Source organism: Fulvimonas soli (assembly GCF_003148905.1).
In the GTDB taxonomy this organism is placed as follows: domain Bacteria; phylum Pseudomonadota; class Gammaproteobacteria; order Xanthomonadales; family Rhodanobacteraceae; genus Fulvimonas; species Fulvimonas soli.
Window position 1 is genome coordinate 337483 of record NZ_QGHC01000002.1, and the last position, 54169, is coordinate 391651.

Annotated in this window: 55 protein-coding genes (1 of these 55 cut by a window edge); 32 read left to right on the top strand and 23 right to left on the bottom strand. The window is 73.3% G+C overall.

The window, feature by feature from the left end:
* Both C7456_RS03585 and C7456_RS03590 read right to left on the bottom strand, forming a co-directional pair.
* On the bottom strand, positions 1–234 hold the 5' end (the start) of the coding sequence (locus C7456_RS03585) for a patatin-like phospholipase family protein (protein ID WP_109722383.1). It extends 699 nt beyond the left edge of the window; 234 of the gene's 933 nt are visible here — the first part of the coding sequence; it begins with the start codon at positions 232–234; its stop codon lies off the left edge, out of view.
* 457 nt (positions 235–691) lie between these two features.
* Positions 692–1711, bottom strand: a complete 1020-nt coding sequence (locus tag C7456_RS03590) for a class 1 fructose-bisphosphatase (protein ID WP_109722384.1) — start codon at positions 1709–1711, stop codon at positions 692–694.
* A 135-nt stretch (positions 1712–1846) separates the two neighbouring features.
* Here C7456_RS03590 and C7456_RS03595 point away from each other — a divergent pair, with 135 nt between their 5' ends.
* The 9 genes from C7456_RS03595 to C7456_RS03630 all read left to right on the top strand — a co-directional run bounded on the left by C7456_RS03595 (position 1847) and on the right by C7456_RS03630 (position 8529).
* Entirely contained in the window at positions 1847–2458 is a 612-nt protein-coding gene (locus C7456_RS03595) for a DJ-1/PfpI family protein (protein WP_109722470.1), read from the top strand.
* Between the two features lie 10 nt (positions 2459–2468).
* Positions 2469–2642: a hypothetical protein gene (locus tag C7456_RS17145; protein WP_170120162.1), complete on the top strand. Its 174-nt coding sequence runs from the start codon at positions 2469–2471 to the stop codon at positions 2640–2642.
* On the top strand, positions 2639–3403 hold the full coding sequence (locus C7456_RS03600; protein ID WP_211306223.1) for an NIPSNAP family protein: 765 nt from the start codon (positions 2639–2641) through the stop codon (positions 3401–3403). The genes C7456_RS17145 and C7456_RS03600 overlap by 4 nt, the downstream gene beginning before the upstream one ends.
* Entirely contained in the window at positions 3400–3804 is a 405-nt protein-coding gene (locus C7456_RS03605; RefSeq protein ID WP_109722385.1) for a GFA family protein, read from the top strand. Before C7456_RS03600 ends, C7456_RS03605 begins: the two co-directional genes overlap by 4 nt.
* A gap of 109 nt (positions 3805–3913) precedes the next feature.
* Complete coding sequence (locus C7456_RS03610) at positions 3914–4540, top strand: glutathione S-transferase family protein (RefSeq protein WP_109722386.1); 627 nt, start codon at positions 3914–3916, stop codon at positions 4538–4540.
* A gap of 73 nt (positions 4541–4613) precedes the next feature.
* Positions 4614–5318 (top strand): helix-turn-helix transcriptional regulator, encoded by a 705-nt coding sequence (locus tag C7456_RS03615; RefSeq protein WP_109722387.1) that lies wholly within the window; start codon positions 4614–4616, stop codon positions 5316–5318.
* 47 nt (positions 5319–5365) lie between these two features.
* Positions 5366–7147 carry a DUF885 domain-containing protein gene (locus C7456_RS03620; RefSeq protein WP_109722388.1) on the top strand — a complete coding sequence of 594 codons (1782 nt, stop codon included), beginning with the start codon at positions 5366–5368 and terminating at the stop codon, positions 7145–7147.
* Between the two features lie 180 nt (positions 7148–7327).
* Positions 7328–7726 (top strand): MbcA/ParS/Xre antitoxin family protein, encoded by a 399-nt coding sequence (locus C7456_RS03625; protein WP_109722389.1) that lies wholly within the window; start codon positions 7328–7330, stop codon positions 7724–7726.
* 119 nt (positions 7727–7845) lie between these two features.
* Complete coding sequence (locus C7456_RS03630) at positions 7846–8529, top strand: RES family NAD+ phosphorylase (RefSeq protein WP_109722390.1); 684 nt, start codon at positions 7846–7848, stop codon at positions 8527–8529.
* 202 nt (positions 8530–8731) lie between these two features.
* On the opposite strand, the gene C7456_RS03635 is transcribed toward C7456_RS03630, so the two are convergent.
* Together C7456_RS03635 and C7456_RS03640 are read right to left on the bottom strand one after the other, a co-directional pair.
* Complete coding sequence (locus tag C7456_RS03635; protein ID WP_109722391.1) at positions 8732–9343, bottom strand: OmpW/AlkL family protein; 612 nt, start codon at positions 9341–9343, stop codon at positions 8732–8734.
* A gap of 314 nt (positions 9344–9657) precedes the next feature.
* Positions 9658–10182, bottom strand: coding sequence for an SRPBCC family protein (locus C7456_RS03640; RefSeq protein ID WP_109722392.1), 525 nt, complete (start codon positions 10180–10182; stop codon positions 9658–9660).
* Between the two features lie 97 nt (positions 10183–10279).
* Between C7456_RS03640 and C7456_RS03645 the strand changes: the two genes are divergently transcribed.
* Complete coding sequence (locus C7456_RS03645) at positions 10280–10540, top strand: hypothetical protein (protein ID WP_109722393.1); 261 nt, start codon at positions 10280–10282, stop codon at positions 10538–10540.
* 25 nt (positions 10541–10565) lie between these two features.
* Here the strand turns inward: C7456_RS03645 and phhA are convergent, their stop codons facing one another.
* Positions 10566–11459, bottom strand: a complete 894-nt coding sequence (gene phhA / locus C7456_RS03650; protein ID WP_109722394.1) for a phenylalanine 4-monooxygenase — start codon at positions 11457–11459, stop codon at positions 10566–10568.
* Between the two features lie 149 nt (positions 11460–11608).
* Between phhA and C7456_RS03655 the strand changes: the two genes are divergently transcribed.
* The 4 genes from C7456_RS03655 (at position 11609) to C7456_RS03670 (ending at position 15819) form a co-directional block, all read left to right on the top strand.
* Positions 11609–12085 (top strand): Lrp/AsnC family transcriptional regulator, encoded by a 477-nt coding sequence (locus C7456_RS03655; RefSeq protein ID WP_109722395.1) that lies wholly within the window; start codon positions 11609–11611, stop codon positions 12083–12085.
* Positions 12086–12585: 500 nt separating this feature from the next.
* Positions 12586–13401, top strand: a complete 816-nt coding sequence (locus tag C7456_RS03660) for a lysophospholipid acyltransferase family protein (protein ID WP_109722396.1) — start codon at positions 12586–12588, stop codon at positions 13399–13401.
* The gene (locus tag C7456_RS03665) at positions 13398–14420 is read left to right on the top strand and encodes a YheT family hydrolase (protein WP_109722397.1); all 1023 of its coding nucleotides are present in this window, start codon (positions 13398–13400) and stop codon (positions 14418–14420) included. The genes C7456_RS03660 and C7456_RS03665 overlap by 4 nt, the downstream gene beginning before the upstream one ends.
* Before the next feature lie 169 nt (positions 14421–14589).
* Positions 14590–15819, top strand: coding sequence for a hypothetical protein (locus C7456_RS03670; protein ID WP_109722398.1), 1230 nt, complete (start codon positions 14590–14592; stop codon positions 15817–15819).
* A gap of 7 nt (positions 15820–15826) precedes the next feature.
* On the opposite strand, the gene C7456_RS03675 is transcribed toward C7456_RS03670, so the two are convergent.
* Positions 15827–17299 (bottom strand): AAA family ATPase, encoded by a 1473-nt coding sequence (locus C7456_RS03675; protein WP_109722399.1) that lies wholly within the window; start codon positions 17297–17299, stop codon positions 15827–15829.
* A 101-nt stretch (positions 17300–17400) separates the two neighbouring features.
* On the opposite strand from C7456_RS03675, the gene C7456_RS03680 reads away from it, so the two are divergent.
* The 7 genes from C7456_RS03680 to C7456_RS03710 all read left to right on the top strand — a co-directional run bounded on the left by C7456_RS03680 (position 17401) and on the right by C7456_RS03710 (position 21797).
* The gene (locus tag C7456_RS03680; RefSeq protein ID WP_109722400.1) at positions 17401–18489 is read left to right on the top strand and encodes a PQQ-dependent sugar dehydrogenase; all 1089 of its coding nucleotides are present in this window, start codon (positions 17401–17403) and stop codon (positions 18487–18489) included.
* Positions 18490–18538: 49 nt separating this feature from the next.
* Entirely contained in the window at positions 18539–19162 is a 624-nt protein-coding gene (locus C7456_RS03685; protein WP_109722401.1) for a YbhB/YbcL family Raf kinase inhibitor-like protein, read from the top strand.
* A gap of 127 nt (positions 19163–19289) precedes the next feature.
* Complete coding sequence (locus C7456_RS03690) at positions 19290–19445, top strand: DUF1328 family protein (protein ID WP_109722402.1); 156 nt, start codon at positions 19290–19292, stop codon at positions 19443–19445.
* A 66-nt stretch (positions 19446–19511) separates the two neighbouring features.
* Positions 19512–19886: an ElaB/YgaM/YqjD family protein gene (locus C7456_RS03695; protein ID WP_109722403.1), complete on the top strand. Its 375-nt coding sequence runs from the start codon at positions 19512–19514 to the stop codon at positions 19884–19886.
* A gap of 17 nt (positions 19887–19903) precedes the next feature.
* Positions 19904–20365 carry an ABC transporter ATP-binding protein gene (locus C7456_RS03700; RefSeq protein WP_170120163.1) on the top strand — a complete coding sequence of 154 codons (462 nt, stop codon included), beginning with the start codon at positions 19904–19906 and terminating at the stop codon, positions 20363–20365.
* Positions 20362–20652, top strand: a complete 291-nt coding sequence (locus tag C7456_RS03705) for a hypothetical protein (RefSeq protein ID WP_109722404.1) — start codon at positions 20362–20364, stop codon at positions 20650–20652. The genes C7456_RS03700 and C7456_RS03705 overlap by 4 nt, the downstream gene beginning before the upstream one ends.
* A complete protein-coding gene (locus C7456_RS03710) occupies positions 20649–21797 on the top strand; it encodes an AI-2E family transporter (protein WP_109722405.1) in 1149 nt (382 codons plus the stop codon). The genes C7456_RS03705 and C7456_RS03710 overlap by 4 nt, the downstream gene beginning before the upstream one ends.
* A gap of 39 nt (positions 21798–21836) precedes the next feature.
* Here the strand turns inward: C7456_RS03710 and C7456_RS03715 are convergent, their stop codons facing one another.
* The 5 genes from C7456_RS03715 to C7456_RS03735 all read right to left on the bottom strand — a co-directional run bounded on the left by C7456_RS03715 (position 21837) and on the right by C7456_RS03735 (position 29238).
* Positions 21837–22487 carry an MDR/zinc-dependent alcohol dehydrogenase-like family protein gene (locus C7456_RS03715; protein ID WP_109722406.1) on the bottom strand — a complete coding sequence of 217 codons (651 nt, stop codon included), beginning with the start codon at positions 22485–22487 and terminating at the stop codon, positions 21837–21839.
* Positions 22488–22509: 22 nt separating this feature from the next.
* Positions 22510–23253, bottom strand: coding sequence for an SDR family NAD(P)-dependent oxidoreductase (locus C7456_RS03720; RefSeq protein WP_109722407.1), 744 nt, complete (start codon positions 23251–23253; stop codon positions 22510–22512).
* Positions 23250–24731, bottom strand: coding sequence for an efflux transporter outer membrane subunit (locus C7456_RS03725; RefSeq protein ID WP_109722408.1), 1482 nt, complete (start codon positions 24729–24731; stop codon positions 23250–23252). The genes C7456_RS03720 and C7456_RS03725 overlap by 4 nt, the downstream gene beginning before the upstream one ends.
* Positions 24732–24840: 109 nt before the next feature.
* Complete coding sequence (locus C7456_RS03730; protein WP_109722409.1) at positions 24841–28032, bottom strand: efflux RND transporter permease subunit; 3192 nt, start codon at positions 28030–28032, stop codon at positions 24841–24843.
* Positions 28033–28041: 9 nt separating this feature from the next.
* Complete coding sequence (locus tag C7456_RS03735; protein ID WP_109722410.1) at positions 28042–29238, bottom strand: efflux RND transporter periplasmic adaptor subunit; 1197 nt, start codon at positions 29236–29238, stop codon at positions 28042–28044.
* Between the two features lie 146 nt (positions 29239–29384).
* On the opposite strand from C7456_RS03735, the gene C7456_RS03740 reads away from it, so the two are divergent.
* Positions 29385–30341, top strand: a complete 957-nt coding sequence (locus C7456_RS03740; protein WP_109722411.1) for a LysR family transcriptional regulator — start codon at positions 29385–29387, stop codon at positions 30339–30341.
* 110 nt (positions 30342–30451) lie between these two features.
* Positions 30452–31579 carry a serine hydrolase domain-containing protein gene (locus C7456_RS03745; protein WP_109722412.1) on the top strand — a complete coding sequence of 376 codons (1128 nt, stop codon included), beginning with the start codon at positions 30452–30454 and terminating at the stop codon, positions 31577–31579.
* 3 nt (positions 31580–31582) lie between these two features.
* On the opposite strand, the gene C7456_RS03750 is transcribed toward C7456_RS03745, so the two are convergent.
* From C7456_RS03750 to C7456_RS03760, 3 genes are all read right to left on the bottom strand, one after another.
* Complete coding sequence (locus C7456_RS03750; protein WP_109722413.1) at positions 31583–33169, bottom strand: winged helix-turn-helix domain-containing protein; 1587 nt, start codon at positions 33167–33169, stop codon at positions 31583–31585.
* A 67-nt stretch (positions 33170–33236) separates the two neighbouring features.
* The gene (locus C7456_RS03755) at positions 33237–34088 is read right to left on the bottom strand and encodes a class I SAM-dependent RNA methyltransferase (protein WP_109722414.1); all 852 of its coding nucleotides are present in this window, start codon (positions 34086–34088) and stop codon (positions 33237–33239) included.
* A 25-nt stretch (positions 34089–34113) separates the two neighbouring features.
* Positions 34114–34908, bottom strand: a complete 795-nt coding sequence (locus C7456_RS03760) for an undecaprenyl-diphosphate phosphatase (RefSeq protein WP_109722415.1) — start codon at positions 34906–34908, stop codon at positions 34114–34116.
* A gap of 270 nt (positions 34909–35178) precedes the next feature.
* Here C7456_RS03760 and glnA point away from each other — a divergent pair, with 270 nt between their 5' ends.
* On the top strand, positions 35179–36588 hold the full coding sequence (glnA, locus tag C7456_RS03765) for a type I glutamate--ammonia ligase (protein ID WP_109722416.1): 1410 nt from the start codon (positions 35179–35181) through the stop codon (positions 36586–36588).
* 144 nt (positions 36589–36732) lie between these two features.
* Positions 36733–37143 (top strand): hypothetical protein, encoded by a 411-nt coding sequence (locus C7456_RS03770; RefSeq protein ID WP_109722417.1) that lies wholly within the window; start codon positions 36733–36735, stop codon positions 37141–37143.
* A 374-nt stretch (positions 37144–37517) separates the two neighbouring features.
* Here the strand turns inward: C7456_RS03770 and C7456_RS03775 are convergent, their stop codons facing one another.
* Positions 37518–37730 carry a hypervirulence associated TUDOR domain-containing protein gene (locus tag C7456_RS03775; RefSeq protein WP_109722418.1) on the bottom strand — a complete coding sequence of 71 codons (213 nt, stop codon included), beginning with the start codon at positions 37728–37730 and terminating at the stop codon, positions 37518–37520.
* Positions 37727–38269 carry a DUF488 domain-containing protein gene (locus C7456_RS03780; protein ID WP_109722419.1) on the bottom strand — a complete coding sequence of 181 codons (543 nt, stop codon included), beginning with the start codon at positions 38267–38269 and terminating at the stop codon, positions 37727–37729. The genes C7456_RS03775 and C7456_RS03780 overlap by 4 nt, the downstream gene beginning before the upstream one ends.
* Before the next feature lie 149 nt (positions 38270–38418).
* Between C7456_RS03780 and C7456_RS03785 the strand changes: the two genes are divergently transcribed.
* The 3 genes from C7456_RS03785 (at position 38419) to C7456_RS03795 (ending at position 41731) form a co-directional block, all read left to right on the top strand.
* The gene (locus tag C7456_RS03785) at positions 38419–39426 is read left to right on the top strand and encodes a two-component system sensor histidine kinase NtrB (protein WP_109722420.1); all 1008 of its coding nucleotides are present in this window, start codon (positions 38419–38421) and stop codon (positions 39424–39426) included.
* The gene (gene ntrC / locus C7456_RS03790) at positions 39423–40790 is read left to right on the top strand and encodes a nitrogen regulation protein NR(I) (protein ID WP_109722421.1); all 1368 of its coding nucleotides are present in this window, start codon (positions 39423–39425) and stop codon (positions 40788–40790) included. The genes C7456_RS03785 and ntrC overlap by 4 nt, the downstream gene beginning before the upstream one ends.
* A 482-nt stretch (positions 40791–41272) precedes the next feature.
* Positions 41273–41731: a GNAT family N-acetyltransferase gene (locus C7456_RS03795; RefSeq protein ID WP_109722422.1), complete on the top strand. Its 459-nt coding sequence runs from the start codon at positions 41273–41275 to the stop codon at positions 41729–41731.
* Positions 41732–41993: 262 nt separating this feature from the next.
* On the opposite strand, the gene C7456_RS03800 is transcribed toward C7456_RS03795, so the two are convergent.
* Positions 41994–43121, bottom strand: a complete 1128-nt coding sequence (locus C7456_RS03800) for a hypothetical protein (RefSeq protein WP_109722423.1) — start codon at positions 43119–43121, stop codon at positions 41994–41996.
* Positions 43122–43241: 120 nt separating this feature from the next.
* On the opposite strand from C7456_RS03800, the gene C7456_RS03805 reads away from it, so the two are divergent.
* Complete coding sequence (locus C7456_RS03805; RefSeq protein ID WP_109722424.1) at positions 43242–44525, top strand: acetyl-CoA C-acetyltransferase; 1284 nt, start codon at positions 43242–43244, stop codon at positions 44523–44525.
* 35 nt (positions 44526–44560) lie between these two features.
* Entirely contained in the window at positions 44561–45139 is a 579-nt protein-coding gene (locus C7456_RS03810) for an energy transducer TonB (protein WP_109722425.1), read from the top strand.
* A 226-nt stretch (positions 45140–45365) separates the two neighbouring features.
* On the opposite strand, the gene C7456_RS03815 is transcribed toward C7456_RS03810, so the two are convergent.
* The 5 genes from C7456_RS03815 to C7456_RS03835 all read right to left on the bottom strand — a co-directional run bounded on the left by C7456_RS03815 (position 45366) and on the right by C7456_RS03835 (position 50063).
* A complete protein-coding gene (locus C7456_RS03815) occupies positions 45366–47246 on the bottom strand; it encodes a phospholipase D-like domain-containing protein (RefSeq protein WP_109722473.1) in 1881 nt (626 codons plus the stop codon).
* Between the two features lie 35 nt (positions 47247–47281).
* Positions 47282–47842 (bottom strand): YceI family protein, encoded by a 561-nt coding sequence (locus C7456_RS03820; protein ID WP_245889756.1) that lies wholly within the window; start codon positions 47840–47842, stop codon positions 47282–47284.
* A complete protein-coding gene (locus tag C7456_RS03825) occupies positions 47839–48312 on the bottom strand; it encodes a SixA phosphatase family protein (RefSeq protein ID WP_109722426.1) in 474 nt (157 codons plus the stop codon). The genes C7456_RS03820 and C7456_RS03825 overlap by 4 nt, the downstream gene beginning before the upstream one ends.
* Positions 48313–48340: 28 nt before the next feature.
* On the bottom strand, positions 48341–48973 hold the full coding sequence (locus tag C7456_RS03830) for a ParA family protein (RefSeq protein ID WP_109722427.1): 633 nt from the start codon (positions 48971–48973) through the stop codon (positions 48341–48343).
* A gap of 73 nt (positions 48974–49046) precedes the next feature.
* Positions 49047–50063, bottom strand: a complete 1017-nt coding sequence (locus tag C7456_RS03835) for a hypothetical protein (RefSeq protein WP_109722428.1) — start codon at positions 50061–50063, stop codon at positions 49047–49049.
* Positions 50064–50255: 192 nt separating this feature from the next.
* Between C7456_RS03835 and C7456_RS03840 the strand changes: the two genes are divergently transcribed.
* Positions 50256–50438: an antitermination protein NusB gene (locus C7456_RS03840; RefSeq protein ID WP_109722429.1), complete on the top strand. Its 183-nt coding sequence runs from the start codon at positions 50256–50258 to the stop codon at positions 50436–50438.
* Positions 50439–50497: 59 nt separating this feature from the next.
* On the opposite strand, the gene speE is transcribed toward C7456_RS03840, so the two are convergent.
* Positions 50498–51352, bottom strand: coding sequence for a polyamine aminopropyltransferase (gene speE, locus C7456_RS03845; RefSeq protein ID WP_109722430.1), 855 nt, complete (start codon positions 51350–51352; stop codon positions 50498–50500).
* 257 nt (positions 51353–51609) lie between these two features.
* On the opposite strand from speE, the gene speA reads away from it, so the two are divergent.
* On the top strand, positions 51610–53499 hold the full coding sequence (speA, locus tag C7456_RS03850; protein WP_109722431.1) for a biosynthetic arginine decarboxylase: 1890 nt from the start codon (positions 51610–51612) through the stop codon (positions 53497–53499).
* The last annotated feature ends 670 nt before the right edge of the window (positions 53500–54169 follow it).

Below are 54169 nucleotides of genomic sequence, written 5' to 3' on the forward strand. Positions count from 1 at the left end.
GCTGGTGCCGGCGACCACGTCGACGTGGATGCCGCTGGCCTCCAGCATCTTGATCACGCCGATGTGGGCGAAGCCCTTGGCCGCGCCGCCGCCCAGCGCCAGGCCGACCTTCGGCGGCGGCACCACGACGGCGGGCGCCGGCGGCGGCGCGGGCTTGCCATGGCCGAGGCAGGCGCACAGCAGCAGGCTGGCGAGCAGGGGCAGGAGCGGCTGGAGGCGGCGCGGGAGCGTCATCGGTCGACGGTCAGGAGGAAAAAAGACCGCCGGCCTGGCAGGCCGGCGGCTGGCGGGCGAGTGTACGGCCGCCGGCGGGCGACGCGATGGCGGAACGGGGCGCGCCATTGGGCGTTCGCTCAGCCGGGTACCGGCGCTCGGGTGCGGCAGGCCGTGGGCGGGAGACGGGAGCCGGCCGGCATCCCGTGTGCGTGCCGCGGCGATGCGAAGTTCGGGGGACGGCCAGGGGCCTGCATCGTCGTCCTGCGGCGCAGGCCGGGCGGCGCGCGGGCGGTTGCATGGCGGGCCGATCGGGCGGTGCGAAACGGGTCGACTGGCGGCGGTCGCCCGGCCGGGCCGTGTCGCCGCTGGATTCCGGCCGGCGCCGGAATGACGAGCAAGAGCCCCGCGCGGCGGCGGGTGGCGCGCCGCGGGCGTGGGTGGCGCGACCCAGATGGCGGGCGCCGCGCCTTCCGCCTCAGACCGCCGCGTCCGCCTCGACGTGGTAGTGCGTGGCCAGCTCGATCTCCTTCTTCGAGCCGAGGAACACCGGCACGCGCTGGTGCAGGGCGGTGGGCTGCAGGTCGAGGATGCGCTCGCGCCCGGTGCTGGCCGCGCCGCCGGCCTGCTCGACGATGAAGGCCATCGGGTTGGCCTCGTACATCAGGCGCAGCTTGCCGCTCTGGCCCTTGGCCCTGAGCTTGGCGTCCAGCGGGTAGAAGAACACGCCGCCGCGGGTGAGGATGCGGTGCACGTCGGCCACCATCGAGGCCACCCAGCGCATGTTGAAGTCCTTGCCGCGCGGGCCGTCCCTGCCGGCCAGCAGCTCGCCGACGTAGCGCTGCATCGGCGCCTCCCAGTGGCGCTGGTTGGACATGTTGATGGCGAACTCGGCGGTCTCCTCCGGGATGCGGATGTCGCGCCGGGTCAGCACGAAGCTGCCCACCTCGCGGTCGAGGGTGAACTCGTGGCTGCCGTGGCCGAAGGTCAGCACCAGCAGGGTGGACGGCCCGTACACCACGTAGCCGGCGGCGAGCTGGGCGGTGCCCGGCTGCAGGAAGTGCTCGGCCTTCGGCTCGGTGACGCCGTCGGGGCAGCGCAGGATCGAGAAGATCGTGCCCACCGAGATGTTCACGTCGATGTTGGAGCTGCCGTCCAGCGGGTCGAACAGCAGCAGGTGGTTGCCCTTCGGGTACATGTCCGGGATCGGCTGCGGGTCCTCCATCTCCTCCGAGGCGCAGGCGGCGAGCTGGCCGCCCCAGGCGTTGGCCTCCAGCAGGATCTCGTTGGAGATCACGTCCAGCTTCTTCTGCGCCTCGCCCTGCACGTTGTCGGTGCCGGCGTTGCCCAGCACGCCGCCCAGCGCGCCCTTGCCGGTGGCCACGCCGATGCGCTTGCAGGCGCGCGCCACCACCTCGATCAGCAGCGACAGCTCGGCGTTGATGTGGCCGGCGCGGCGTTCCTCGATCAGGAACTGGATCAGCGAAATCGGCTTCATGTCGGGTCCATGGCGTCGAAGAAGGAACGCGCATTGTCCGGGCTGCGGCTGAACCGCGCCAGCGCGCCCCCCTGCTGACAACACGCTGGCAGCAGGGGGCGCGCATCCTGCCGTTCCACGATGGAGGGCAAGGGCATGCGCGACACGGTCTATTTCCTGGTCTTCGAAGGCTACGCCGACTGGCAGGCGGCGCTGGCGCTGTGCGAGATCCGCCGCCCGGGCGACTGGCGGCTGCGCACGGCGGGCTTCGACCGCGCGCCGGTGCGCTCGATGGGCGGGCTGGCGACGCTGCCCGACCTGGCGCTGGCCGGGCTGGATCCGGCCGACGCCGCGCTGGTGATCGTCCCCGGCGGCCACCTGTGGCAGCGCGGCGAGGGCGAACCGGCGGTGGCCGCGCTGCGCCGCGCGCACGCGGCCGGCGCGGTGGTGGCCGGCATCGACAGCGGCGTGCTGGCGCTGGCCCGCGCCGGCCTGCTCGACCATTGCCGCCACACCGGCAACTGGCCCGGCCACATCGACGGCCTGGTGCCCGGCTACGCCGGCGCCGCGCAGTACGACGCCTCGGTGCTGGCGGTCAGCGACGGCGGCACCATCACCGCCAGCCACCTGGGCAGCGTGGAGTTCGCGCGCGAGGTGATCCGCACGCTGGACCTGTACGGCCCGACCGACCGCGAGCACTGGTACCGCCTGTTCAAGCACGCCCAGCTGCCGCCCTGGTGCGTGGGCGAGACCGCGGCGGCGGCGTGAGGGCGGGGCGATGACGACGGCATCCCGCATCGATCGCGTCCTGCGCGCCTACCGGCCGCTCTACCTGCGCGGCACCCTGGTGGAAAACCAGCCCCACCTGCCGCCGCCGCGGCGGTCCGCCGCGGCGCGGCCGCGCCTGCTGCTGCTGGCGCTGGTCGCCGTGCTGCGCCGGGGGCGGCCGTGAGCGGCGTGCTGGAGCTGCGCCAGTACACCCTGCGGCCGGGCCAGCGCGAGCGGCTGGTCGAGCTGTTCGAGCGCGAGTTCGTCGAGTCGCAGGAGGCGCTCGGCATCACGCTGCCCGGCCAGTTCCGCGATCTGGACGACCCGGACCGCTTCGTTTGGCTGCGCGGCTTCGCCGACATGCCTGCGCGCGCGGCGGCGCTGGCAGCGTTCTACGACGGCCCGGTGTGGCGCGCGCACCGCGCGGCGGCCAACGCCACCATGATCGACTCCGACGACGTGCTGCTGCTGCGCCCGCTGTGGGACTTCGACCTGCGCGGCCTGCGCCGGCCCGCGCACGGCGAGGCGGCGCCGGCCGGAATGGTCGCCGCCACCGTCTGCGCGGTGCCGCCGGCCGCGGCGCGGGCGCTGGCGGAGGACTTCGACGCGCGGCTGCGCCCGCTGCTGCAGGCGCACGGCGCGCACGTGCTGGCCAGCTGCGTCACCGGGACCGCGCGCAACAACTTCCCGCGCCTGCCGGTGCGCGAGGGCGAGCACGTGTTCGTCTGGTTCGCCGCCTTCGCCGACGCCGCGGCGCACGCGCGCCATCTCGCCGCGCTGGCCGCCGACCCGGCCGCGCGGGGCGCGCTGGCGGCGTGGTGCCTGCGCCTGGAGGCCGCGCCGCTTACCCTGCGCCTGGCGCCGACGCCGCGCTCGCTGCTGCGCGGCGCCACGCCCCTTCCGTCCGCCACCATGCCGGCCCGGCCGGCGAGGGAGAACGCATGAAGAAGACCTACCACGGCAGCTGCCACTGCGGCGCGGTGCGGTACGCGGTCGACCTCGACCTCGCCGCCGGCACCGGGCGCTGCAACTGCTCGATCTGCGCCAAGACGCGCCACTGGGGCGCGATCGCCAGGCCGCAGGACTTCCGCCTGCTGGGCGGCGAGGAGGCGCTGGCCGACTACCGGTTCGGCACGCGGAGCGTGCACCACCTGTTCTGCCGCCACTGCGGCGTGCGCCCGTTCGGGCGCGGCCACGTGGAGGCGCTCGGCGGCGACTACGTGTCGGTCAGCCTGGCCTGCCTCGACGACGTCGAGCCGCAGGAGCTGATCGACGCGCCGCTGCGCTACGCCGACGGCCGCCACGACAACTGGCGCAACCCGCCGGCGGAGACGCGGCACCTGTGAGGAAGGCGCGCCGTCCGGGCCGGCATCCGCCGGGTCGTCCGCGCGGCCCCTGCGTCCCGCGTGGACAATCCGTCCGTCACACCTGAGCGAATCCGCACCAGGAGCTAGCATGACCCACCAGGACCGCCATGTCGTCTTCTACCATGCCCCGCAGTCGCGCTCGCGCGGCACGCTGAACCTGCTGGAGGAGCTGGAGGCCGACTACGAGCTGCGCGTGCTCGACCTCGAAGCGACCCGGCAGCCGGCCTATCTGGCGGTCAACCCGATGGGCAAGGTGCCGGCGATCCTGCACCGGGGCATGCTGGTCGCCGAGCAGCCGGCGGTGATGATCTACCTGGCCGACCTCTACGCCGACCGCGGCCTGGCGCCGGCGCTGGACGACCCGCTGCGCGGGCCGTACCTGCGCTGGCTGGTGTTCTACGGCTCCTGCTTCGAGCCGGCGCTGATCGACCGCTCGATGCAGCGCGAGCTGGCGCCGCCCTCGCGCTCGCCCTACGGCAGCTGGGACGACGTGATGAACGCGCTCACCGGCCAGCTCGCGGCGGGGCCGTGGCTGCTCGGCGGACGCTTCACCGCGGCCGACGTGCTGTGGGGCACGGCGCTGCACTGGACCATCGGCTTCAGGCTGGTGCCGGAGCTGCCGCTGCTGCGCGAGTACGTCGACCGCGTGCACGCCCGACCCGGCATGCAGCGGGCCGCGGCCAGGGAAGAAGCGCTGCGCGCCGGGCGGAGCTGAAGGCCATGCGCCGCGCGCGGCGGGGGGACTTCCGTCGCAGGCGCTGCGACGCGCTTCGCGGCATCATCTGCGGATGCGCCGCGCCGACCGCCTGTTCCTCATCATCCACGCCCTGCGCGGGCGCCGCACCGCGCTGCCCGCGCGCCAGCTCGCCGAGACGCTGGGCGTCTCGCTGCGCACGGTCTACCGCGACGTGGCCGACCTGCAGCTCTCCGGCGTGCCGATCGAGGGCGAGGCGGGCGTGGGCTACGTGCTGCGCAAGGGCGCGGACATCCCGCCGCTGATGTTCAGCGCCGAGGAGCTCGAGTCGCTGGTGGTCGGCACGCGCTTCGTGCGCGCCTTCGCCGGCGAGCGGCTGGCCGCCGGCGCGCAGGCGGCGCTGCTGAAGATCGAGGCGGTGCTGCCGCCGGAGCTGCGCGCGCGGGCGACGCGCACGCGCATCTACGCGCCGATCTGGCGCGACGCGGAGAAGGCCGCCTTCGCCGAGCGCATCGACCGCCTGCACGCGGCGATCGAGGCGCAGCGCGTGCTGCGCATGGCCTACCGCGACGAGACCGGCCAGGCCAGCGCGCGCGAGGTGGAGCCGCTGTGCCTGGCGTTCTGGGGCGGCAAGTGGACCCTGGGTGCCTGGTGCCGGCTGCGCGCCGCCTTCCGCAACTTCCGCCCCGACCGCATCGAGGCGCTGGAGGAGACCGGCGAATGCTTCGCCGACGTGGCCGGACGCAACCTCGACGCCTACCTGCAGGCGATGCGCGGCTACTACGCCGGCATGGAGTGAGGCGGCGCGTCGGCGTACCCTTCCGGCTTCCGATCCGGGAGCGAAGGATGCCGAACAAGATTCTGCTGGGCGGCCTGCTGGCCGCGGGGCTGGCGCTGGCCGGCGTGGTCCACGCCAACGACGCGGACGAGCGCTTCCGCGCCATCTACGCCAGGGAATGGGCCTGGCGCACCGGGCAGAGCGGCATCAGCAGTTCCGGCGAGGCGCAGCCCGGCGCGGGCCGCCTGGACGACGTGGGCCCGGCCAGCCAGCAGCGGCGGCTGGAGGAATGGCAGCGGGTGCTCGGCGAGCTCGACGCGCTCGACCCGCGGCAGCTCTCGCCCGAGCAGCAGGTGAACTACGCCGTCTACCGCGCGCAGATCGCCGGCCTGCTGGCCGAGCAGCGGTTCGGGACCTGGCAGATGCCGTTCAACAGCGACTCCTCGTTCTGGGGCGACATCGGCTACGTGCTGGGCGGCGACCGGCTGCGCACGCTCACCGACTACCAGCGCTACCTCGACCGCCTGGGCCAGATCCCGGCCTACTTCGACCAGCAGATCGCCAACATGCGCGAGGGCCTGAAGCGCGGCTTCAGCGTGCCGCGCGAGGTGCTGGCCGGGCGCGACGTGTCGATCGCCGCGGTGGCCGGGCTGAAGGACCCCACCCAGAGCAGCTTCTACGCGCCGTTCAGGCACCTGCCGGCAACCCTGTCCGCCGAGCAGGCGCAGGCGCTGCAGGGCCAGGCGCTGGCGCGCATCCGCGACGCGGTGATCCCGGCCTACGCCAAGCTGCTGGACTTCTTCCGCCACGAGTACGTGCCGCAGGCGCGCACCACCCTCGCCGCCGAGGCGCTGCCGGACGGCAAGGCGTTCTACCGCCAGCAGATCCTCGAATACACCACGCTCGACCTCGACCCCGACGCGATCCACAAGATCGGCCTGGAGCAGGTGGCGAAGATCCATGCGCAGATGCTCGACACCATGCGCGACAGCGGCTTCAAGGGCAGCTTCGCCGAGTTCCTGCAGTTCCTGCGCAGCGACCCGCGGTTCTACGCCCGGACGCCGGACGAGCTGCTGATGCGTACCGCCTGGGTGGCCAAGCAGGTCGACGGCGAGCTGGGCAAGTTCTTCGGCCGGCTGCCGCGGCAGCGCTTCGCCATCGTGCCGGTGCCGGCGGACATCGCGCCGTACTACACCTCCGGCCGCGGCGGCGCGGACGCCTACCTGGTCAACACCTACGACCTGAAGTCGCGCCCGCTGTACAACATGCCGGCGCTGACCCTGCACGAGTCGATGCCCGGCCACTCGCTGCAGCTGGCGCTGGCCGCCGAACAGCGCGGCCAGCCGGCGTTCCGCCGCGACAGCTACATCTCCGCCTACGGCGAGGGCTGGGCGCTGTATTCGGAATACCTGGGCAACGAGATGGGCATCTACAAGACGCCCTACGAGCGCTTCGGCTTCCTCACCTACCAGATGTGGCGCGCCTGCCGCCTGGTGGTGGACACCGGCATCCACCACCTGGGCTGGTCCCGGCGGCAGGCGATCGACTACCTGCTGGACAACACCGCGCTGTCGCGGCGCGAGATCGAGAACGAGGTGGACCGCTACATCAGCTGGCCGGCGCAGGCGCTGTCCTACGAGCTGGGCTACCTCAAGATCCTGGAATTGCGCCACAAGGCCGAGCGGGCGCTGGGCGCGAAGTTCGACCTGCGCGCCTTCCACGACACCGTGCTGCAGCTGGGCTCGGTGCCGCTGCCGGTGCTGGAGCGGCGCATCGACCGCTTCATCGCCGAGGGTGGGCCGGAGCCGGACTTCGGCTGCGATTGCGCCAAGGGCGGGCGCGGCGGGTAAGCCCGCCCGGCCTGGGCCTGGGCCTGGCTTCGACCGTCGCGGCCGCAGGCCGCTCCCACAGGTTGTCGCGGCCTTGTGGGAGCGGCCTGCGGCCGCGACGCCTTCCCCCCGAGCCGCCCCGTTTGCACGAAACTTCCCCGGTGAAGTAGAATCAAGCCCAACTCCACAAGGGAAGTTGCGATGCAGATGCGTCCCCTCCCGCAGACCCCCGCAGCCCCGCAACTGGCCGGCCCCGCGCTGCGCGCGTTCTTCCGCCTCGCCGACGCCTGGAAGCTGCGCATCGCCGACCAGCGCCGGCTGCTCGGCGACCCGCCCGAGTCGACCTTCTACAAATGGAAGCGCCAGCAGGACGGCGCGCTGGGCCGCGACACGCTCGAGCGCATCAGCTACCTGCTCGGCATCTGGAAGGACCTGCAGATCCTGTTCCCCGACCCGGCGCAGGCCGACGCCTGGCTGCACAAGCCCAACCGCGCGCCGCTGTTCGGCGGCCACTCGGCGCTCGAGCGCATGCTCTCGGGCAACGTCGCCGACCTCTACGTGGTGCGCCAGTACCTGGACGCGCAGCGCGGCTGGAACTGAGCGCGGATGCCGCCGGCCGCGCCGATCCGCGCACTCCGTCACGCCGGCGTCGCGGGCCGCGATACGGGCCGCGCCGATAGTGGCGCACCTGTGCCGCCGCGCCCGCGAGGAACCCAGGCATGACGAACGAGCCGCCCGTCAGGCGCATCCGCTGGAGCCAGGCCTGGCGCATCGTGCCGAGCCGCTTCCCGCCGGTGGGCGTGTACGACCGCATCGCCGACCCGGCCGACCTCGACGCGCTGTTCGCGGTCGAGGCGCTGACCAACCCGCGCCTGCGCGAGGAAGCCGGCGCGCTGGCGCTGGTGCCGAAGGAGCGCCGCCTCAGCGGCCCGGGCGCCACGCCGGTGATGGCGGCGTTCACCCACCTCAACCCGGAAGGCAGCCGCTTCTCCGACGGCAGCTGGGGCGTGTTCTACGCCGCGCACAGCGTGGCCACCGCGGTGGAGGAGACGGTCTACCACCGCGAGCGCTTCCTCGCCGCCACCGCCGAGCCGCCCTGCGACCTGGAGATGCGCTGCTACCGCACGCGCATCGACTGCAAGCTGCACGACATCCGCGGCGGCTGGCGGGACGCGCACGATCCGGACGTCTATACGGCCAGTGTGAAGCTGGCGCGCGAGCTGCGCGCGGCCGGCTCCAACGGCATCGTCTACGACAGCGTGCGGCACCCGGGTGGCGAGTGCGTGGCGGCGTTCTATCCCGACGCGGTGGCGCCGTGCGTGCAGGCGCGGCACCTGCTGTACCGCTGGGACGGCGCGCGGATCGCGCAGGTGTTCGAGGTCAGCGAGCTGGCGCGCGGCTGAGGCGCGGCCGGGGCACGGGCACGCGATGGCCGGACCGTCGCCGCAGGGCGGCGCGGTTCCCGGCGCGTTGGCCGCGTGGCCGCGCCGCATGGGCTGGCATCCATCCCGCGCGGAAGGCGGATGACCGGATTCGTCGGCGCCCCGCGCGGCCGATGCCGCGGCGGGGAGTGGCACGTCCGTGTGCCAGGGGGGGGGGAGCGGTTCAGAAGCGGTAGCCGAAGCTCAGGCCGTACACCCACGGGTCGACCTTGGCCTTGCCGACCCTGGCGCCGTTGACGCGCACGTCGCTCTCGATGTCGATCCAGCGCACGTCGGCGGTGAAGATCCACTTCGGCGCCAGCTGCACGTCGAGGCCGGCGTGGGCGGCGGCGCCCCAGCTGTCGTCGATCTTCACGCGGGCGCCGTCGAGCAGGCCGCGCCCCTTGCTGTCGAAGAAGCGGGTGTAGTTGAGGCCCACGCCGACGAAGGGCGAGACCTTGGCGTCGGGCAGGAAGTGGTAGTTGACGCCCAGCGTGGGCGGCAGCTGCTTGGTGGTGGCGGCCTTCTGGCCGGCCAGCTTCACCTCGTGCTTGAACGGCAGCGCGCCCAGCACGTCCACGCCCCAGTTCGGCGTGATCAGGTATTCCAGGCTGATGCTGGGCTTGACGTCGCTGTCGATGCTGGTCTTCAGGCCGGCCAGGCGGCCGTTGTCGGACTTCGGATCGACCACGTGCGCGCCGAAGCGCAGCACCCAGGCGTCGTCGGCCGCGTGGGCGGCGGGCAGGGCGGCGAGGCCGGCGGCAAGCAGCAGGGGCAGCAGGAGCTTTCTTGTCATGACGTGGGTCCTTCGGTGGAAATGCGCAGCCATCTTGCGGGCCCGGCGCGCCTTCCAATTGACCTCGGTCATGTTCGTTCCCGTGCGGGGTCCCGCTGCGACGACTCGCCGCGGTCCCCATGCGGCGGCGCGCCTGCGCGCGGCGGGCCGTCGGTGATGCCGCCGAGAGTGTCCGGGCCAGATGTCGGGCGTCGCTGCCGGCGACGCACTCGTCGCACGCCGCGGGTAAAGGTGCTGCGCTGCGGCCGCGATGCCATGCCGGCTCGCATGGACCGGCGTGGAATGCGCACGCCGGGCGGCCCGCGCCACCCGGTTCAGCGCGGCCGGCGCTGCAACGCCGCCGCCATGGCGGCGCGCCACTCCTGCATCATCGCCGCGTAGTGCGCCTCGGCGAGGAAGGCATCCACGAAGGCGGCGCCTTGCATGTTCAAGCCGGTGAGCGTGTAGCTCACCTGCACCGTGCTCCCGCCGGGAGCCGGCCGGCAGCGCACGTCGACCAGGCCCATGTCGGAGCCCTCGGCAAGCCGCGCGTAGCTGACACGGCCGGCGGCCGGGTCGTAGTCGACGACGATCCACACCGTCGCGCGCCCGTCCGCATGGCGCGTGCGGAACACGCTGCCGCGTCCGTCGCCGCCGCTCAGCAGCTCCGGCCGCCAGCCCTCGGCCCATTGGCGTTCGCCTCTGGCAGTGAGCAGTGGCATCACGCGCGCGCAGGCGCCAGGCAGGCGAAAGCGGCCGGTCCGGCTGCGCGGCTCGGCCGCCATGGCCGGTATCGCCGCGAGCGCGAGCAGGACGGCGAGCGCGGCGCGCTGCGGTAATGGCGCGGTCGGAGTCGGCATGGCCGGTCTCAGTTAGGTACTTTGGTACCAAAGTACCTCGATCGGCAGACCCGGTCAAACGCTATAATCGCCGCGTCAGATGCCGAGGTGCGCCAGCATGCCCGCGACGAAATCCGCTCCCCGCCAGGTCGAACGCGTGCAGACCGGCGTGCGCCTGGAAAAGCGCCTGCTGAAGGTGCTCAAGGGACTGGCTGAGTCGCTCGACCTGACGCTGGGCGATCTGCTGGAGGGCATCGCGCTGCATGCGCTGGAGAACAAGCCGCCGTTCTCCGCGGCCACGCTGCGCAAGATCGCCGACCTGAAACGCATCTACGGGCTCGACCTGGGCGCGGCCGACGGCCATCGCCTGCGCGAATGAAGCCTTCGCGCCGGCCGGTGCGGCCTCAGGCGTCGCCGCCGACGGCGAAGCCCTCGCGCGTGCCGCGGTTGAACACGCGGTCGCCGGCCAGCACGTCCGCCGCGGCGTGCGCCGGCTGCGCCTTCAACCGCGCGTAGATCGGCGTGAAGTCCGGCCGCGTGGCCTCGAACAGCTGCTCGAAGCTGTCGATCACGAAATAGGTCTGCTGGTAGGTGTCGATGCGGTAGCGCGTGCTCATCACGCGCTCCAGGTCGAAGCCGATGCGGTTGGGCGCGGGCGAGTCCAGGCAGTAGATCGACTCGCCCTTGGAGCTGACGATGCCGGCGCCGTAGATGCGCATGCCTTCGTCCGTGTGGATCAGGCCGAACTCCACCGTGTACCAGTACAGGCGGGTGAGGTTGGTCAGCGCCTCGCGGTCGATCGCGAAGGCCTTCATGCCGCCGCGGCCGTAGGCCTGCATGTAGTCGGCGAACACCGGGTTGAGCAGCAGCGGCACGTGGCCGAACAGGTCGTGGAACAGGTCCGGCTCGGACAGGTAGTCCAGCTGCTCGGGCTTCCTGATCCACCAGGTCACCGGGAAGCGGCGGTTGGCCAGGTGGTCGAAGAACACCTCGTCGGGCAGCAGTCCTTCCACCGCCACCAGCTCCCAGCCGGTGGCCCGGCCCAGCACCTTGTTGAGCTCGGCGAACCTGGGGATGCCGCCGTCGCCCAGGCCGAAGCGCTCGACCCCTTCGAGGAACTCGCGGCAGGCGCGGCCGGGCAGCAGCTCGCGCTGGCGCTTGAACAGGGTGTCCCACACCTCGTGGTCGGTGCGCGAGTAGTCCGCCCACGGCTGCTCCACCACGCCGGTCGCGTAGACCGGGATGTAGCCGCGGTCGGTCTGCTGGTGTTCGACTTTGCGGGGCGTGCTGGTCTGCATGGCCTGGGTCCCGGGGCGATGGAGCGGCGAGGGCCGGACGCTCCAGAGGATAGTGCGGCCGGGGCGCACGAAGATTGTTTTATTGCGCCACCGTGGCGTTCGGTAGCAAGATTCATGCGTGCTATGCGATATAAATGGGAGGATCGTGCATGGCGACGCTGGACCGCACCGATCTGCGCCTGCTCGCCGTGCTGCAGGCGGAAGGCCGCATCACCAACGCCGAGCTGGCCGAGCGGGTGAACCTGTCGCCCTCGGCCTGCCTGCGCCGGGTGCAGCGGCTGGAGGCGGACAAGGTGATCGCCGGCTACGCCGCGCGGGTGGACCCGGAGGCGGTGGGGCTGGGGTTGCAGGCCTTCGTGCGCGTGCAGCTGGCGCGGCACGAGGCGGGCACCATCGAGCGTTTCGTGGAACGGGTCGCCGGCTGGGACGAGGTGGTGGCCTGCCACGCGCTCACCGGCGACATGGACTACCTGATGCACGTCTACGTGGCCGACCTGGCGCACTTCTCGCGCTTCCTGCTCGACCGCCTGCTCAACGACGCCGGCGTGGCCGACGTCAATTCCAGCTTCGTACTGCGCACGGTCAAGCGCTCGCCCGCGCTGCCGCTGTCGCAGCTGGAGGGCTGAAAGCCTGTGCCCCGCCGGGAGCCGTCCGCGCGCGGGCCAGGGGAGGACGGAGGTACGCGGGGGAGACGCCAGGACTGGCGCCGGCTTTTGAGGAGCGGGGAGTGGACGCCGGTCCGCGACGGCGCGGCATGGCGGGGAGTGGGGCGATGGTCGGGGCATCGCGGCCGCAGGCCGCTCCCACAAGGCTGGCGAGGCCCCTGTCGGAGCGGCCTGCGGCCGCGATCAGCCCGGCGCAAGACCGCCAACGGCCCCGATGCCACGCCCGTCGAGGCCATGCCCCAGCGCCAAGTGGCCGGGCGCGGCTTTGCCTGGCCGGAGCAGCACGCAAGGCGAGGGAAGAATGAGGTGAATGCGGCCTCACACCGGCCCGCGCTTCATCTCGCCAGCCTTCCCAGCGCTCTTCCCCGAAGGATTTCGAACGGGCCCCCAAGGCGCGCCCCGCGCCCGCGGCGAAGGCGGCGCTACGTCGGAGTGCGCACTAACGGTAAACTAACCTGCTCATGAGCACCGTCCCCGTTCCTGCTCCGGCCCGCGACCCGCTGCGTCCGCTGCGCTACCTGTGGCGCGTGCCGCTGCTGCTGCTGCACGTGCTGCTCGGCGTGCTGCTGTGCGCCTTCATCCTGAGCTGGAACCGGCACCGCGTGATGAGGGACGGCCGCGAGCCGTTCGCGCACCGCATGATCCGCTGGTGGTCCACCGCGCTGCTGCGCATCTTCGGGCTGCGCTCGGTGCGCTTCGGCCAGGCGCTGCCCGACCCGGTGCTGTTCGTCGCCAACCACACCTCGTGGATCGACATCGAGCTGCTGCATTCGCAGCGCGCCGCCTGCTTCGTCGCCAAGGCGGAGATCGCGGGCTGGCCGCTGGTGGGCTGGCTGGCGGCCAACGGCGGCACCATCTTCCACCGCCGCGGCAGCAACCACTCGCTGGCGGCGGTGATGCAGACCATGGTCGAGCGCCTGCGCGAGGGCCGCTCGGTGGCGGTGTTCCCGGAAGGCGGCACCGGCCACAACGGCGTGCTCAAGGTGTTCCACGCGCGCATCTTCCAGGCCGCGCTGGACGCGCAGGTGCCGGTGCAGCCGGTGGCGCTGCGCTTCGCGCGCGGCGGGCGGCGGGTGGTCGACGCCGGCTTCCGCGAGGACGAGAGCTTCATGGGCAACTTCCTGCGCCTGCTCGGCGAGGCGCCGCTGGACGCGGAGGTGCACTTCCTGCCGCCGGTGCCGGCGATGCCGGAGGCGCGCCGGCGCATGGCCGAGCTCGCGCGCGAGCGCATCGCCGCCGCGCTGGAAGACCCCGCGCCGGAGCGCACGGCGGCATGAGCCTGCCGCGCGGCGCGGATTTCCGTCCGCCCTGGCCGCTGACCAGCGGCCACGTCCAGACCATGCTCTCCTCCAGCGGCGTGCGCCGGCTGCTGCTGCCGCGCGCCGCGCAGGCGGTGCAGCAGGGCGCGCAGCCGACCACGGTGGACGGCGGCGACGGCGTGCGCCTGACCGGCGCGTTCACCGCGCAGCAGGCGCTGGCGCGCCCGCGCGGGCTGGCCGTGCTGTTCCACGGCTGGGAGGGCAGCGTCGATTCCACCTACGTGCTGCAGACCGGCAGCCGCCTGCTCGCCGACGGCTGGGACGTGTTCCGCCTCAACTTCCGCGACCACGGCGACAGCCACCACCTCAACGAGGCGCTGTTCCACTCCTGCCGCATCGACGAGGTGATGCACGCGCTCACCGACATCGCGCGGCGCTGGCCGGCGCGGCCGCTGGCGCTGGCCGGCTTCTCGCTGGGCGGCAACTTCGCGCTGCGCGCGGCGCTGCGCGCGCCGGCCTGGGACGTGCCGCTGGCCTACGCGCTGGCGGTGTGCCCGATCATCGACCCGGGCGAGGGCCTGTTCGCGCTGGAGCGGCAGGCGCCGTGGTTCTACCAGGCCTACTTCATGAACAAGTGGCGGCGCTCGCTGAAGCTCAAGCAGGCGGCCTTCCCGCAGCACCGCTACTTCGAGCTGGCCGAGCTGAAGCAGAACCTGCGCGGGCTCACCGAGGCGCTGGTGCTGCGGCACACCGACTTCGACTCGCTGCAGGCCTACCTGGACGGCTACTCGGTGGCGCGCGACGCGCTGAAGGCGATGGCCATCCCGGCGACCATCCTCACCGCGCGCGACGATCCGATCATCCCGGTGGATGCGTTCGAGCGGCTGGAGCTGCCGCCGGGCGTGGAGCTGGACATCGCCGACTACGGCGGCCACTGCGGCTTCATCCGCGGCCGCGACATGACCAGCTTCACCGACGAGTACATCGCCGCGCGCTTCAGCGCGGTGGCCGACGGCGGCTTCCCGCCCGCGGCCTAGTCCTTTTCCTACGCCGTCCTGCCGGCCGCCTCCTGGCCGTGCGGCGGATGTACGGCGCCGGCGGCGGCGGCGAAGAATGCGCACCGCATCCGCTGTTCTCGTTCCGAGGCCGGATCCCGCCGCCGGGCCCGGCCCGCCGCGGTCCGCCTCCCTGCCGGAGGGTACGCACATGGCGCGCAAGGTCATCAAGGTGAACCTGGACCTGGACCGCATCCACTGCTTCGACGAGGGCGACGGCTGGGGCAGCGCCGAGCCCTACCTCTGGACGGTGTTCTTCAAGATCGACGGCGACAGCGTGCGGCTGACCGACGGCCTCGCGCTGTCCGGCACGCCCACCGTGCAGGGCACGCCGGGCAGCCACGGCAACCTCGGCGACACCGACGTGGACGCCGGCGACGACGTGGCCGTGCCCGCCGCGATCGGCGAGTGGGAGACCTTCCTCAAGCCGATCCCGGTGCCGGCCAGCCTGTCCGGGCTGGTGCAGGACCTGGGCGGCGTGGTCGGCGTGGTGGCGATCCTGATGGAGGAGGACAACGTCAGCGACGACGGCGCCGAGGCCGGCCACCGGGCGCTGGACGCGGCGGTGCGCGGCGCGCTGCAGCAGATCATCGACACCCGCAGCCTGACCAACCAGGACGTGTCCGACAGCGAGATCCAGGGCTTCACCGACGCCATCGAGGCCAGGGTGAAGGACGCCATCGTCAGCCAGCAGAACGTGTTCGAGAACCTGTGGAGCTGGCTCAACCCGGACGACACCATCGGCGTGAAGGTGTTCGTGTTCAAGCACGACGACCTCGACCCGGCGGTGAACCTGGACTTCTCGCAGCGCTGGCGGAACGAGGGCGACTGGGAGCTGTTCGGCCACCTCACCTCCGCGCCGCTGTGCCCGGTCGACGCCCTGAGCGGCCTGTTCGACGCCGCCCCGGCCGGCGGCGCGAAGCGGTCCGCCGCGGCGCCCGACCTCGGCCCGATGCGCGCCTTCCGCGACGGCGAGTACCGCCGCATGCCCGGCCTGGCGCCGTGGTTCGCGCTGGCCGAGCGCCACGCCGCGCGCGTGCTGCGCCTGGCGCTGGCGCAGCCGGAGCTGCTGGCCTCGGCGCGCAAGATGGTGGAGTGGGGCAACCTGATCGTGCAGCGGCCGGACGAGCGGCTGTCCGAGGAGCACGTGCGCCACGCCGAGCGCCTGCTCGCCGCGCTGTCGGCGCACCGCCGGCGCGACGCGCGCGTGGACGCCAGCCGCGCGCTGTCGGTGCTGCGCGCGCTGCACGGCAAGACCCACCGCGAGGCGATGCAGTTCCTCGCCAGCGTGGCGCCGGCGCGCCATCCCACCGTGGCGGGCAACCCCAGCGCGCGCGTGCAGCCGCGGCGGCGCGGCGGGGACGCGGCGGCCGGCGGCTGAGCCGCGTTCAGTCCGCCGGCACGCAGCGCTCCCGCGCCCAGGCGCGCAGCGCGTCCACCTGCTCGCGCATCAGCACCGACAGCGGCCGCGTCTGCGCCAGCGCGGCGAGCACGCCGGCCTGGTCCGGCGGCGCGCCGGCGGTGTCGTACAGCGCGCTGACGATGGCCTGCTCGATCTCGGCGCCGGAGAAGCCCTCGCTCGCCGCGGCCAGTGAGGGCAGGTCGAAGTCCTCCGCCGGCAGCCGCCGGCGCGCCAGGTGCAGGCGGAAGATCTCCGCGCGCGTCGCCGCCGCGGGCAGGTCGACGAAGAAGATCTCGTCGAAGCGGCCCTTGCGCAGCAGCTCGGCGGGCAGCTCGCGCACCGCGTTGGCGGTGGCGACCAGGAACACCTTGGCCTTGCGCTCGGCCATCCAGGTGAGCAGGTAGCCGAGCACGCGGCGCGACACGCCGCCGTCCTCGCCGCCGCCGGCCAGGCCCTTCTCGATCTCGTCGATCCACAGCACGCACGGCGCCAGCAGCTCGGCGCCGCGCAGCGCCTCGCGCAGGTTCTTCTCGGTCTCGCCGTGGTACTTGTTGTACAGCGTGCCCATGTCCAGCCGCACCAGCGGCACGCCGAAGCCGCCGGCCACCGCCTTGGCGGCCAGGCTCTTGCCGCAGCCCTGCACGCCCAGCAGCAGCACGCCGCGCGGCGGGTCCAGCGCGGGGTCGGGCGCGGCGGCGAGGAACGCGGCGCGGCGGCGCTGCACCCAGGCGCGCAGGCGCGCCGCGCCGGCCAGGTCGGCGAAGCTGGCGGCGGCGTACTCGTAGTGCAGCAGGCCCGAGCGGTTGAGCAGCTCGAACTTGGCCTGCATCAGGCCGGGCAGGTCGGCCGGGGTCAGCGCGCCGTCGTCGTAGATCAGCTTGCGCACGATCCGCCGCGCGTCCGGCGCGGACAGCCCGACCAGGTTGCGCACCACGGTGCGCGCGGCGTCGTTGTCCACCTCCAGCCGGCGGCCGTGCTCGCGCTGCCAGGCGGCCGCCTCGCCGCGCAGGATCGCGGCCAGCTCCTTGAGGTCCGGCAGCGCCAGCGGCACGCGCACGGCCAGCGCCTCCAGCTCCTCCGGCAGCTCGATCCTCGCGCCGACCAGCACCACGGTGTGCGCGGCCGAGCGCTGCCGCTGCACGATCTCGCGCAGCTGGCGCAGGCTCATCGCGTAGCGCAGGAAGGGGTGGAAGTCGAACAGCAGGTACACGCCGCGCTCGGGCGCGGCGCGGATCGCCTCCAGCGTGCTGGTGGCGTCCGGCGCGCTCTCGCCGCCGTCCGGCTGCGCGAAGTCCAGCCGGGCCAGGCCGTCGGTGAGGGTCCAGCGCCACAGCGGGCGCAGCGCGCGCGCGATCACGTGGCGGAAGCACTCGATCACCCGCTGCTCGTCCACCGTCTCGATCACCAGCAGCGGCGTGGCCGCGCGCACCAGCGTGGTGAGGTCTTCCAGTTCGGCCATGCGTCCCCCGTCCTTCGGAGCGCGACACGATAGCATCGCGGTGCGTCTTCACGCCGGTGGCGCTACGCTTGCCTACCCCGACCGCCCGAGGAGCCTCTCCCATGCGCGCGTTGCTCTCCCTGCTGCTCGTCCTGTTCGCCCTGCCCGCCGCCGCCGCGCCCGCGCTGGACCGGCTGAAGCTGCCGCCGGGCTTCCACGTCGCGGTGTACTCGGACCAGGTGCCCAACGCGCGCGAGATCGCGCTGGGCGCCAAGGGCACCGTGTTCGTCGGCTCCAACGACGCCGGCAAGGTCTACGCGCTCACCGACGGCAACGGCGACGGCGTGGCCGACAGGGTGCGGGTGATCGCCAGCGGCCTGCAGCTGCCGGTGGGCGTGGCCTTCCGCGACGGCGACCTGTACGTCTCGGCGGTGAGCAGGATCTACGTGCTGCGCGACATCGAGAACCACCTGGACGCGCCGCCCCAGCCCGAGGTGGTCACCGACAGGCTGCCCACCGAGACCCACCACGGCTGGAAGTTCATCGCCTTCGGCCCGGACGGCAAGCTGTACGTGCCGGTCGGCGCGCCCTGCAACATCTGCGACCCGGGCCCCGACCACGCCAAGCTGCTGCGCATGAACCCCGACGGCGGCGGCTGGCAGGACGTGGCGCGCGGCATCCGCAACACGGTGGGCTTCGACTGGCAGCCCGGCACGAAGCAGCTGTGGTTCACCGACAACGGCCGCGACATGCTGGGCGACGACCGGCCCAGCGACGAGCTCAACCGCGTCACCAAGCCGGACGAGCACTTCGGCTATCCCTACTGCCACCAGGGCGACACGCTCGACCCGGAGTTCGGCAAGGGCAAGCGCTGCCAGGACTACACGCCGCCGGTGCTCAAGCTCGGCGCGCACGTGGCCGCGCTGGGCATGCGCTTCTATACGGGCAGCCAGTTCCCGGCGCGCTACCGCGGCGCGATCTTCGTCGCCGAGCACGGCTCGTGGAACCGCACGCAGAAGTCCGGCTACCGCGTGATGGCGGTGCGGCTGGACGGCGCGAAGGTGGTGGCCTACGAGCCCTTCATCACCGGCTTCGAGCAGGACGAGAAGGCCTGGGGCCGCCCCGCCGACGTGCAGCCGCTGCCCGACGGCAGCCTGCTGGTCAGCGACGACCTGGCCGGCGCGGTGTACCGCGTCACCTACCGGCCCTGAGCCGCGGTCCGCGCTTTCATCCGTCACCCTTCGAGCCAGAGGAGCCGCCATGCACCTGCGCAGCGACAACTTCAGGGACGGCCAGCCGATCCCGCCCGCCTTCGCCTTCGGCAAGCCGGGCGACCCGGTGGCGCTGTCGGACAACCTCAGCCCGCACCTGGCCTGGCGCGAGGCGCCGGCGAACACCCGCTCGTTCGTGCTCACCTGCATCGACGTGGACGTGCCCAGCCGCGGCGACGACGTCAACCAGGCCGGCCGCCGGGTGCCGGCCGAGCTGCCGCGGGTGGAGTTCGTGCACTGGCTGATGGCGAACATCCCGGCCGAGTGCGGCGAGCTGGCCGCCGGCGCGTGCAGCGACGGCATCGTGCCGCGCGGCAAGCGCGAGCCGATCGGCCCGCCGGGCAGCGTGCAGGGCCTGAACGACTACACCGGCTGGTTCGCCGGCGACGCCGAGATGGCCGGCGACTACCTCGGCTACGACGGCCCGTGCCCGCCGTGGAACGACAGCCTGCTGCACCACTACCACTTCCGCATCCACGCGCTGGACGTGGCCAGGCTGCCGCTCAAGCCCGGCTTCACCCTGGCCGAGCTGCGCAAGGCGATGGCCGGGCACGTGCTGGCCACGGCCGAGCTGGTGGGCACCTACACGCTCAACCCGGAGCTGGCCGGCTGAGCGCGCGGGCCGGCGCGCGGGCGCGGCGCCGACCTTCACGCGCAGATGGCATCCCGCCGCGGATCATGCCGGCACGTCCCTCGGCCGCCTGCCTCGCGGGCGCGCCGCCCCCAGCGAGGATACCGTCATGCTGCACTACGCCATCGTCTTCCTGATCATCGCCATCATCGCCGCGATCTTCGGCTTCGGCGGCATCGCCGGCACCGCCGCCGGCATCGCCAAGATCCTCTTCATCATCTTCCTGATCCTGGCGGTGATCTCGTTCTTCCGCCGCAAGACCTGAAGGGCACCGCGGGCGCTGTGAATCCGCCGCCGCATGCGCCACAGTTAGTCCAACCCGGAGACCACCATGAGCAAGTCCCCGCAGACCGCCACCGACGAGATCCAGAACAAGGCCGACAGCCGCATCGACCAGGGCGCCGAGCGCATCAAGCAGGCCACCTCCGAGGCCGTGGCCACCACCAAGGAGGCGGTGGAGCGCGCCGCCGACCGCGTGGAGGCCGGCGTGCACCACGCCACCGACCGCGCCGCCGCGGCCGCCCACCGCGCCACCGACAAGGCGGGCGAGCTGGGCGAGCGCGGCCGCGAAGCCTACGAGGAGGCCATCGACACGGCCGACGCCTGGCTGGAGCAGGCGCGCGACTACGTGCGGCGCAAGCCGGTGCAGTCGGTGGCGATCGCGCTGGGCGCCGGCTGGCTGCTCGGCCGCCTGCTGCGGCGCTGACCGGCGCGGACGCGGGCATGGGCGAACCCGAACAGACCCCGCCATCGCCCACGCCGCCGGCGGCCGCGAGCGGGCTGCTGGACGAGCTGCTGCGCTTCGCCGGCGCGTTCAAGCGGCTGTTCGGCGCCCAGCTCGGGCTGCTCGCCGCCGAGCTGGGGCTGGCGCGCAGCGCGGTGTCCTGGCTGCTGGTCGCGGCGCTGGGCGCCACCGTGGCCGGGGTCGCGGCGGGCCTGACCCTGCTGGCGCTGGTCGGCCTGGCGCTGGCGCAGTGGTTCGGCTCCTGGCTGTGGGCGCTGCTGGCGCTGCTGCTGCTGGAGCTGCTGTTCCTGGGCGGCGCCGTGCTGCTGTTCCGCCGCTGCATGCACTGGATGAGCCTGCCCGCCACACGCGGCGAGTGGAGTGCGATGATGCGCGAAACCAAGGCCGACGCCCGCGCGCGCATCGACGCGCAGGCGGCCGGGGAGGAACGAGCGCCATGAACATCTTCCGCCAGCATGCCCGGGTGCGCGCCGCGCGGGCGCAGCTGACCGCCGCGCGCCACGCGCTGCAGGAACCGGCCGCGGCGCTGCTCGCGCGCGGCCACGCCCATCCGCTGGGCACGCTGGGCATCGCCGCCGGCGCCGGCTTCGTGCTGGGCCGGCTGGACGTGCACCCGCTGCGCGTGCCGGGCGTCGGTCCGCTGCTGGGCAGCGGCGCGGCGGGCCTGCTCGCGCAGGGCGCGCGGCTGTTCGCCGACCTGCTCGGGGGAGACGGCGACACCGCATGAGCGCCCCCGAGTCCCTTGCGCCGCCGGCGGCCACGGCCGACCCGGTGCCCGCCGCGGTGCCCGCGACCCCGCGCCGCGACCCCGCCCTGCAGGGCGCGCACGGCATGCGCCGCCACCTGCGCGCGATCCGCCTGCTGCTCAACGCGCTGCTCGTGCTGGCGCTGCTGTACACCGTCACGCTCACCCGCGCCCTGCTGATCCCGCTGGTGCTGGCCGCCTTCATCGGCCTGGCGCTGAACCCGATGGTCGCCGGCGCGGCGCGGCGCGGCGTGCCGCGCTGGCTGTCCGCCTGCGTGCTGATGGTGGCGCTGGTCGGCGGCACCGGCGCCGGCATCGGCCTGCTGGCGCAGCCGGCGATCGGCTGGTTCCACAACGCGCCGGCGGCGATCAAGAGCTTCGTGCCCAAGCTCAAGGCCCTGACCCAGCCGATCGAGGCGGCCAACCGCGCCACCCAGACGCTGGTCTCCGGGCAGACCGTGCGGGTGCAGCCGCCGCGGCCGGCAGCGGTGGCGATCACCGTCTGGGACGTGATCGCCAAGGCGCCGCAGGTGCTGGCCGCGATCCTCACCGTGGTGCTGCTGGTGTTCTTCTTCCTGATCTTCGGCGACGTGCTGCTGCGCCGGCTGGTGGAGATCGCGCCCAGCTTCGCCTACAAGCGGCACGCGGTGGTGATCGTGCGCGGCATCCAGACCGAGGTGTCGCGCTACATCCTCACCACCGTGCTGATCAACGCCAGCCTGGGCCTGCTCACCGCCGGCATGCTGTGGCTGTACAAGGTGCCCGACCCGCTGCTGTGGGGCACGGTGGCGGCGCTGGCCAACTTCATCCCCTACGTCGGCGCGATCGCCACCACCACGCTGCTGGCGCTGGTCGGCCTGATCAACTTCGACAACGTGGGCGAGGCGCTGCTGCCGGCCTTCACCTTCGCCTGCATCACGGTGGTCGAGGGCAACCTGATCACGCCGATGATCCAGGGCCGGCGCATGCGGCTGTCGCCGATCGCGATCCTGCTGTGGCTGCTGATCTGGGGCTGGCTGTGGGGCATCCCCGGCGCGCTGCTGGCGGTGCCGATGCTGACCAGCTTCAAGCTGATCGCCGAGCGCGTGCGCGGCTGGGCGTGGTTCGCGCACATGGTGCAGCGCTAGGCGCGGCTCCATGCCGTCGGAGGGCGGGCGGCGCGCGGCTCACTCGCCGGCGACGCGCACCACCAGCTTGCCGAAGTTGCGCCCCTCGAGCAGGCCGATGAACGTGGCGGGCGCGTTCTCCAGCCCCTCGACGCGGTCCTTGCGCAGCCTCACCCGGCCGGCCGCGAGCCAGGCGCCCATGTCGCGGCGGAACGCCGCGAACGCGCCGGTGGCCGCGGCCACCACCACGGTCTCGCCCGGCTTCGGCTGGCCGATGTCGAGCAGCCCGACGCAGGCGGCGAACGCGGGCATGCCGAGCCCGCCCAGCGCCAGCGAAGGCTGCGCCAGGTCGCCGCCGTCGGACAGCGCGTAGCCCTGCCAGCCGGCGTTGCCCAGCACCAGCTCGCCGGCGGGGAAGCCGGGATGGCGCGAGGCGACCACGCGGCTGACCGCGCCGCCCACCATCGGCGCACCCAGCGGCACCGCCGGCGCGTAGCGGGTGCCGCCCTCGTCCATCAGGTTGCGCATGTAGGGATCGAGCGAGAGGTACAGCGTGCGCAGCAGCACCTGGCCGTCCCGCGGCTGCGGCACGGGCGCCTCGTCGAGGCGGAAGTCCCGCGCGGTCGGCAGCCCGCGCGGGCGCGCGGCCAGCAGGATGCGGCGGTTCACGGCGCCGTGCGGGAGCGGCGCGGTGTCGGCGGAAGTCGTCATCGGGCACCTCGTGCGGGTAGCCTCACCAGGCGATGCGCTGGCGGTCGCGGAAGAACTGGCCGCTGGGCCCGCCCTCCGGCAGGCAGGCGGCCCAGACGATGCCGGCGGCGCCCTCGGCCACCGGGCGGCCGCCGGGGCCGCCCATGGCGGTGGCGACCCAGCCGGGGCAGACCGCGTTGACCAGCACGCCGCTGCCCAGCAGCTCGGCGGCCAGCGCGCGGGTGAAGGCGTTGAGCGCCGCCTTGGACACGCGGTAGGCCGGCGCTTCCGGGCCGTGGACGCCGCTCGCGCCGCAGCCGCTGGAGACGTTGACGATGCGGCCATGGCCGTGGCGGCGCATCAGCGGCAGCGCCGCCTTCGCCAGCCGCCAGGCGCCGAGCAGGTTGGTCTCCAGCGCCGCGCGCACGGTGTCCAGCGCGACGCCGGCGGGCAGCTCGGCCGCGTCGTAGAAGCCGGCGGCGTTGTTGACGAGGACGTCCAGGCGTCCGAACTGCCGCTCGGCCAGCGCGGCCGCGGCGGTGGCCTCGCCGTCCGAGGCGACGTCGAGCTTCACCGCGCGCACGTCGCCGCCCTCGCGGCGCAGCTCGCGCGCGGCACGCTCGCCGTCGGCGAGCCGGCGCGCGCCGAGCAGCACGCTCATGCCGGTGGCGGCCAGCTGCCGCGCCACCTCCAGCCCGAGCCCGCGGTTGCCGCCGCTGACCAGCGCCACCTGCTGCGCCAGCGGCGGCGCGAGCGCGCGGGGCGCGCGCCGCGGCGAGCCGTTCATGGCGTCCCGGCCAGCCGGGTGCAGGCCTCGTCGCCGCAGGCCTGCCAGCCGCCGCCGAGCGCCTTGTACAGCGCGATCGCCTGCAGGTTGACGCCGGCCTCGGCCTCGGCGAGCTGGTCCTCGGCGGCCAGCTGGGTGCGCTCGGCGTCGAGCAGCTCCAGGTAGCCGGTGGCGCCGGCCTCGTAGCGCACGCGCGCCAGGTCCGCGGCGCGGCGGCTCTGCGTGGCCTGCTCGGCGAGCTTCTGCACGCGCTCGCGCTGCTTGTTGTAGCCGACCAGCGCGTTGTCCACGTCCTCCAGCGCGGCGAGCACGGTGCGCTGGTAGCCGGCGAGCGCGGCGTCGGCGCGCGCCTCGCTGGCCTTCACGCCATTGCGCACGCGCGCCACGTTGAGGCCGGACCAGCGGATGCTCGGCGCGACCGACCAGGCGCGGCTCTGCGCGTCGCCGAAGTCGCTGCTGCGCCCGGCCAGGAAGCCGACGAAGCCGCCCAGGCTGACGTGCGGGAACCAGTCGGCCTTGGCCACGCCGATCCGCGCGGTGGCGGCGGCCAGCGCGCGCTCGGCCACGCGCACGTCGGGGCGGCGCGCCAGCACGTCGGCGGCGTTGCCGATCGGCAGGCTGGCGTCGATCGGGCGGAACGTGGCCGGCGACAGGTCCACGTCCAGCTCGCCCGGGCGCTGGCCGAGCAGCACGGCGAGGCGGAAGCGGTCGGCCTGCTCGCGCGCCTGCAGCGTGGGCAGGCCGGCCTCGGTCGCGGCGAGCCGCGCGTTGGCGCTGGCCACGTCCTGCTCCGAGCCGCTGCCGATCTCGGCGCGCGCGCGGATCAGCTTGAGCGAGGCCTGCTGGTTGGCGATGTCGCGCTGCGCCACCCCGATGCGCAGCTGGGTGCCGCGCAGGTCGAAGTAGTGGCGCGCCACCTCCGCGAACAGGGTCACCTGCGCGTCGGCCAGCGAGGCGGCGCCCGCCTCGGCGTCGGCGCGCGCGGCCTCCACGCCGCGGCGCACGCCGCCGAACAGGTCGACCTCCCAGCTCGCGTCGAAGCCGGCCTGGTAGGCGGTGACGGTGCTGCGCCGGTCGCTGAAGCCCGGCTGCTGCTCGCGGCTGCGCGTGTAGCCGGCGTCGGCGTCGACGGTGGGCCACAGGTCCGCGCGGGTGGCGCCGAGCACGGCGCGCGCCTCGGCCAGGCGGGCGCGGGCGATCTTCAGGTCGGGCGCGTTCCTCGCGGCGCGGCGGATCAGCGTGTCCAGCGTGGGATCGCCGAACTGGCGCCACCACTCGGCCTCGAAGTCCTGCGCGGTCTGCCGCGCGGGGTCGACGCCCTGCAGCGCGGGCGCGGCCTCCTCGGGGCGGTGGTAGTCCGGGCCGACGGTGATGCAGCCGGCGAGCAGCAGGCTCGCGGCCAGCGCGGCCAGGCGCAGCGCCGCCCTGACTCCCTCTCTCCGCCGGGGCGAGGGGGCGTGGCTTGCGGGAAGGGTCATGGAAGCAAGTTCCGGTGCGGGGCCGTCGCCGGGGCGGCCCCTCACCCCGGCCCTCGCCCCGGCGGGGAGAGGGAGCAGGGCGGTGCGGGAGGGGAGGTCGTGCATGTCTTTAGTGCTCCTGGATGGCCGGCGCGGCGAGGGCGGCGTGGCGGGCGCGGCGGCGCTCCGCCAGGCGCTCGGTCCAGCCGCGGATCAGCACGTAGAACAGCGGGGTGAAGATCAGCCCGAAGAAGGTGACGCCCAGCATGCCGGCGAACACCGCCACGCCCATCGCGTGGCGCATCTCCGCGCCGGCGCCGTGCGAGAGCACCAGCGGCACCACGCCCATGATGAAGGCGATCGAGGTCATCAGGATCGGCCGCAGGCGCAGCCGGGCCGCCTCCAGCACCGCCTGCACGCGGTCCAGGCCCTCGTGCAGCTGCGCCTCGCGGGCGAACTCCACGATCAGGATGGCGTTCTTGCAGGCCAGGCCCACCAGCACGATCAGGCCGATCTGGGTGAAGATGTTGTTGTCGCCGCGCGACAGCCACACGCCGGCGATGGCCGAGAGCAGCACCATCGGCACGATCAGGATCACCGCCAGCGGCAGGGTCAGGCTCTCGTACAGCGAGGCCAGCACCAGGAACACCAGCAGCACGCACAGCGGGAACACCAGCACCGCGGTGTTGCCGGCCAGGATCTGCTGGTAGGTCAGCTCGGTCCACTCGTAGCTCATGCCGTTGGGCAGGTTCTCGCGCGCCAGCTTCTCCATCGCGTCCTGCGCCTGGCCCGAGCTGAAGCCCGGCGCCGGGCCGCCGTTGATCTCGGCGGTGGGGTAGCCGTTGTAGTGCTGCACGCGGTCCGGGCCCACGCCGTGGCTCACCGTGACGAACGAGCCCAGCGGCACCAGCGCGCCCTGCGCGTTGCGGGTCTTGAGCCCGAGCACGTCCTCCGGCTCGTGGCGGTGGCCCGGCTCGGCCGAGACGTTGACCTGGTAGGTGCGGCCGAAGCGGTTGAAGTCGTTGACGTAGAGCGAGCCGAGGTACGCCTGCATGGTCTGGTAGGCGTCGGCCAGGTCCACGCCCTCGGCCTTGGCCTTCTCGCGGTCCACCTCGGCGTCGATCTGCGGCACGCTCACCTGGTAGCTGGAGAACAGCCCGGCCAGCGCCGGCGTCTTCCGGCTCTCGGCGATCAGGTTCTGGGTCTGCTTGTACAGCTCCTCGAACCCCAGGTCGGCGCGGTCCTCGATCTGGATGCGGAAGCCGCCGATCGTGCCCAGGCCCATCACCGGCGGCGGCGGGAACACCGCGATGTAGGCGTCCTGGATCGCCGCGTACTTCTGGTTGAGCGCTCCGGCGATCGCGCCGGCGGACAGGCTCGCGTCGGTGCGCTCCTCGAACGGCTTGAGCGTGACGAACACGATGCCCGCGTTGGAGCTGTTGGTGAAGCCGTTGATCGACAGGCCCGGGAACGCCACCGCGCTTTCCACGCCAGGCTGCTTGAGCGCGATCGCGCTCATCCGGCGGATCACGTCCTCGGTGCGGTCCAGCGAGGCGGCGTCGGGCAGCTGCGCGAACGACACCAGGTACTGCTTGTCCTGCGTCGGCACGAAGCCGGTGGGCACGTGGACGAAGCCGAACACGCCCAGCAGCACCAGCCCGGCGTAGATCGCCAGCGCCGCCGGCCCCCTGACGAGCACGCGCTTGACGCCTTCCACGTAGCGCCCGGCGCCGCGCACGAACAGCCGGTTGAACGGGCGGAACAGCCAGCCGAAGGCGCGCTCGATCCACACGCTCAGCCGGTCCTTCGGCGCGTCGTGCGCCTTGAGCAGCAGCGCCGACAGCGCGGGGCTGAGGGTGAGCGAGTTGAACGCCGAGATCACCGTGGAGATCGCGATGGTCAGCGCGAACTGGCGGTAGAACTGGCCGGTGAGGCCGCTGATGAAGGCCGCCGGCACGAACACCGCGCACAGCACCAGCGCGGTGGCGACGATCGGGCCGGTCACCTCGGTCATCGCGCGGCGGGTGGCGTCCTTCGGACTCATGCCGTGCTCGATGTGGCGCTCGACGTTCTCCACCACCACGATGGCGTCGTCCACCACGATGCCGATCGCCAGCACCAGGCCGAACAGCGACAGCGCGTTGAGCGAGAAGCCGGCCGCGTACATCACCGCGAAGGTGCCGATCAGCGACACCGGCACCGCCACCAGCGGGATGATCGAGGCGCGCCAGGTCTGCAGGAACAGGATCACCACCAGCACCACCAGCACGATCGCCTCGAACAGCGTGTGCACCACCGCGTGGATCGAGCCGCGCACGAACACGGTGGGGTCGTAGACGATGCGGTAGTCCACGCCCTGCGGGAAGTCCTTCTTCAGCTCCGCCATGGTGGCGCGCACCTCGTCGGAGATCTGGATGGCGTTGGAGCCGGGGCGGGCGAAGATCGGGATGGCCACCGCCGGGCGGTTGTCCAGCAGGCTGCGCAGCGCGTAGTTGTTGGAGCCCAGCTCCACCCGCGCCACGTCGCGCAGGTGCACCACCGCGCCGTCGGGCGAGCTGCGCAGCACGATGTCGGCGAACTCCTGCTCGCTGACCAGGCGGCCGCGGGTGTTGATGTTGAGCTGGAAGGCCGCGCCGTTCGGCGCGGGCGGCGCGTTCAGCGCGCCGGCGGCGACGTCGGCGTTCTGCTCGCGGATCGCGTTGACCACGTCGCCGGTGGTGAGGCCGCGCTGGGCCAGGCGGTCGGGGTCCAGCCACACGCGCATGGAGTACTCGCCGGCGCCGAACAGCTGCACGTCGCCCACGCCGTCTAGGCGCGCGAGCTGGTCCTTGATGTGCAGCCGCGCGTAGTTGGACAGGTACAGCATGTCGTAGCGCTGGTCGGGCGAGATCAGGTGCACCACCATGGTGAGGTCGGGCGAGCTCTTCTGCGTGGTCACGCCGAGCCGCTGCACCTCCTCCGGCAGGCGCGGCAGCGCCTGCGACACGCGGTTCTGCACCTGCACCTGCGCGTTGTCCAGGTCGGTGCCCAGCGCGAAGGTGACGGTCAGCGTCATGGTGCCGTCGCTGGTGGCCTGCGAGGAGGTGTAGAGCATGCCTTCCACGCCGTTGATCTGTTCCTCCAGCGGCGTGGCGACGGTGGCGGCGATCACCTTGGGGTTGGCGCCGGGGTAGCTGGCCTTCACCACCACCGTGGGCGGCACCACCTCGGGGTATTCGCCGATCGGCAGGCGGGTCAGCGCGATCGCGCCGGCGATCAGGATCAGCACCGACAGCACGCCGGCGAGGATCGGCCGGTCCACGAAGTATTGGGCGAGTTTCATGGTCGGTTCTTAGTCCTTGGCGGCCAGCGCGCTGCCCTGCGCCGGCGCGGGGGTGCCGGCGAGCTGGCCGGCGTCGAGGCTGCGGGCCTGCATCGAGACCTTGGTGGGGTTCACCTCCACGCCGGGCCGCACGTGCTGCAGGCCGTTGACCACCACGGTGTCGTTGCCGGTGAGGCCCTGGTCGACCACGCGCAGGCCGTCCACCAGCGGGCCGATGCTCACCTTGCGGTACTCCACCTTGCGGTCCTTGCCGAGCACGTAGACGAACTTGTTGCCGAGGTCGGTGCCCACCGCGCGGTCGTCGATCAGCACGCGCGGGCGGCGGCTGGCGGTGCGCAGCTGCATGCGCACGTACAGGCCGGGGGTGTACTGGCCGTCGGCGTTGTCGAACACCGCGCGCAGGCGGATCGTGCCGCTGCCGGCGCGCAGCTGGTTGTCGACGAAGTCGAGCCGGCCGGCGTGCGGGTAGCCGCTCTCGTCGGCCAGCGCCATCGCCACCTGCGGCGCGGCGCCGTGCTCGCGGCGCAGGCGGTCGAGCTTGAGGAAGCTGTGCTCGTCCACGTCGAACCAGGCGTACACCGGGTCCACGCTGACCACGCTGGTCAGCACGGTGTCCGGGGTGACCAGGTTGCCGGGGGTGACCTGGGCGTTGCTGACGCGGCCGTCGATCGGCGCGCGCACCTCGGTGAAGCCCAGGTTGAGCCGCGCCGCGTCCAGCGCGGCGGCGGTGGCGGCCACCTGCGCCCTGGCGCTCTGCGCCGCGGTGGCCTGGCGGTCGGCCTCCTCGCGCGCGATCGCGTGCTGCTCCAGCAGCTTGGCCGCGCGCGCGGCGTTGGCCGCGGCCAGCGCCTGCTCGGCGCGGGCCTGGGCCAGCGTGGCGGCGAGGCGGTCGGCCTCGGCGCGGTAGGGCCGCGGGTCGATGCGGAACAGGAGGTCGCCCTTGCGCACCAGCGCGCCTTCCCGGAAATGCACCGACTCCACGTAGCCGTTCACCCGCGGGTGCACCTGCACGGTGTCCACCGCCTCCAGCCGGCCGGTGAACTCGGCGGTGTCGTCCACCGCGCGCACCAGCGGCTGCGCCACGGTGACCGCGGGCGGCTGGCCGGCGGCCTGCGCCTGCGGGGCGCCCTCGTGGCCGTCGAGCAGGGCCCAGCCGCCGGCGGCGGCGAGCGCGGCGAGGGCGGCGAAGATCCAGCGTTGCTTCATGATGCGCACTCCCTGAGAATTAGTGCACCGTCCGGTACAGGACGGTGGAGGCCCGGGAGAGTAGTTGTACTTTCCAGTTTAGAAAACCCGTTTCTTGCGCAATGCAGCAGTGACTCCCAGTCACGAATCGGGTAAAAAGGGCAACCATGGAGGATTTCGCCGCAATATCGACCTTCGTCAGCGTGGTCGAGGCCAAGAGCTTCGCCGGCGCGGCGGCCCGGCTCGGCATGACGCCCTCGGGCGTGAGCCGGGCGGTGTCGCGGCTGGAGGAGCGGCTGGGCGCGCGCCTGCTGTTCCGCTCCACCCGCGCGCTGCGCCTCACCGACGACGGCGCCGCCTTCCACGCCCGCTGCAAGGACATCCTGGCCGACCTCAACGAGGCGGTGGAGGCGCTCAACCGCGCCAACCGCAAGCCCACCGGCAAGCTGCGCATCGGCATGTCGCCGGCGGTGGGGCGGCCGGTGCTGATCCCGCGGCTGGCCGAGTTCGAGCAGCGCTACCCGGACATCCGGCTGGAGCTGGTGATGTGCGACTACCCCTACGACCTCAACGAGGAGGGGATCGACTGCGCGATCCGGGTGGGCCAGCTGGAGGATTCCAACCTGGTCGCGCGCCGCATCGGCACCCTGCGCAACGTGGTGTGCGCCTCGCCCGGCTACCTCGCGCGGCACGGCGCGCCGCGCAGCATCGCCGATCTCAAGCGGCACCGCTGCATCAACTACGTCTTCCCCAACGGCCAGCCGCGGCGCTGGCAGTTCGAGACGCCGGACGGCCCGCTGGAAGTGGACATCGACGCGCACATGCTGATCAACGACGCCGAGTCGGTGATCCAGGCGGTGGCCGCCGGGCTGGGCATCACGCAGACCGCGCACATGCTGGCCTCCTGCCTGCTGAGCCAGGGCCAGCTCGAACTGGTGATGACCGACACCATCTCCACCGGCAAGCCGGTGTGGATCGTCTACCCGCAGAAGCGCCACCTGTCGGCGCGCGTGCAGGCCTTCATCGAGTGGGTGCGCGAGCTGTTCGAGCGCACCAACGAGCCCGGGTACAAGAAGGCGCCGGCCATCGGCAAGGCGGACGCGCTGGAGCGGCTGAGCGCCTGAGCTGCGCAAGCCGTTGAGGCCGCAGGGCTTCAGAATTCTTCACCCGGCCTTCCGGCATTTCATTCGCCGCTGCGCTGGACTCCCTGGCCCGTCCACCCAGGAGTCCACCGATGCACCGCCACCGGCGTCACCTTCTTTCCGTCCTGCTCGTCGCCGTATCGCTCCCGCTGGCCGCCGCCGGCTATCGCGTCCCCGCCGCCGGCGACGACGGCTGGCCCGTCGCCGACGCCCGCGACGAGCACCTGGACACCGCCCTGCTTGCCGCCCTCGAAGCCAGGATCGCCGACGGCAGCTACAAGAACGTCACCAGCATCCTGCTCGCCCGCGACGGCAAGCTGGTCTACGAGGCCTACTTCAACGGCGGCGACGCCGACCGCCTCAACGACGTGCGTTCGGCCAGCAAGAGCGTCACCGCGCTGCTGGTCGGCGCGGCCATCGACCGCGGCCTGATCCCTGGCGTGCAGGCCAGGGTCTACGGCTACTTCCCGGACAAGCAGCCCGTGCAGCATCCCGATGCGCGCAAGCAGGCGATCACCCTGGAAGACCTGCTCACCATGAGCTCGCTGTGGGAGTGCAACGACGACAACGAGTTCTCCTCCGGCAACGAGGAGCGCATGTACGTCACCGAGGACTGGCTGCAGTTCGCGCTGGACCTGCCGATCAAGGGCTTCGCCCCGTGGATGCCCAGGCCGCAGGACAGCCCGCACGGCCGCGCGTTCTCGTACTGCACGGCCGGCGCGTTCGTGGCCGGCGCGGTGGTGGAGCGTGCCGCGCGCATGCCGCTGGCGCGCTTCGCCGCCGAGGCGCTGGAAAGGCCGCTGGGCATCGCGCACGCGCAGTGGAACGCCTCGCCGCTCGGCGTCGGCATGGGCGGCGGCGGCACGCGCTACCGCAGCCGCGACCTGGCCAAGCTCGGCCAGCTCGCGCTGGACGAAGGCCGCTGGCACGGAAGGCAGGTGATCTCCGCGGCCTGGATCCGCGCCATGCTCACCGTGCGTGCGCAGGCGCGCGACGACGCGGACTACGGCTATCTGTGGTGGGCGCCGCGCCGTCCGATCACCGGCACCGACGAGGCGGTGTGGGCGATGAGCGGCAACGGCGGCAACTACGTGTTCGTGGTGCCGTCGCGGCGGCTGGTCGCGGTGATCACCAGCACGGCCTACAACCAGCGCTACGCGCATCCGCAGTCGCAGGAGATCTTCCGCGAATACCTGCTGAAGGCGGCGCGGCCGCGCTGAGCGCTAGCGGGCCTCGCGCAGGTCCGCCGGCCGCCAGTCGGCCGCGAGCACCTGCGCGCGCTGCGCGGCGACGCGCCGGCTGAGCGCGTCGATCGAGGCGGCGTAGGCGGGTTCGCCGGCGAGGCCGCGCAACAGGGGCGAAGCCTGCAGGTACGCCCGGTCGCTGTAGCCGGCCTGCACGGCCGTGGCCACCGAGCGCAGCGCGTCGGCGCGCCGGCCGCGCGCTTCCTGCAGCAGCGCCAGTTCGAGATGGTCGCCGGGTTCGCCGGCGCCGTCGGCGAGCTGGCGGCGCATCCGCGCGATGCGCTCGTCGAGCCAATCCGGTGCGGCCGCGGTCGTGCCGTACAAGGCCGCCAGCGTGGTGGGCAGGCTCATCTGCGGGCGCAGCTGCCGCGCCTGCTCGAACGCGCGGCGCGCGGCCTCGCGGTCGCCGCGCAGCAGGGCCAGCTCGCCGCCGAGCACGTAGAGGTCCACGTGCGGCGTGCCGCGCGCCAGCGCCTGGTCCAGCGCTTCCTGCGCTTCCTTGAAGCGTCCCTGCAGGAACAGGTGCCGCGGCCAGGCGATGTTGGAAAACACGTTGTCCGGGTACAGCTGGAAGCTCGCGCGGTAGCGCCGCTCCGCCGCGTCCGTGAAACCCAGCAGCTCCAGCTCGCGCGCGATCTGCACCTCGCGGAAGCGCACGCGCGCCGGATCGCCGCGCATGTCCAGGTTGGCGCGCAGCGCCTCGGCCAGCCGGCCCTGCTCCTGGTAGAGATAGGCCGCCGAGGCGCGGCTGGCGTCGTCGGACGGATCGAGCGCCAGGGCGTGCTCGTAGGCGGCGACCGCCGGACCGATCTCGCCGCGGCAGTCGTGGGCGTAGGCCAGGGCCGACCAGGCAGCGGCGCGGCGCGGGTCGGCGCGGATCGCGGCCTCGGCGAGCGCCTGCGCGCGCGTCGCCCATTCGTAGGGAAAGTTGTAGAGGCAGACGCGGGCGCCGTAGGCGCGGCCGAGACCGGCCAGCGCCACGGCATCCGCTGGCGAGACGGCCAACGCCTGCCGGTACAGGCCGATCGCGCGCTCGTTGTTCTCGCGCTGGCCGATGCCCGCGTAATAGGCGGCGCGCTGCAGCAGTTCCTGCGTCGTCGCGGGCGCGGGCGGGTCCGGCCGCCGCGCCGGAGCGGGACGCAGCAGCAGTCCGCCCACCGCGATGGCGACCGCGATGAGCCCGGCCGCTGCGGCGGCCAGGCGCCAGGACCGGTGCGCGCGGCGCGGTGCCGGCGCGGCCGGCGCCTGCAGCACCTGCGGCGGCGCGCACAGCTGGTAGCCGCGCCCACGCACCGAGCGGATGTAGCGCGACTGCCGGCCGTCGTCGCCCAGCGCCTGGCGCAGCAGCTTCACCCGCTGGGTGACGGTTTCTTCGCCCACCACCGCCGGCGCCCAGACCTCGGCGATCAGGCGGTCGAAGTCGAGCACCTCGTCGCCGTGGCGCAGCAGGCAGGCCAGCAGGCGGAAGCTGAGTCCCTGCACGTCCAGCGGCCGGCCGTCGCGCGTCACGCGCTGCCGGGCGGGATCGATCTCCAGGTCGAGCAGGCGATAGCGGTGCGGGTTCATGGTTCCGGTGGCCGGCGGCCCGGCCATCATGCTCCCACGCGGCGCTCCGCGCTGCAGCGCGCGCCCGTCAGCGGGAGCGGAACAGCGCGACGCGGTCCGCCACGACGGCGCCCTCGGGTGCCAGCCACGGCTCGGCGGCGACCAGCGGCGTGCACGGGCCGAAGGCGGCGACGCGGATCGCGCGGGCGGCGGCCTCGCGCCGCAGCGCGTCGAGCACGCTGCGCAGCATCGTCCCGCGGAAGGGCGTGTAGAGGTAGAACAGCGTGCCGACGGAGAAGTCGGCGTCACGCGCGTCCCCGTGCAGGAAGCTCGCGTTCGCCAGGCCCAGCGCCCGGGCGGCGCGCCGCGCGCAGTCGACGTAGGCCGCCTCCTGCTCGATGCCGACGGCGGCGGCGTCCGTGCAGATCGCCGCCAGCAGCGGCACGTGGCCCAGCCCCGAGCCCAGGTCCACCAGCACGTCGCGCGCGCCCAGCCCGGCGCGGGCGAGCAGCCCGAAGCCGTGGCGCGCCGGGGTGGGCTGGTAGAACACCATCCCCGGCGCCAGCGCGGCGGGCGCCGCCGCGGGTTCCTCGAGGCGCAGCACGCCGGCCAGCAGCTCGTCGCGGTAATCGTAGCCGTCGCCGCCGGCCACGCCGTCGCGGCCGGCCCCGGCCAACTGCTCCAGCAGCAGCGCCGGCCGGCGGCCCTGCCGGATCTCCCGGCGCAGCGCGTCGTACAGCGCTTCGTCGACCTGCTCGAAGCGGGCCCGCAGGGCGCGGGCCCGCGCGTGGAGCGCGGCCTCGGCCGGCGTGGCGTCTTCGTGCAGCAGGTCGGCTTCGAGCCGGTCGAGCGCCTCCAGCCGCTCGCGCAGGCGCCCGGGCCGGAGCAGCGTCCGGTCGCGCTCCCAGGCTTCGAGCCGGGCCTGCCGCGCGTCGTTCACGGCCGGGCCCCGGCGCGCCGCGCGCTCAGATGTGCGGCGGCAGCCACAGCAGCAGCGCCGCGCCCAGCGCGATGCGATAGAGCGCGAACGGCGTGAAGCGGTGCGCGCGGATGTAGCCGAGCAGCCACTTCACCGCGGCGAAGGCGACCACCGCCGACACCGCGAAGCCCACGCCCAGCGCGCCCCAGTCCTCGTGCGCCGCGCCGCCGCCCTTGAGCACCTTCAGCAGCTCGTAGCCGGTGGCCGCGTACATGGTGGGGATGCCGACCAGGAAGGCGAACTCGGTGGCCGCCGCGCGCTGGGTGGTGCCGGCCAGCATCGCCGCGAAGATGGTCGCCGCCGAGCGCGAGGTGCCGGGAAAGACGCCGGCGAGCATCTGCGCGAGGCCGACGAACACCGCCACGCCCCAGCCCACCTGCGTGCGCTCGGGCCGGCGCGCGGCGAGCTGCTCGGCGGCGAGCATCCAGAAGCCGCCGAGCACCAGCGCCCAGGCCACCGGCGCCACCGTCTCGGGCAGCTTGAAGCCGAGCTTCACCGCGACGAAGCCGAGCACGACGGTGATCAGGAAGGCGACCGCGAGCTTGAGCAGGTAGTCGCGGCTGGCCGGGTCGCGCCACCGCGTCAGCAGCTGCCAGATGCGCCTGCGGTAGATCAGCGTCACCGCCAGGATCGCGCCGGCCTGGATGCCCACGTTGAACAGGTCCGAGCGCGCGCCCAGCCAGTGCTCGGCGATCAGCAGGTGACCGGTCGAGGAGATCGGCAGGAACTCGGTGATGCCCTCGATGATGCCGAGCAGGATGACGTTGAGAAGATCGCCCATGGGAAACCGCGCTCCGGGAGGAAGGCCGGCCGCGCCGGCGCAAAGCGGCATAGCTTACGCGCAAAGCGCGGGCCTTCCGGCGGCGCGGGACGGGCCGCCGGAAGGCGGCCGGATGCCACATTTGCGGGCATTGGATGCGCCGGCATGGTGCATCACGGCCGCGCGGCGGGCGCGGACCTGCGCCAAGTCCTTGTCCGGACAGCGCCATGGGCATGGCACGGCGCTTGCTCTATCGTGGCATTCCCACCCACACCTGACCGGGGTCCGCGCATGTCCGTCCAGCAAGTTCTCGACCTGATCCAGGAACACGAGGTCGAGTTCGTCGACTTCCGTTTCGCCGACATGCTCGGCAAGCACCACCACGTCACCTTCCCGGCGCACGCCGTCGACGAGTCGACCTTCGAGGACGGCAAGATGTTCGACGGCTCCTCGATCGCCGGCTGGAAGGGCATCAACGAGTCGGACATGGTGCTGATGCCGGACCCGGCCACCGCCTACCTCGACCCGTTCAGCGCGCACAAGCAGCTGGTGATCCACTGCGACGTGCTGGAACCGTCCACCATGCAGGCCTACGGCCGCGACCCGCGCTCGATCGCCAAGCGCGCCGAGGCCTACCTCAAGTCCACCGGCATCGCCGACACCGCCTCGTTCGGGCCGGAGCCGGAGTTCTTCATCTTCGACTCGGTGCGCTGGCAGAACGACATGGGCCGCGTGTTCTACGAGATCGGCTCGGAGGAAGCCGCGTGGAGCTCGCGCTACAAGTACGACGAGGGCAACCACGGCCACCGTCCGGGCGTGAAGGGCGGCTACTTCCCGGTCAGCCCGGTCGACTCGCTGGGCGACCTGCGCGCCGACATGTGCAAGCTGCTCGAATCGCTGGGCCAGGTGGTGGAAGTGCACCACCACGAGGTGGCCAACGCCGGCCAGTGCGAGATCGGCACCCGCTTCAACACGCTGGTGAAGAAGGCCGACGAGCTGATCACCATGAAGTACGTCATCAAGAACGTCGCCCACCAGAACGGCAAGACCGCCACCTTCATGCCCAAGCCGATCGTCGGCGACAACGGCAGCGGCATGCACGTGCACCAGTCGCTGTCCAAGGACGGCGTCAACCTGTTCGCCGGCGACCTGTACGGCGGCCTGTCGCAGCTGGCGCTGTGGTACATCGGCGGCATCTTCAAGCACGCCCGCGCGATCAATGCGTTCTCCAACTCCACCACCAACAGCTACAAGCGCCTGGTGCCGGGCTTCGAGGCGCCGGTGATGCTGGCCTACTCGGCGCGCAACCGCTCGGCGAGCTGCCGCATCCCGTACGTGTCCAGCCCGAAGGGCCGCCGCATCGAGGTGCGCTTCCCGGACCCGATCCAGTCCGGCTACCTCACCTTCACCGCGCTGATGATGGCGGGCCTGGACGGCATCCTCAACAAGATCGACCCGGGCGCGCCGGCCGACAAGGACCTGTACGACCTGCCGCCGGAGGAGGAGAAGAACATCCCGCAGGTGTGCTCCAGCCTGGACGCCGCGCTGGACGCGCTGGACAAGGACCGCGACTTCCTCAAGGCCGGCGGCGTGTTCACCGACGACTTCATCGACGCCTACATCGAGCTGAAGATGAAGGAGGTCACCGCCTACCGCGCCAGCACGCACCCGCTGGAATTCCAGATGTACTACGCGATCTGAACGCGGGTCGCCGTGCGGCACGGGACGACGGGCGCTGCGGCGCCCGTCGTCGTTCCGGCCGCTGCATAATGGGCAGGCATCGGCACGCACCGGCCGGCGCGCGCCGCATCGTCCGACGCCATCTGGCACGGAGGAGGAGCCTGCATGATCCGCACCCGAGCTTTCGTCGCCGGCGCCGCCGCGCTGGTCCTCGGCGCCGCCCGTGCCGCCGCGCCCGCCGGCGATGCCAAGGGCGAGGCCAAGTTGTCCGAGCTGCTGGCAGGGAGGACCGCGGGCCAGCCCGTCGGCTGCCTGCGGCTCGACGAGCTGCGTTCCTCGCAGATCGTCGACGGCACGGCGATCGTCTACGAGGGCAAGCGCAACACCCTCTACGTGAACCGTCCGAACGGCGCCTCGGCCTTGCGCAGCCAGGTGGTGCTGGTCTCGCGGCCGCACAACGCGCAGCTGTGCAAGCTGGACATCGTGCAGCTGGTCGACCCGGGCACGCGCATGCCGCGCGGCAGCGTCAGCCTGGGCAGCTTCGTGCCGTACAGCAAGGCACCGGCGCAGCCATAAGAGCCCGTTCACGGTCTCTTCGTAGCCCGCCGGGAGCCACCGTGCAGAAGCGGATGGGCGGAACGTCGGCCTTCGACGGTGCAGCATGGCGGAAGTGGGGCGCTGTCCGGGCCTCGCGGCCGGAGGCCGCTCCCACCGGGGCCTCGCAAGCCTTGTGGGAGCGGCCCCCCGGCCGCGATCGATCCGGGCGCGACCGCCAACGGCCGAGCGTCGCCTCCACACCTGCTCGCGCCTTGTCCCGCCGACCTTCCCCGGCGGCTCTTCCCCGGAAGATTCCGAACAGGCTCCAAGGCGAAGGCGCCGGACGCACGGGCAGGTTCGTCCGGCTGGCCGCGGGCATCGCAAACGGGACGCCGGCGGGCCGGCGCGCCGGATCAGCGCACGCGGACCAGCGCCGAACCCTTGTGCACGGCAACGTGGTCGGTGCGGTCGCTGCGGATCTCGTACTGCGGGTCGTCGGGGCTGCAGTGGCGGGTGTAACCCTTCCAGTCGAAGTCGCGGGTATGCACGCGCACGATGCGCCCGCTGACCTGGCCGGCCTCGGAGTTCCAGCGCACGTGGTCGCCGACCTTGAAGCGCTCGCTCATAGCAGGGCTCCTTGTGGTGGGGGATACAGGATGCCTTCCGCCGTCGGCTGCGCGCCCGGCGTGAGCGCGGCCGGCTCCACCTTGCCGGGCCCGAGGATGTGCAGCACCTGGCGGCCGTCGGCCAGCAGGTAGTCGGCGATGATGCGCCGGTGGCAGCGCCACCACACCGCCTCGGCGCACATCAGCGCGCAGCGCTGCGTGCGCGCCAGCGCCTCCAGCTCGCGCAGGCCCGCGCGGAACGGCGCGGTCAGCGCGTAGCCGGCATAGGCGCGGAAGCCGGCGTTCTCCCACAGCGCATTGCGCGCGTCGCCGGGAGCGGCCTTGCGCCGCCCGCCGAGCGCGGCCAGGTGGCAATAGCCGATGCCCGCCGCCGCCAGCGCCTCCCGCAGCGCCTCGCCGTCGTACTGCGGCATCGCGCGCGAGCCGGGGAAGCGGCGCACGTCGACCACGCAGTCGATCCGCGACGCCCGCAGCAGCGCGAGGAAATCCGCGAAGGGCCGGTTGGAATGGCCGATGGTGAAGACGGTATCGCCGGACATCCGCACAGTGTGCCCGCGGCCGCGTCGAGGCGGCGACAGCGGCGGCGGGTGCGGCGGAGCAGCCTTGCCGACAGGTCGCAAGCGCCGGCCTCCACGGAAGCCCGCACGTAACGGTTGCACCACGCTGGGGCAGTGGCCATGATGGTGCAATGAACGAAGCCAGCTGGCGCGCGTGGGCGGAACAGATGGCGACCGGGCTGGGGCTGGTCGACGCCGGGCTGCGCCTGGCCTGGATCAACCCGGCGCTGGCCGAGTGGCTGGGGCTGGGGCCGCGCAGCGCGGTCGGGCTGCCGCTGGCCGCGCTGCTGCCGGAGCCGTCGGTGGGCGTGCAGGCGGCGCAGCTGCTGCGCGAGCGGCGCGTGGTGCGCTGGCGCGACCTCGCGCTGGCCGCGGCGGACGGCCGCGAGCTGCGCGTGGACGTGGCGCTGCAGGGCATGGACGAAGGCACGCTGCTGCTCGAGGTGCACGCGCTGGCCGACGCGCGCGCGGCGGCCTCGCCGCTGTCGGCCACCCTGCGCGGCTTCGCGCACGAGGTGAAGAACCCGCTGGCCGGCCTGCGCGGCGCCGCGCAGCTGCTGCAGCGGCGCGCCAACGAGGCGGAGCTCAGGCGCCTGGCCGGGCTGGTGATCGACGAGGCCGACCGCCTCGCCGCGCTGGCCAACCGCCTGCTGCGCCACGAGGGCGCGCCGCGGCTGGCCGGGCTGAACATCCACGCGGTGCTGGAGCGGCTGGACGCGCTGCTGGCCGCCGAGCCCGCGCCGCCGCGGTTGCGCCACGACTACGACCCGAGCATCCCCGACATCCAGGGCGACGCCGACCGCCTGCTGCAGCTGCTGCTCAACCTCGCGCGCAATGCGATCGAGGCCGGCGCGCGCACGCTCGCGTTCCGCACGCGCGTGGAGCACGGCGTGCGGCTGGGCGAGCGCGCGCTGCGCAGCGCGCTGCGCGTGGAGGTGATCGACGACGGCCCCGGCGTGCCGGCCGCGCTGCGCGAGACGCTGTTCGAGCCGCTGGTGTCCGGCCGCGCCGACGGCACCGGCCTGGGCCTGGCGCTGGCGCGCGAGATCGCGCGCGAGCACGGCGGCGAGCTGCGCCACCTGCCGCGCGCCGGCGAGACCGTGTTCGCCCTGTACCTGCCGCTGGAGCGCCTGCCATGACCGACGCCATCTGGATCGCCGACGACGACCGCGCGGTGCGCTACGTGCTGGCCGAGGCGCTGCGCGAGGCGGGCCTGGCGGTGCGCGAGTTCGGCAGTGCCGCCGCGGTGCGTGCGGCGCTGGCCGAAGGCCGCCCGGCGCTGCTGCTCACCGACGTGCGCATGCCCGGCGAGGACGGCCTGGCGCTGCTCGCCGAGCTGAAGGCGCGCGGCGTCGGCCCGGTGATCGTGATGAGCGCCTACACCGACGTGGCCACCACCGCGGCGGCCTACCGCGCCGGCGCGGCGGACTACCTGGCCAAGCCGTTCGACCTCGACCAGGCGGTGGCCGCGGTGCGGCGCGCGCTGCACGACGCGCCGTCCGCCGAGGCGCCGGCGCCGGCGCCCGGCCATGCGCTGCTCGGCGAGAGCGCGCCGATGCGCGAGGTGTTCCGCCTGATCGGCCGCGTGGCGGCCAGCGACCTCAACGTGCTGGTCACCGGCGAGACCGGCACCGGCAAGGAGCTGGTGGCGCGCGCGCTGCACGAGGAGAGCGCGCGGCGCGACCGGCCGTTCGTCGCGCTCAACACCGCGGCGATCCCCAGCGAGCTGCTGGAGAGCGAGCTGTTCGGCCACGAGGCCGGCGCGTTCACCGGCGCCACCCGCCGCGTCGCCGGCCGCTTCGAGCAGGCCGAGGGCGGCACGCTGTTCCTCGACGAGATCGGCGACATGCCGCTGGCCTTGCAGACGCGCCTGCTGCGCGTGCTGTCCGGCGGCGAGTTCTACCGCGTGGGCGGGCGCGAGCTGATCCGCGGCAACGTGCGGATCATCGCCGCCACCCACCAGGACCTCGACGCGCGGGTGGCCGCCGGGCAGTTCCGCGCCGACCTCAAGCACCGCCTCGACGTGGTGCGCATCGAGCTGCCGCCGCTGCGCGCGCGGCGCGCCGACATCCCGCTGCTGGCGCGGCACTTCCTCGCCGCCGCCGCGCACGAGCTGAAGCTGCCGCCCAAGCGCTTCTCGCGCGCGGCGCTGAGGGCGCTGGAGCAGCGCGAGTTCCCCGGCAACGTGCGCGAGCTGGAGAACCTGTGCCGGCGGCTGGCGGTGATCGCGCCGGGCGCGGAGATCCAGCCGGCCGACCTCGGCGCCGCGCCGGGCGCGCCGCGCCCGCGGGGCTGGACCGGCGCGCTGCGCGAGTGGGCCGCGCAGGCGCTGGCCGCGGGCGAGGCCGACATCCACGCGCGCGCCCGCGAGGCGCTGGACCAGACCCTGCTCGAGGCCGCGCTGGAGGCGCACGGCGGCCACCGCCAGCACGCCGCCGCCGCGCTGGGCGTGGGGCGCAACACGCTCACCCGCAAGCTTGGTGCCTCACGCAAGCGGCGCTAGGGATTTTTCGATTCCGGTTGCGCTTTTCGCTCGTCGTTCCGGTGCGTGCTCATCGTCATTCCGGCGCCGGCAGGGTGAGCGTGTTGGGCGAGGAACGTCTGCGAAGCGGGCGGCCTTGAAGGAGCGTGCGCGTCGAGTCGTCCGGCGAGATACGCCGGGCAGAGCGCGCAAAAACCGATTTCGCCTGCCGCGCAGGGTCCATTCGACTGGATTCCGGCTCGCGCCGGAATGACGGTGAGGGAGACCCGGCGAATGGGCAAGCGGGATAGGCTTGTTCGTAGCGGCGTTGAACCCGCCGGGAGCCGGGTCGCGGGCAAGCAGGGTGCCATGATGCGGCGATGGAAATTTGCCGCCATGGACGCTGCGGTCGAGGATGGTCGATAACCGCGCCGCGCCAAGGGGACCATGGTGTCGACCCGGTTTCTTTCACCATGGCGCACTCGCCCGATACGCTTGCTGTCTCCGAACGGAAACCGATCCGCATGAGCGCCCTCCAGATCCGCCCCGCCACCCGCGCCGACCTGCCCGCGCTGGTCGACTGGAACGCCGCAATGGCGCGGGAGACCGAAGGCAAGACGCTCGACCGCGCCGTGCTGGCGCGCGGCGTCGCGGCGGTGTTCGACGAGCCGCGGCGCGGCTTCTACCTGGTCGCCGAGCGCGCCGGCGCGGCGGTGGGCGGCCTGCTGGTCACCTACGAGTGGAGCGACTGGCGCTGCGGCGACTTCTGGTGGATCCAGAGCGTGTACGTGGAACCGGCGGCGCGCCGCGGCGGCGTGTTCCGCGCGCTGTATGCCGAGGTCGAGCGCCGCGCCCGCGCCGCCGGCGCGGCGGGCCTGCGGCTGTACGTGGAGACGGAGAACCGGCGCGCCCAGGCCACCTACGAGGGGCTGGGCATGGCGCGCTGCCACTACTTCATGTACGAGCGTTCGCCGTTGGGGTGAGCGGGTGGCCTTCCGTGCGGGATTTCCATGCCGCGCTCCGGCCGGACCCTCATCCGCCCTTCGGGCACCCTCTCCGGGAGGGAGAAGGAAAAAAAGCGCGAGGCGCGGTCGTTGCACAAGGCTCGATCATCGCGCGAGGCTCGATCACGAATCCCTCTCCCTGCGGGAGAGGGTGCCGGCAGGCGGGTGAGGGTCCGGCCGAAGCGAAGCGTCGGCCGCATGGACCAAGTCCCGCCTGCCGCCTGCACGCCGCCCTTCAGGCTCAGTGCACCACCGGCCCCGGCGCCGCCAGCCGGCCGCGCTCGTCCAGCACCACCTGGCCCAGCGCGTGCAGCTCGGCGTCGGCACCGTAGCGTCCGGCGAGCAGGGCGAGCAGCCCGCCCAGCGCGCGCGGATCGAGCGGGTAGGCGTGCGCCAGCGCGCGCGGGCGGCCCTCGGCGCCGGATTGCGCCACGGTGATCGCCACGATGCCCAGGCCCGCCGCCTCGTGCGCGTACAGCCGCGGCGTCGCGCCGGCGGCGGGTTCGGCCAGCGTTTCCAGCAGGGCGCCGTCGACGGCGGGCGCGTCGCCGTCCAGCCGCAGCGCCAGCCCGTGCGCGCCGAGCAGCGCGGCGTACTGGCGCAGCTCGAACACCGCGCCGGCGAAGTCGTGGCGCCGCTGTGCGGCGTCGCCGCCCTGCGCGGCCAGCCACTGTGCGGGCGACTGCACGCTCACCGCGCCGTCGGCGTAGCGCAGCGCCAGGCCGCGCGCGCTCACGGTGTCCTCCGGCCGCCAGGGCGTGAGCAGCGCGGCCTCCAGCACGGTCCACAGCGGCGCGAGGTTGACGTGCTCGTACTGCACGCAGGTGAGCGCGAGCAGGTCGTTGCGGCTCAAGTAGCGCGCGTGCTCCAGCCGCACGCCGAGCGTGCGCATCAGCCAGTCGGCAGTGCGCGCGCCGGCCTCGCCGCGGCCGACCAGCTCGATCTCCAGCTGCCCGGCCAGCTCGCCGGCCAGCGGCTCGGGCGCGAGCAGCGAGAGCGGCAGCAGGCGCATCGGGCCTTCCGCGTAGGCCGGCTCCGGTTCCAGCGGCTGCGCGGGCATGCGGCCCTCGTGGCTGCCGAAGGCGACCACGTTCTCCAGCTGGCCGCGCGGCACGCGGCGGGCCAGCTCGTCCAGCGTGGCCCACACCGGGAAGCCCGGGCGCAGCAGTTCCACCGTGTCGAACAGCGCGCCGGCCAGCGCCAGCCGGCCCTGCGCCAGTCGCGGCAGCAGCGCCTGCAGGTCGGCGGCGACCAGCGCGGCCAGCTCGGCCGCCTCGTCGCGGCCGAGCGTGCGCCGGGACGGCGTCGCGCCGGGCGACAGCTCCAGCGCCAGCACGACGGGCAGGGCGACGGACGATTGCGCTTCCACGGGCGACGAATCCGAACGGCAGGAAACTGCGGATTCTAGCACCCGCCCCCGCAGGCTTTCGCCGCCCGGCGCCGCGCGCTAGCCTTGGCGGAATCGAGGCTGGCCGGACTTTTCCTGGACATGGACAACACGCAAAAGCGCGTCGGCGTGATCGGCGGGGTGCGCATCCCGTTCTGTCGCAGCAACACCGCCTACGCGGACGTCGGCAACTTCGGCATGTCGGTGAAGGTGCTGGGCAGCCTGGTCGAGCGCTTCGGCCTGCACGGCGTGGAGCTGGGCGAGGTGGCGATGGGCGCGGTGCTCAAGCACTCCTCGGACTGGAACATCGCGCGCGAGGCGGTGCTCTCCTCGGGCCTGGCGCCCACCACGCCGGGCATCACCACCGCGCGCGCCTGCGGCACCTCGCTGGACAACGCCATCATCATCGCCAACAAGATCGCCGCCGGGCAGATCGAGGCGGGCATCGCCGGCGGCTCGGACACCACCAGCGACGTGCCGATCGTGTTCAGCCCGCGCCTGCGCAAGCGCCTCCTGGCGATCAACCGCGCCAAGGGCTGGCAGGACAAGCTGGCCGCCGCCACGCGCGGCTTCTCGCTGCGCGAGCTCAGGCCCTCCTTCCCCGGCGTGGCCGAGCCGCGCACCGGCATGTCGATGGGCGAGCACTGCGAGAAGATGGCCAAGGAATGGCACATCAGCCGCGAGGCGCAGGACCGCCTGGCGCTGGAGAGCCACCGCAAGCTCGCCGCCGCCTACGACGCCGGCTTCTTCGACGACCTGGTGGTGCCGTTCCGCGGCCTGAAGCGCGACGGCTTCCTGCGCCCGGACACCTCGATGGAGAAGCTGGCGGCGCTCAAGCCGGCGTTCGACAGGATCTCCGGCTTCGGCACGCTCACCGCGGGCAACTCCACCGGCCTGTCCGACGGCGCCGCCGCGGTGCTGCTGGCCAGCGAGGCGTGGGCCGCCGCGCGCGGGCTGAAGGTGCAGGCCTGGGTGCGCGACGCCGAGGTGGCCGCGGTGGACTTCGTGCACGGCGAGGGCCTGCTGATGGCGCCCACCGTGGCGGTGCCGCGCATGCTCGACCGCCACGGCCTCAGCCTGCGGGACTTCGACTTCTACGAGATCCACGAGGCCTTCGCCGCGCAGGTGCTGTGCACGCTGCGCGCGTGGGAGAGCCCCGAGTACTGCAAGAACCGCCTGGGCCGCGATGCGCCGCTCGGCGCCATCGATCCGGCCAGGCTCAACGTCAACGGCTCCTCGCTGGCGGTGGGCCACCCGTTCGCCGCCACCGGCGCGCGCATCGTCGCCACGCTGGCCAAGCTGCTGGAGCAGAAGGGCTCGGGCCGCGGCCTGATCTCGATCTGCACCGCCGGCGGCATGGGCGTGACGATGATCCTGGAGCGCTGACCGTCCGGACGTCCGGACGGCCATACGGAACGATCGTGCTGCGACTGCGCACCACCGCCTCCCTGAGCCTGCTCGCGCTGGCCGTCGGCGTGGCCGGCACGCAGTGGCTCAGCGGCCTGACCGCCGGCTGGGCCGGGCCGCCGCGGCGCGTCGCCGCCGCGACCGCGATGGCACCGCTGCCGCACGCGGCCGCTCGTGCTTCTTCGATGGCGCCCGCGCACCGCCACGGGCCGCGGCCCGCGTCGCCGCGGCCCGCGCCGCCGCGCGTCGTCGGCGCCGTCGACGAGACCGTGGCCGCCGCGGCCACTCTGCCGCCGGCCGAACCCGCCGCGCCGCCGCTGGTGCCGCTCGACACGCCCGCCGTGCCGGAACCCTACGCGGCGCTGCGCGGCCACCTGGACGGCCGCGTGGTGCTGCATCTGGCGGTGGACGGCGCCGGCCGCGTGGCCGCCGCGGCGGTGAGCCGTTCCAGCGGCGATCCGGTGCTCGACGCGCACGCGCTGGACACGGTGCGCGGCTGGCGCTTCGCGGTGCCGGCCGACCGCCCGCAGGGCCTGGAGGGCGAGCTGCCGATGCGCTTCTCCAGCGACGCCGCGCTGGCGCGGGCGCCCTGAGAGCCTGTTCACGATCTTGCCGTGCCCTGCGCCGGCGCGCACCGGCGTGGCATGGCGGGTGCATCGCGGCCGGAGGCCGCTCCCACAGGGGGCCTCGCCAGCTTGGTGGGAGCGGCCTGCGGCCGCGATGCCGGACCACCGACGGCTCCGCCGCGGAGCGCGGCAAGATCGTGGGCAGGCGCTGCGCGAACCGCCGCGGCGACGACGAGTCCGAAGCCCCGCGCCGCTACAGGATGCCCTGGATGCCCACGCCGAAGGCGGTGAACAGGCGCGTGTAGATCAGCTTGGGCGAGATGGCGACGTCGGGGAAGTCGCCCACCGGCTCGTAGCAGCTGTAGAAGGCCGGGTCGTCCGGCCGCATCGGCGTGCAGCCGGCCTTGAGCTCGTAGCTGGTGGCGTAGCGGAACGGCCAGAAGTCGAACAGCGGCAGCCGCGCGGAGACGTCGCCGATCGCCTGGCTGATCGGGCTGAGCACCGGCACCTTCTGCCGCGGCGCGATCACCCAGGCGTTGTCCGGCGTGGTGTCGCGCAGGATCGCCTCGCGCAGCTGGTCGGCGAAGCGGCTGTCGTACACGATCACGCCCGCCTCGGTGTTGTAGTGGTCCGAGCGCGGGTCGAAGTTGTGCGAGCCGATCATGGCGAAGCTGCTGTCCACCACGAAGGACTTGGCGTGCAGGCCGAAGCGGCGGCCCTGGCTGTGCAGCGGCGCCGGGCGGTTGCTGCTGCCGCGGCTGCCGAGCAGGCTGGTCTGCTCGGGCTTGATGTAGCGGCGCCGGCCGCCGGCCGCCGGCGCCGCGGCCGGCGCTTCCTCGCCGTCCTCCAGGCTGGCCCAGGCGTTGTCGTCGGTGGGGCCGCTGGCGTGCGGCTTCAGCTCGTAGATCTCGAAGCCGAGCTTCTTGAGGTAGCGCTTGCGGTGCTTGTAGGTGATCGCGTAGACGGCGAAGTCGTCGGTGGAGGCCAGCGAGTTGGTCGACACCACGATGCGCGGCGGCGGCGTCTGCCGGTGCAGCGCGCGGAAGATCCGGGTGGCGCGCTTGCTCATCACCAGGTACGGCGTCTGCAGCACCACTTCCTGCCTGGCCGCGGCGACCAGCTGCATCACCCGGCGGGTGAGCTCGCGCGCGGCGTGCTCGTGCGGCTCCTCGGTCTTGCCGGGCAGGTCGCTGAAGAACTCCACGTCGCCGGTGCGCAGGCTGTCGTCGAGCACGTACATGCGCAGCCACTCGTCGTCGCCGGCCTCCTGCTGCACGCGCCAGACCCGTTCCGGGTGCGCGTAGGCGGGCGCGGGCCAGCCCGGCGCCTGCGGGTGCGCGAGCAGGTGGCGGTTGACGTCGCGCAGGTGGGTCAGCGGCACGCTGCGCGGGTGGTTCCAGAACAGCGCGAAGGAGTCGGCCATCGCCTGCGCGGCCGGGCCGCCGACCAGCACGTCGCGGTCGACGTAGTCGAACTCGTCGTCCCAGTCGTAGTAGCGGTTCTGGTAGTTGCGCCCGCCGGTGATGCCGATGCGGTCGTCCACCACCAGCACCTTGTTGTGCATGCGCTGGTTGAAGCGCAGGAAGCAGCAGGCGATGCCGGCGGCCCAGCCCAGCGGCGAGATCTGCGCCTTGTCGAAGGTGGGGTTGTACAGCCGCACCTCCAGGTCGGGGCTGACCCGCGCCAGGCGGTCGAGCAGGGCGAGGTCGCCGAAGGCGGAGAGCTGGTCGACCAGGATGCGCACGCGCACGCCGCGCCAGGCCGCCTGCACCAGCTCGTCGAGCACCAGCAGGCCGGCGTCGTCGTGGTCCCAGATGTAGGTCTGCACGTCGATCGTGCGGCGCGCCGCGCGGATCAGGTTGAGCCGCGCGGCCAGCGCCGGCTCGCTCGCGCCCAGCATCGCCACCACGTGCTGCGGGTGGCCGGGGCGCGAGGCCGCCACCGCCTCGTCGGCGGCCGCGAGCAGCGGCGAGGCGATCGCGCAGTGGTCGGGCCGCGCGCAGGTGCTGCGGGTGTCCATGCTGGCGGCGACCACCGCGTCGGCGCGGCGGATCTGCGCGCGGCTGAGCGTGCAGCCCTGCAGCAGCAGGGCGAGCAGCAGGAGCGGCAGCAGGGCGGGGCACGGGCGATGCATGCCGTGCATCTTAAATTAGTGTTGCGCGGATGCCGTCAAGGCGCCGGCGCCAGCGTCACGCTGAGGCCCAGCTTCACCTCGTCCGACAGCGTGGCGCGGTGGGCGGTCATGCCGAACTCGCTGCGCGAGACGCTGCCCTGCACTTCCAGCTGGCAGGGCCGCACGCCCGGCTGCGGGCAGGCCGCGGGGCGCAGCTCGAAGCGCACCGGGCGGGTCACGCCGCGCAGGGTCAGCAGGCCGTCCAGCTCGCCGCCCTCGGCCAGGGCGCGCAGCGGCACCGGGGCCGAGGCGAAGCGGATGGCCGGGTAGTGCGCGGCGTCGAAGAACGCCTCGGCCAGCGCGAAGCGGCGCATCCAGGCCGCCTCCATCACCACGCTGTCCACCGCGATGCTGGCGTCCACGCTGGCGGTGCCGTCCGGACGCAGCCGCACCTGGCCGGCGATGCCGGTGAAGCGGCCGCTGGCGGTGCGCAGCCACAGCAGGCGCACGCTGAACTGCGCGTGCGAGCGGTCCGGGTCGATGCGGTAGTCGCTGGCCCCGGCCGGCCGCCACGCGGCTCCCAGCGCGGCGAGCAGCAGGGCCAGCCGCCAGCTCACGGCGACCAGAAGGCGTCCAGCCGGGCGCCGCCCGGTTCCAGCGCGCCGCCCAGGTGCAGCACCGCCAGGCCCGCCGGCGGCATGCCGCGGAACTCGTCCGAGCGGCCTTCCACCATCAGCGCCACCAGCCGCTCCACCCCGGGGTTGTGGCCGACCAGCAGCACGGTGCCGGCGTCGGCGTGCAGGTCGAGCAGGGCGAGCAGCTCGCCGGGGGTGGCGTCGTAGATCTCCTCGGCCAGCTGCGCGGCCAGCGGCTGCGCGGCGGCGGCCAGCGCCAGCTCGGCGGTCTGCCGGGTGCGCGCGGCCGGCGAGCACAGCACGCGGTCGATGCGCAGGCCGTGGCCGTGCAGCCAGCGGCCGGCGGCCTCGGCCTCCTGCCGGCCGCGCGCGCTGAGCGGCCGGGCGCGGTCCCCGTCGCCGGCGGTGGCGGGCAGCGCTTCGGCGTGGCGCAGCAGGATCAGCTCGTGCATGGCGGAGCTCCAGGTGGGGCGGCGGGCGTCAGCGCTGGCGCTTGATCCAGCGCAGCAGCGGCAGCCAGTCCTGCTGCTGGTTGCGCACCTGCTCGGAGTGGTAGTCGAAGATGCCCTTGCCCAGCGCGGTGAGCAGCACGTAGGCCTGGCTGTCGCGCAGCTGCGCCACCACCGGGAACGGCGCCTGCTCGGCGAGCCGGGCCAGCGCGTCCTGGCTGGCGTGGGTCCACGGCTTGAGGCGGTTGCCGACCAGCGCCACCGGCAGCTTGCCGCGCTTGATCCGGCCGAGCTCGCGGAGCCCGGCGAGGAAGCCCAGCGTGGCGTGCAGGTCGAACGAGGAGGGCAGCACCGGCACCAGCAGCACGTCGGCCTGCTCGACGAAGGGCTCCAGCTCGCGCTCGCCGGAGCCGGCGGCGGTGTCGATCAGCACCCGCTCGGTGTCGTCCGGCAGCTTCTGCAGCGCCTTGCGGCCGCCCTCCAGGCCGAGCACGCCCGGCACGTTGTCGGGCCGCAGGCCGGCCCAGCGGTAGCTGGAGCCCTGGCGGTCGGCGTCGACGATCGCCGTGCGCTTGCCCTGCTGCGACCAGTGCGAGGCCAGCTGGGTCACCAGCGTGCTCTTGCCGCATCCCCCCTTGCTGCTTGCCACCAGTACCGTGAGCATCCGGTCACCCCCGCCGCGAAAGGTGGCCCAAGCCTAGCGGGGGACGGCGGAACAGGGAACAGGCGGCGCGGCCCTACTTGTCCTGCGCCGCCGCCTGCGGCTCCCAGTCGGCCGGCGGCTCGGTGGGGATGCCGCGGTCGCGCAGCGCCGCCAGCACCAGGCTCATCTCGGTGCCGCCGCTGCGCGCCAGCGCCAGCAGGTGCTGCGCCAGCGCGGGCTCGGCGGGCGCGCGGGCGGACAGGCCGGCGAAGTTCTGCACCTGCCAGACCAGGTCGCGGCGGGCGCGCTTGGCGTCCTCCTGGCGGGCGGGATCGTCGTCGAGCGTCTCGCGCAGGTGCAGGCCGAGCGAGCGCGCCAGCGGGCTGGAGCCCCATTCGAGCAGCTTGCCCAGCTTGAGGCAGTCGGCCTTCACGCCGGCGTCGCCGGCGCCTTCCTCGCACAGCTTGGCCGCGGCCTGCAGGCCCGGCTGCGGCTGCGTGCCGGCCAGGCCGAACACCAGCACGGCCTGGGTGCCGGCGGGGCCGCCCTGCGGGCCCAGCGCGGCCGGCGGGGGCGGCAGCAGGGTGACGTTGCTGGCCAGCGCCTGCAGGCTGGCGCCGGTGTAGTCGTCGTAGAGCTTGGCGGCGGCGGCCCTGGCCAGGTCGGCGCGGGCCTCGTCCTTTTTCATGTCGCGCAGGTCCAGGCCGAGCTTGAGCAGCCACACCGCGGCGTTGTCGGGGGCCTCCTGCACCAGCGCGGCGAGCGCCGCGGCGTTCGGGCAGGCGTCGGCGCGCTCGTCGCAGTCGGCCAGGCGCACCCAGTCCACCGCCGGGCCGTGGTCGGAGGCCGCCGCGGCGCGGCCGATCAGGGCGTGGAAGTCGCTGAGCCTGGGCGGGTCCGGCAGCGGCCGCGCGAGCAGGGCGGCCGCGAGCAGCGGCATCGCGTCGGCGCGCGGCGCCAGCACGCTGACCAGGTCGCGCTGGAAGGCGAGCCGGGCCTGGGTGCGCGCCGCGTCGGCCTTGCGCGCGGCGGCCTGGTCGGTGGCGTGGACGGGCTGGGCCGCGGACAGTGCGCAGGCCAGGCCGAGGGCGAGATACCGCAATCCGCGCATGACGATCTCCTTGCGCCAAAGCGGCCAGCATACGGGACATGGATTAAGCGCACCTGATCCGCCGCGCGCGCGGGTGTCGCCGCGCGCCCATGCTTGTTAGCATGGCCGCTCGAACGAGACGCGCGTCGGCAGGAGCCCTGCGTCGATCGACCCGCAACCGCCACGGGGAGAGATGTAGTGGATCAGTTTTCGATGATGGCCGCGCACGGCGCGCCATGGTTCGCCGGCTGGGGCACGCTGGCGCTGGTCAACGCCGGGCTGGCGCAGGGCAAGAACCGCAGCGGGCTGGGCTGGTTCCTGCTGTCGCTGCTGCTGGGGCCGCTGGCCACGCTGCTGCTGGTGCTGCTGCCGAAGGTGCGCGACAGGATGTTTTGAGTGAGGGGTGAGAGGCGAGGGTGCATGATCGTGCGCCCTCGCTACTCGACCCTCATGCCTCAGCCCTCGCCCAGCGCCTCGCGCATGAACTCCGGCAGGGCCAGCGCGCCCTTGTGCACCTCGGCGTTGTAGTAGCGGGTCGGGAAGCCCTTGCTGAGCGCGCCGCGCTCGCGGAAGCCGGACAGGTCGCCGCCCTTGCGCGCCATCGTGCAGCTCCACCAGCCGGTGGGGTAGCACGGCTGCGGGAACGGCAGCGTCTTCACCGCGGAGAAGCCCGCGGTGCGCATCGCCGAGCGCATCGACTTGATCAGCTCCAGGTGCGCCAGCGGCGACTCGCTCTGCTGCACCAGGATGCCGCCGTGGCGCAGCGCCTTGAAGCAGCTGGAATAGAACGCCGCGTTGAACAGGCCCTCGGCGGGGCCCACCGGGTCGGTGGAGTCCACGATCACCAGGTCCAGCGACTCCGGCTCGGCTTCGGCCATGTACTTGATGCCGTCGATGAACAGCAGCTCGGCGCGCGGGTCGCCGTTGGACTCGCACAGCTCCGGGAAGTACTGCTCGGCCAGGCGGGTGACGCGCTCGTCGATCTCCACCTGCACCGCGCTCTCGACCTCCTCGTGCTTGAGCACCTCGCGCAGCGTGCCGCAGTCGCCGCCGCCGATGATCACCACCCGCTTGGCGCGCGCGTGGGTGAACAGCGCCGGGTGGGTCATCATCTCGTGGTAGAGGAAGTTGTCGCGGCTGGTCAGCATCACGCAGCCGTCGATCACCATCAGGTTGCCCCAGTCGGTGGTCTGGTAGATCTCGATGGTCTGGAACGGGGTCTTCTCCGCGTGCAGCAGTTTCTCCACGCGGTAGCCGATGGAGGAGCCGGAGGCCTGGTGGGCTTCGGTGAACCAGCTGAGCTGCGACATGGCGGTGGGGGTCCTGGCGGTGCGGTGGTGAAGACAAACAGCTGGGCATTGTAGCGGGAACCGCCGCCGCCTGCCGCCGTCCTTGACCGCGCATTGTCGCAACGGCCCATTACAATGCGCCCTCGGCCGCGCCGCCCCGGCGCGGCCGCCAGCTCCCCCGGCCCCGCGGCGTGCGAGGCTTCCGGCCGGCGGGCAGGCTGTTCGTCAAGGCTCGCCGCTGCGACGACATCGTCCGTTTGCACAAGGAGATACCGTCCATGGCGAGTTCCTGGAACCTCGACGCCGCCCGCCACACCTACGCGATGGCGCACTGGGGCGACGGCTACGTCGACGTCAACCAGGCCGGCGAGATCGCGATGCGCCCGCGCGGCGCGCGCGGCCCGGCGCTGCCGCTGCCGGCCATCGTCGAGCGCGCGCGCGCCGAGGGGCTGCGGCTGCCGCTGCTGGTGCGCTTCCCCGACATCCTCGCCGACCGCCTGGCGCGCCTCCAGGGCGCCTTCGCCAGGGCGATCGGCGAGTGGAACTACGCGGGCGGCTATACGGCCATCTATCCGATCAAGGTGAACCAGCAGCGCGGCGTGGTGGCCGAGCTGGTCGCCGCCGGCACCGAGGGCTTCGGCCTGGAGGCCGGCTCCAAGCCCGAGCTGATGGCGGTACTGGCGATGGCGCGGCCCGGCTCGATCGTGATCTGCAACGGCTACAAGGACCGCGAGTACGTGCGCCTGGCGCTGATCGGCTTGAAGCTCGGCCTGCGCGTGCACATCGTGATCGAGAAGCTGTCCGAGCTCGACCACGTGTTCGCCGAGGCGAAGGCGCTGGACGTGGAGCCGCTGCTCGGCGTGCGCGTGCGCCTGGCCTCGATCGGCGCCGGCAAGTGGCAGAACACCGGCGGCGACAAGGGCAAGTTCGGCCTCTCGCCCGCGCAGGTGCTCACCCTGGTCGAGCGGCTGGACCGGGCCGGCCTCAAGCACGCGCTGCGGCTGCAGCACTTCCACATGGGTTCGCAGATCTCCAACGTGCGCGACATCGCCAACGGCATGCGCGAGGCCACGCGCTACTTCGTGGAGCTGACCCGGCTGGGCGTGCCGCTGGAGACCGTCGACGTCGGCGGCGGTCTGGGCGTGGACTACGAGGGCTCGCGCTCGCGCAGCCACAACTCGATCAACTACTCGCTGGAGCAGTACGCGGCGACCATCGTGCAGTCGCTGGCCGAAGCCGTGGAAGCGGAGGGATTGAAGGCGCCGCACATCCTCACCGAGGCCGGCCGCGCGATGACCGCGCACCACGCCGTGCTGGTGGTCAACGTGAGCGAGGTGGAGCCGGTGCCGGCCGGCAGCATTCCCGCGCCGCGCGCCGACGAGCCGGCGGTGCTGCGCCACCTGCGCGAGGTGCACGCCGAGCTGGACGTGCGCCCGCCGCTGGAGCTGTACCACGAGGCGCAGCACCACCTGGCCGAGGGCCAGGCGCTGTACGCGCTGGGCCAGCTCGCGCTGGCCGACCGCGCGCGGCTGGACGAGCTCTACTACGCCATCGCCAACGCGGTGCGCGCGCGCCTCACGCCCGCCGAGCGCGCGCACCGGCAGGCGCTGGACGAGCTGGACGAGAAGCTGGTGGACAAGTACTTCGTCAACTTCTCGGTGTTCGAGTCGGTGCCGGATGTGTGGGCGATCGAGCAGATCTTCCCGATCGCGCCGATCGCGCGGCTGCACGAGGAACCCACCCGGCGCGGCGTGCTGGTCGACCTCACCTGCGACTCCGACGGCCGCATCGACCACTACGTCGACGCCGAGGGCGTGGACGTGAGCCTGCCGCTGCACGCGCTGCGCGAGGGCGAGAGCTACCGCCTGGGCATCTTCATGGTCGGCGCCTACCAGGAGACCCTGGGCGACATCCACAACCTGTTCGGCGACACCGACGCGGTGAACGTGCGCGTGGACGGCGACGGCTTCGCCTTCGCGCACACCCGCCGCGGCGACACCACCGACCTGATGCTCGACTACGTGGGCTACGACCTCGCCGCGCTGCGCGCGCGCTACCGCGAGCGCATCGCCGCCGCGGGCATCGCGGGCGAGGCGGCGGAGCAGCTGTACCGCACGCTCGACGGCGGCCTGACCGCGTACACCTACCTCGCCGACGACGGGAAGTGACGGGCCCATCCTCCCGATGCAGCCCGTGGCCGGCCGGAACGGCCCTGCCTGTCCGCAGCCATGCGTGGCATGCGCCGTGCCCGCGCTTTGCTCGTCATTCCGGCGCAGGCCGGAATCCAGTGACGGTATGGCCTGGGCAGGCGTAATCGCTACTGGATCCCGGCCTGCGCCGGGACGACGGCGAGGAAAGGCGGGGCGTAAGCGAAAATGCGGCCGTTGTGGTGATGCCGGAGCGAGCGAGGCGCGGCAAGCCGCGACACCCATCCCTGGCCTCGGTTGACGGCGACGGCGCGGAGTGGCCGGAGGTCCAACGGGAGGAGCCACGCCTGCTCCAAGGTGCCTCGAGCGTCAAGGCCCGTAGGGTCGGCGGGTCTCACTGGCCGTTTCTCTTGGCTGCTTCTCTTTGGGCCAGCAAAAGCCCGCCGCAGGCGAGCAACCTGGCCGCCAAGGCTGGCTAAGCGCAGGGCTTGAACATCGGATATTGCAGCCCGCGTGGCGTCGTCCGGGCCGATTGCAGACGAGCCGGATCGGCGCCACTTCCCGCGACAGCAGGCGGCGGCCCTGGCCCGCGACCGCCGGGCACAGGACGAACCTCAGCTCGTCCAGCAACCCGGCGACCGGCAGGGCCCGCCGCCGCGCCATGCCGCCCGGGGCGCCGACACGGGCCGCG

Excerpts from the sequence above, each read along its gene's own strand:
- C7456_RS03590 (WP_109722384.1), bottom strand. The coding sequence starts at position 1,711 with ATGAAGCCGATTTCGCTGATCCAGTTCCTGATCGAGGAACGCCGCGCC.
- C7456_RS03595 (WP_109722470.1), top strand. The coding sequence starts at position 1,847 with ATGCGCGACACGGTCTATTTCCTGGTCTTCGAAGGCTACGCCGACTGG.
- C7456_RS17145 (WP_170120162.1), top strand. The coding sequence starts at position 2,469 with ATGACGACGGCATCCCGCATCGATCGCGTCCTGCGCGCCTACCGGCCG.
- C7456_RS03605 (WP_109722385.1), top strand. The coding sequence starts at position 3,400 with ATGAAGAAGACCTACCACGGCAGCTGCCACTGCGGCGCGGTGCGGTAC.
- C7456_RS03610 (WP_109722386.1), top strand. The coding sequence starts at position 3,914 with ATGACCCACCAGGACCGCCATGTCGTCTTCTACCATGCCCCGCAGTCG.
- C7456_RS03615 (WP_109722387.1), top strand. The coding sequence starts at position 4,614 with ATGCGCCGCGCCGACCGCCTGTTCCTCATCATCCACGCCCTGCGCGGG.
- C7456_RS03620 (WP_109722388.1), top strand. The coding sequence starts at position 5,366 with ATGCCGAACAAGATTCTGCTGGGCGGCCTGCTGGCCGCGGGGCTGGCG.
- C7456_RS03625 (WP_109722389.1), top strand. The coding sequence starts at position 7,328 with ATGCAGATGCGTCCCCTCCCGCAGACCCCCGCAGCCCCGCAACTGGCC.
- C7456_RS03630 (WP_109722390.1), top strand. The coding sequence starts at position 7,846 with ATGACGAACGAGCCGCCCGTCAGGCGCATCCGCTGGAGCCAGGCCTGG.
- C7456_RS03635 (WP_109722391.1), bottom strand. The coding sequence starts at position 9,343 with ATGACAAGAAAGCTCCTGCTGCCCCTGCTGCTTGCCGCCGGCCTCGCC.
- C7456_RS03640 (WP_109722392.1), bottom strand. The coding sequence starts at position 10,182 with ATGCCGACTCCGACCGCGCCATTACCGCAGCGCGCCGCGCTCGCCGTC.
- C7456_RS03645 (WP_109722393.1), top strand. The coding sequence starts at position 10,280 with ATGCCCGCGACGAAATCCGCTCCCCGCCAGGTCGAACGCGTGCAGACC.
- phhA (WP_109722394.1), bottom strand. The coding sequence starts at position 11,459 with ATGCAGACCAGCACGCCCCGCAAAGTCGAACACCAGCAGACCGACCGC.
- C7456_RS03655 (WP_109722395.1), top strand. The coding sequence starts at position 11,609 with ATGGCGACGCTGGACCGCACCGATCTGCGCCTGCTCGCCGTGCTGCAG.
- C7456_RS03660 (WP_109722396.1), top strand. The coding sequence starts at position 12,586 with ATGAGCACCGTCCCCGTTCCTGCTCCGGCCCGCGACCCGCTGCGTCCG.
- C7456_RS03665 (WP_109722397.1), top strand. The coding sequence starts at position 13,398 with ATGAGCCTGCCGCGCGGCGCGGATTTCCGTCCGCCCTGGCCGCTGACC.
- C7456_RS03670 (WP_109722398.1), top strand. The coding sequence starts at position 14,590 with ATGGCGCGCAAGGTCATCAAGGTGAACCTGGACCTGGACCGCATCCAC.
- C7456_RS03675 (WP_109722399.1), bottom strand. The coding sequence starts at position 17,299 with ATGGCCGAACTGGAAGACCTCACCACGCTGGTGCGCGCGGCCACGCCG.
- C7456_RS03680 (WP_109722400.1), top strand. The coding sequence starts at position 17,401 with ATGCGCGCGTTGCTCTCCCTGCTGCTCGTCCTGTTCGCCCTGCCCGCC.
- C7456_RS03685 (WP_109722401.1), top strand. The coding sequence starts at position 18,539 with ATGCACCTGCGCAGCGACAACTTCAGGGACGGCCAGCCGATCCCGCCC.
- C7456_RS03690 (WP_109722402.1), top strand. The coding sequence starts at position 19,290 with ATGCTGCACTACGCCATCGTCTTCCTGATCATCGCCATCATCGCCGCG.
- C7456_RS03695 (WP_109722403.1), top strand. The coding sequence starts at position 19,512 with ATGAGCAAGTCCCCGCAGACCGCCACCGACGAGATCCAGAACAAGGCC.
- C7456_RS03700 (WP_170120163.1), top strand. The coding sequence starts at position 19,904 with ATGGGCGAACCCGAACAGACCCCGCCATCGCCCACGCCGCCGGCGGCC.
- C7456_RS03705 (WP_109722404.1), top strand. The coding sequence starts at position 20,362 with ATGAACATCTTCCGCCAGCATGCCCGGGTGCGCGCCGCGCGGGCGCAG.
- C7456_RS03710 (WP_109722405.1), top strand. The coding sequence starts at position 20,649 with ATGAGCGCCCCCGAGTCCCTTGCGCCGCCGGCGGCCACGGCCGACCCG.
- C7456_RS03715 (WP_109722406.1), bottom strand. The coding sequence starts at position 22,487 with ATGACGACTTCCGCCGACACCGCGCCGCTCCCGCACGGCGCCGTGAAC.
- C7456_RS03720 (WP_109722407.1), bottom strand. The coding sequence starts at position 23,253 with ATGAACGGCTCGCCGCGGCGCGCGCCCCGCGCGCTCGCGCCGCCGCTG.
- C7456_RS03725 (WP_109722408.1), bottom strand. The coding sequence starts at position 24,731 with ATGACCCTTCCCGCAAGCCACGCCCCCTCGCCCCGGCGGAGAGAGGGA.
- C7456_RS03730 (WP_109722409.1), bottom strand. The coding sequence starts at position 28,032 with ATGAAACTCGCCCAATACTTCGTGGACCGGCCGATCCTCGCCGGCGTG.
- C7456_RS03735 (WP_109722410.1), bottom strand. The coding sequence starts at position 29,238 with ATGAAGCAACGCTGGATCTTCGCCGCCCTCGCCGCGCTCGCCGCCGCC.
- C7456_RS03740 (WP_109722411.1), top strand. The coding sequence starts at position 29,385 with ATGGAGGATTTCGCCGCAATATCGACCTTCGTCAGCGTGGTCGAGGCC.
- C7456_RS03745 (WP_109722412.1), top strand. The coding sequence starts at position 30,452 with ATGCACCGCCACCGGCGTCACCTTCTTTCCGTCCTGCTCGTCGCCGTA.
- C7456_RS03750 (WP_109722413.1), bottom strand. The coding sequence starts at position 33,169 with ATGAACCCGCACCGCTATCGCCTGCTCGACCTGGAGATCGATCCCGCC.
- C7456_RS03760 (WP_109722415.1), bottom strand. The coding sequence starts at position 34,908 with ATGGGCGATCTTCTCAACGTCATCCTGCTCGGCATCATCGAGGGCATC.
- glnA (WP_109722416.1), top strand. The coding sequence starts at position 35,179 with ATGTCCGTCCAGCAAGTTCTCGACCTGATCCAGGAACACGAGGTCGAG.
- C7456_RS03770 (WP_109722417.1), top strand. The coding sequence starts at position 36,733 with ATGATCCGCACCCGAGCTTTCGTCGCCGGCGCCGCCGCGCTGGTCCTC.
- C7456_RS03775 (WP_109722418.1), bottom strand. The coding sequence starts at position 37,730 with ATGAGCGAGCGCTTCAAGGTCGGCGACCACGTGCGCTGGAACTCCGAG.
- C7456_RS03780 (WP_109722419.1), bottom strand. The coding sequence starts at position 38,269 with ATGTCCGGCGATACCGTCTTCACCATCGGCCATTCCAACCGGCCCTTC.
- C7456_RS03785 (WP_109722420.1), top strand. The coding sequence starts at position 38,419 with ATGAACGAAGCCAGCTGGCGCGCGTGGGCGGAACAGATGGCGACCGGG.
- ntrC (WP_109722421.1), top strand. The coding sequence starts at position 39,423 with ATGACCGACGCCATCTGGATCGCCGACGACGACCGCGCGGTGCGCTAC.
- C7456_RS03795 (WP_109722422.1), top strand. The coding sequence starts at position 41,273 with ATGAGCGCCCTCCAGATCCGCCCCGCCACCCGCGCCGACCTGCCCGCG.
- C7456_RS03805 (WP_109722424.1), top strand. The coding sequence starts at position 43,242 with ATGGACAACACGCAAAAGCGCGTCGGCGTGATCGGCGGGGTGCGCATC.
- C7456_RS03815 (WP_109722473.1), bottom strand. The coding sequence starts at position 47,246 with ATGCATCGCCCGTGCCCCGCCCTGCTGCCGCTCCTGCTGCTCGCCCTG.
- C7456_RS03825 (WP_109722426.1), bottom strand. The coding sequence starts at position 48,312 with ATGCACGAGCTGATCCTGCTGCGCCACGCCGAAGCGCTGCCCGCCACC.
- C7456_RS03830 (WP_109722427.1), bottom strand. The coding sequence starts at position 48,973 with ATGCTCACGGTACTGGTGGCAAGCAGCAAGGGGGGATGCGGCAAGAGC.
- C7456_RS03835 (WP_109722428.1), bottom strand. The coding sequence starts at position 50,063 with ATGCGCGGATTGCGGTATCTCGCCCTCGGCCTGGCCTGCGCACTGTCC.
- C7456_RS03840 (WP_109722429.1), top strand. The coding sequence starts at position 50,256 with ATGATGGCCGCGCACGGCGCGCCATGGTTCGCCGGCTGGGGCACGCTG.
- speE (WP_109722430.1), bottom strand. The coding sequence starts at position 51,352 with ATGTCGCAGCTCAGCTGGTTCACCGAAGCCCACCAGGCCTCCGGCTCC.
- speA (WP_109722431.1), top strand. The coding sequence starts at position 51,610 with ATGGCGAGTTCCTGGAACCTCGACGCCGCCCGCCACACCTACGCGATG.